This window comes from Nocardioides cynanchi, assembly GCF_008761635.1.
In the GTDB taxonomy this organism is placed as follows: Bacteria; Actinomycetota; Actinomycetes; order Propionibacteriales; family Nocardioidaceae; genus Nocardioides; species Nocardioides cynanchi.
Genome location: NZ_CP044344.1, coordinates 2083212 through 2140882 on the forward strand (window position 1 = coordinate 2083212; position 57671 = coordinate 2140882).

52 protein-coding genes (2 of these 52 cut by a window edge) are annotated in these 57671 nt (G+C 71.9%); 19 read left to right on the forward strand and 33 right to left on the reverse strand.

Translation table 11 applies throughout. From position 1 onward, the window contains the following. Positions 1-342: the start of a class I SAM-dependent methyltransferase gene (locus E3N83_RS10180; RefSeq protein ID WP_238342852.1), read on the reverse strand. The gene continues 462 nt to the left of window position 1, outside the view; 342 of the gene's 804 nt are visible here — the first part of the coding sequence; the start codon lies at positions 340-342; its stop codon lies off the left edge, out of view. Between the two features lie 137 nt (positions 343-479). Between E3N83_RS10180 and E3N83_RS10185 the strand changes: the two genes are divergently transcribed. The 3 genes from E3N83_RS10185 (at position 480) to E3N83_RS10195 (ending at position 3134) form a co-directional block, all read left to right on the forward strand. After that, entirely contained in the window at positions 480-1124 is a 645-nt protein-coding gene (locus E3N83_RS10185; RefSeq protein WP_151083159.1) for a TetR/AcrR family transcriptional regulator, read from the forward strand. Between the two features lie 120 nt (positions 1125-1244). Then, positions 1245-2588 carry a DUF222 domain-containing protein gene (locus E3N83_RS10190; RefSeq protein ID WP_151083160.1) on the forward strand — a complete coding sequence of 448 codons (1344 nt, stop codon included), beginning with the start codon at positions 1245-1247 and terminating at the stop codon, positions 2586-2588. Positions 2589-2690: 102 nt separating this feature from the next. Then, positions 2691-3134 (forward strand): hypothetical protein, encoded by a 444-nt coding sequence (locus E3N83_RS10195; RefSeq protein ID WP_151083161.1) that lies wholly within the window; start codon positions 2691-2693, stop codon positions 3132-3134. Here E3N83_RS10195 and E3N83_RS10200 read toward each other — a convergent pair. Both E3N83_RS10200 and E3N83_RS10205 read right to left on the reverse strand, forming a co-directional pair. After that, complete coding sequence (locus E3N83_RS10200; protein WP_151083162.1) at positions 3109-5289, reverse strand: hypothetical protein; 2181 nt, start codon at positions 5287-5289, stop codon at positions 3109-3111. The two genes, E3N83_RS10195 and E3N83_RS10200, sit on opposite strands and share 26 nt — an antisense overlap. A 3-nt stretch (positions 5290-5292) precedes the next feature. Next, positions 5293-6036, reverse strand: coding sequence for a class I SAM-dependent methyltransferase (locus E3N83_RS10205; RefSeq protein WP_151083163.1), 744 nt, complete (start codon positions 6034-6036; stop codon positions 5293-5295). A gap of 73 nt (positions 6037-6109) precedes the next feature. On the opposite strand from E3N83_RS10205, the gene E3N83_RS10210 reads away from it, so the two are divergent. Continuing rightward, a complete protein-coding gene (locus E3N83_RS10210; RefSeq protein ID WP_151083164.1) occupies positions 6110-6700 on the forward strand; it encodes a Maf family protein in 591 nt (196 codons plus the stop codon). Between the two features lie 3 nt (positions 6701-6703). On the opposite strand, the gene E3N83_RS10215 is transcribed toward E3N83_RS10210, so the two are convergent. The 6 genes from E3N83_RS10215 to E3N83_RS10240 are packed head-to-tail and all read right to left on the reverse strand — an operon-like array spanning position 6704 to position 12307. Continuing rightward, entirely contained in the window at positions 6704-7243 is a 540-nt protein-coding gene (locus tag E3N83_RS10215; protein ID WP_151083165.1) for a GtrA family protein, read from the reverse strand. Between the two features lie 37 nt (positions 7244-7280). Continuing rightward, the gene (locus E3N83_RS10220; RefSeq protein ID WP_151083166.1) at positions 7281-8462 is read right to left on the reverse strand and encodes a hypothetical protein; all 1182 of its coding nucleotides are present in this window, start codon (positions 8460-8462) and stop codon (positions 7281-7283) included. 50 nt (positions 8463-8512) lie between these two features. After that, positions 8513-9733 carry an MFS transporter gene (locus E3N83_RS10225; RefSeq protein ID WP_151083167.1) on the reverse strand — a complete coding sequence of 407 codons (1221 nt, stop codon included), beginning with the start codon at positions 9731-9733 and terminating at the stop codon, positions 8513-8515. 21 nt (positions 9734-9754) lie between these two features. Next, on the reverse strand, positions 9755-10951 hold the full coding sequence (locus E3N83_RS10230; protein WP_151083168.1) for an acyl-CoA dehydrogenase family protein: 1197 nt from the start codon (positions 10949-10951) through the stop codon (positions 9755-9757). A gap of 22 nt (positions 10952-10973) precedes the next feature. Beyond that, positions 10974-11627: a class I SAM-dependent methyltransferase gene (locus tag E3N83_RS10235; RefSeq protein ID WP_151083169.1), complete on the reverse strand. Its 654-nt coding sequence runs from the start codon at positions 11625-11627 to the stop codon at positions 10974-10976. A 44-nt stretch (positions 11628-11671) separates the two neighbouring features. Further along, the gene (locus E3N83_RS10240) at positions 11672-12307 is read right to left on the reverse strand and encodes a TetR/AcrR family transcriptional regulator (RefSeq protein WP_151083170.1); all 636 of its coding nucleotides are present in this window, start codon (positions 12305-12307) and stop codon (positions 11672-11674) included. A gap of 91 nt (positions 12308-12398) precedes the next feature. On the opposite strand from E3N83_RS10240, the gene E3N83_RS10245 reads away from it, so the two are divergent. Then, a complete protein-coding gene (locus E3N83_RS10245) occupies positions 12399-13742 on the forward strand; it encodes an FAD-dependent monooxygenase (RefSeq protein WP_151083171.1) in 1344 nt (447 codons plus the stop codon). Here E3N83_RS10245 and E3N83_RS10250 read toward each other — a convergent pair. Then, the gene (locus tag E3N83_RS10250) at positions 13730-14827 is read right to left on the reverse strand and encodes a pyridoxal-phosphate-dependent aminotransferase family protein (RefSeq protein ID WP_151083172.1); all 1098 of its coding nucleotides are present in this window, start codon (positions 14825-14827) and stop codon (positions 13730-13732) included. The two genes, E3N83_RS10245 and E3N83_RS10250, sit on opposite strands and share 13 nt — an antisense overlap. Positions 14828-14837: 10 nt before the next feature. Then, entirely contained in the window at positions 14838-16217 is a 1380-nt protein-coding gene (locus tag E3N83_RS10255; protein WP_337692346.1) for an FAD-binding oxidoreductase, read from the reverse strand. 128 nt (positions 16218-16345) lie between these two features. Here E3N83_RS10255 and E3N83_RS10260 point away from each other — a divergent pair, with 128 nt between their 5' ends. Further along, positions 16346-18670: a hypothetical protein gene (locus tag E3N83_RS10260; RefSeq protein WP_151083173.1), complete on the forward strand. Its 2325-nt coding sequence runs from the start codon at positions 16346-16348 to the stop codon at positions 18668-18670. Positions 18671-18719: 49 nt separating this feature from the next. On the opposite strand, the gene E3N83_RS10265 is transcribed toward E3N83_RS10260, so the two are convergent. After that, positions 18720-19640 carry an NAD-dependent epimerase/dehydratase family protein gene (locus tag E3N83_RS10265; protein ID WP_151083174.1) on the reverse strand — a complete coding sequence of 307 codons (921 nt, stop codon included), beginning with the start codon at positions 19638-19640 and terminating at the stop codon, positions 18720-18722. Between the two features lie 103 nt (positions 19641-19743). Between E3N83_RS10265 and E3N83_RS10270 the strand changes: the two genes are divergently transcribed. Next, entirely contained in the window at positions 19744-20439 is a 696-nt protein-coding gene (locus E3N83_RS10270; RefSeq protein ID WP_151083175.1) for a TetR/AcrR family transcriptional regulator, read from the forward strand. A gap of 12 nt (positions 20440-20451) precedes the next feature. Here E3N83_RS10270 and E3N83_RS10275 read toward each other — a convergent pair whose 3' ends face one another. Then, positions 20452-21048, reverse strand: coding sequence for a class I SAM-dependent methyltransferase (locus E3N83_RS10275; RefSeq protein WP_202879195.1), 597 nt, complete (start codon positions 21046-21048; stop codon positions 20452-20454). Positions 21049-21147: 99 nt separating this feature from the next. Here E3N83_RS10275 and E3N83_RS10280 point away from each other — a divergent pair, with 99 nt between their 5' ends. From E3N83_RS10280 to E3N83_RS10290, 3 genes are read left to right on the forward strand one after another with little or no spacing between them, the layout of a single operon-like run. Next, positions 21148-22935 carry an acetyl/propionyl/methylcrotonyl-CoA carboxylase subunit alpha gene (locus E3N83_RS10280; RefSeq protein WP_238342853.1) on the forward strand — a complete coding sequence of 596 codons (1788 nt, stop codon included), beginning with the start codon at positions 21148-21150 and terminating at the stop codon, positions 22933-22935. After that, positions 22935-23414 carry a PH domain-containing protein gene (locus E3N83_RS10285; protein WP_202879196.1) on the forward strand — a complete coding sequence of 160 codons (480 nt, stop codon included), beginning with the start codon at positions 22935-22937 and terminating at the stop codon, positions 23412-23414. The genes E3N83_RS10280 and E3N83_RS10285 overlap by 1 nt, the downstream gene beginning before the upstream one ends. A gap of 7 nt (positions 23415-23421) precedes the next feature. Then, entirely contained in the window at positions 23422-24921 is a 1500-nt protein-coding gene (locus E3N83_RS10290) for a PH domain-containing protein (RefSeq protein ID WP_151083176.1), read from the forward strand. A gap of 10 nt (positions 24922-24931) precedes the next feature. Here the strand turns inward: E3N83_RS10290 and E3N83_RS10295 are convergent, their stop codons facing one another. The 4 genes from E3N83_RS10295 to E3N83_RS10310 all read right to left on the reverse strand — a co-directional run bounded on the left by E3N83_RS10295 (position 24932) and on the right by E3N83_RS10310 (position 30520). Next, a complete protein-coding gene (locus E3N83_RS10295; protein WP_151083177.1) occupies positions 24932-26527 on the reverse strand; it encodes a phytoene desaturase family protein in 1596 nt (531 codons plus the stop codon). Further along, positions 26528-27787: an aminomethyl transferase family protein gene (locus E3N83_RS10300; RefSeq protein WP_151083178.1), complete on the reverse strand. Its 1260-nt coding sequence runs from the start codon at positions 27785-27787 to the stop codon at positions 26528-26530. Between the two features lie 83 nt (positions 27788-27870). Further along, positions 27871-29100 (reverse strand): SpoIID/LytB domain-containing protein, encoded by a 1230-nt coding sequence (locus tag E3N83_RS10305; RefSeq protein WP_151083179.1) that lies wholly within the window; start codon positions 29098-29100, stop codon positions 27871-27873. A 22-nt stretch (positions 29101-29122) separates the two neighbouring features. Next, on the reverse strand, positions 29123-30520 hold the full coding sequence (locus tag E3N83_RS10310; RefSeq protein WP_151083180.1) for an NAD(P)H-quinone dehydrogenase: 1398 nt from the start codon (positions 30518-30520) through the stop codon (positions 29123-29125). A gap of 384 nt (positions 30521-30904) precedes the next feature. Between E3N83_RS10310 and E3N83_RS10315 the strand changes: the two genes are divergently transcribed. Further along, positions 30905-31369 carry a hypothetical protein gene (locus tag E3N83_RS10315; RefSeq protein WP_151083181.1) on the forward strand — a complete coding sequence of 155 codons (465 nt, stop codon included), beginning with the start codon at positions 30905-30907 and terminating at the stop codon, positions 31367-31369. Between the two features lie 32 nt (positions 31370-31401). Here the strand turns inward: E3N83_RS10315 and lpdA are convergent, their stop codons facing one another. Next, positions 31402-32844 carry a dihydrolipoyl dehydrogenase gene (gene lpdA, locus E3N83_RS10320; protein WP_151083182.1) on the reverse strand — a complete coding sequence of 481 codons (1443 nt, stop codon included), beginning with the start codon at positions 32842-32844 and terminating at the stop codon, positions 31402-31404. Between the two features lie 35 nt (positions 32845-32879). Between lpdA and E3N83_RS10325 the strand changes: the two genes are divergently transcribed. Both E3N83_RS10325 and E3N83_RS10330 read left to right on the forward strand, forming a co-directional pair. Next, positions 32880-33332, forward strand: coding sequence for a gamma-glutamylcyclotransferase (locus tag E3N83_RS10325; RefSeq protein ID WP_191907763.1), 453 nt, complete (start codon positions 32880-32882; stop codon positions 33330-33332). A gap of 47 nt (positions 33333-33379) precedes the next feature. Then, positions 33380-34171, forward strand: coding sequence for a purine-nucleoside phosphorylase (locus tag E3N83_RS10330; protein ID WP_151083183.1), 792 nt, complete (start codon positions 33380-33382; stop codon positions 34169-34171). A 41-nt stretch (positions 34172-34212) separates the two neighbouring features. On the opposite strand, the gene E3N83_RS10335 is transcribed toward E3N83_RS10330, so the two are convergent. Both E3N83_RS10335 and E3N83_RS10340 read right to left on the reverse strand, forming a co-directional pair. After that, the gene (locus tag E3N83_RS10335; protein WP_151083184.1) at positions 34213-35532 is read right to left on the reverse strand and encodes a DUF2252 domain-containing protein; all 1320 of its coding nucleotides are present in this window, start codon (positions 35530-35532) and stop codon (positions 34213-34215) included. A 10-nt stretch (positions 35533-35542) separates the two neighbouring features. Continuing rightward, positions 35543-36127, reverse strand: coding sequence for a HEAT repeat domain-containing protein (locus tag E3N83_RS10340; RefSeq protein WP_151083185.1), 585 nt, complete (start codon positions 36125-36127; stop codon positions 35543-35545). A 36-nt stretch (positions 36128-36163) separates the two neighbouring features. On the opposite strand from E3N83_RS10340, the gene E3N83_RS10345 reads away from it, so the two are divergent. Beyond that, positions 36164-37819 (forward strand): phospho-sugar mutase, encoded by a 1656-nt coding sequence (locus tag E3N83_RS10345; protein ID WP_151083186.1) that lies wholly within the window; start codon positions 36164-36166, stop codon positions 37817-37819. 12 nt (positions 37820-37831) lie between these two features. Here the strand turns inward: E3N83_RS10345 and E3N83_RS10350 are convergent, their stop codons facing one another. Further along, entirely contained in the window at positions 37832-38491 is a 660-nt protein-coding gene (locus E3N83_RS10350; RefSeq protein ID WP_151083187.1) for a hypothetical protein, read from the reverse strand. 97 nt (positions 38492-38588) lie between these two features. On the opposite strand from E3N83_RS10350, the gene deoC reads away from it, so the two are divergent. From deoC to E3N83_RS10365, 3 genes are read left to right on the forward strand one after another with little or no spacing between them, the layout of a single operon-like run. Continuing rightward, positions 38589-39572 (forward strand): deoxyribose-phosphate aldolase, encoded by a 984-nt coding sequence (deoC, locus tag E3N83_RS10355; RefSeq protein WP_151083188.1) that lies wholly within the window; start codon positions 38589-38591, stop codon positions 39570-39572. 5 nt (positions 39573-39577) lie between these two features. Next, the gene (locus E3N83_RS10360; protein WP_151083189.1) at positions 39578-41014 is read left to right on the forward strand and encodes an aldehyde dehydrogenase family protein; all 1437 of its coding nucleotides are present in this window, start codon (positions 39578-39580) and stop codon (positions 41012-41014) included. Beyond that, the gene (locus tag E3N83_RS10365) at positions 41011-41880 is read left to right on the forward strand and encodes an aldehyde dehydrogenase family protein (RefSeq protein WP_151083190.1); all 870 of its coding nucleotides are present in this window, start codon (positions 41011-41013) and stop codon (positions 41878-41880) included. Before E3N83_RS10360 ends, E3N83_RS10365 begins: the two co-directional genes overlap by 4 nt. 11 nt (positions 41881-41891) lie before the next feature. On the opposite strand, the gene E3N83_RS10370 is transcribed toward E3N83_RS10365, so the two are convergent. Then, positions 41892-43196 carry a glycoside hydrolase family protein gene (locus E3N83_RS10370; RefSeq protein ID WP_151083191.1) on the reverse strand — a complete coding sequence of 435 codons (1305 nt, stop codon included), beginning with the start codon at positions 43194-43196 and terminating at the stop codon, positions 41892-41894. A gap of 49 nt (positions 43197-43245) precedes the next feature. Continuing rightward, the gene (locus E3N83_RS10375) at positions 43246-44655 is read right to left on the reverse strand and encodes a beta-galactosidase (RefSeq protein ID WP_151083192.1); all 1410 of its coding nucleotides are present in this window, start codon (positions 44653-44655) and stop codon (positions 43246-43248) included. A 147-nt stretch (positions 44656-44802) separates the two neighbouring features. Here E3N83_RS10375 and E3N83_RS10380 point away from each other — a divergent pair, with 147 nt between their 5' ends. Further along, a complete protein-coding gene (locus tag E3N83_RS10380; RefSeq protein WP_151083193.1) occupies positions 44803-45417 on the forward strand; it encodes an ATP-binding protein in 615 nt (204 codons plus the stop codon). Here the strand turns inward: E3N83_RS10380 and E3N83_RS10385 are convergent. Next, positions 45409-46521 carry an adenosine deaminase gene (locus E3N83_RS10385; protein WP_151083194.1) on the reverse strand — a complete coding sequence of 371 codons (1113 nt, stop codon included), beginning with the start codon at positions 46519-46521 and terminating at the stop codon, positions 45409-45411. The genes E3N83_RS10380 and E3N83_RS10385 overlap by 9 nt on opposite strands. Positions 46522-46574: 53 nt before the next feature. Here E3N83_RS10385 and E3N83_RS10390 point away from each other — a divergent pair, with 53 nt between their 5' ends. After that, a complete protein-coding gene (locus E3N83_RS10390; RefSeq protein WP_151083195.1) occupies positions 46575-47027 on the forward strand; it encodes a MaoC family dehydratase in 453 nt (150 codons plus the stop codon). Between the two features lie 49 nt (positions 47028-47076). On the opposite strand, the gene E3N83_RS10395 is transcribed toward E3N83_RS10390, so the two are convergent. The 9 genes from E3N83_RS10395 to meaB all read right to left on the reverse strand — a co-directional run. Next, complete coding sequence (locus tag E3N83_RS10395; protein WP_151083196.1) at positions 47077-48507, reverse strand: hypothetical protein; 1431 nt, start codon at positions 48505-48507, stop codon at positions 47077-47079. A 135-nt stretch (positions 48508-48642) separates the two neighbouring features. Beyond that, on the reverse strand, positions 48643-49923 hold the full coding sequence (locus tag E3N83_RS10400) for a thymidine phosphorylase (RefSeq protein WP_151083197.1): 1281 nt from the start codon (positions 49921-49923) through the stop codon (positions 48643-48645). After that, a complete protein-coding gene (locus E3N83_RS10405) occupies positions 49913-50320 on the reverse strand; it encodes a cytidine deaminase (protein WP_191907764.1) in 408 nt (135 codons plus the stop codon). Before E3N83_RS10405 ends, E3N83_RS10400 begins: the two co-directional genes overlap by 11 nt. Positions 50321-50322: 2 nt before the next feature. Next, complete coding sequence (locus E3N83_RS10410; protein ID WP_151083199.1) at positions 50323-51618, reverse strand: ABC transporter permease; 1296 nt, start codon at positions 51616-51618, stop codon at positions 50323-50325. Next, complete coding sequence (locus E3N83_RS10415) at positions 51615-52892, reverse strand: ABC transporter permease (protein ID WP_238342854.1); 1278 nt, start codon at positions 52890-52892, stop codon at positions 51615-51617. The genes E3N83_RS10410 and E3N83_RS10415 overlap by 4 nt, the downstream gene beginning before the upstream one ends. Further along, positions 52889-54421, reverse strand: coding sequence for an ABC transporter ATP-binding protein (locus E3N83_RS10420; protein ID WP_151083200.1), 1533 nt, complete (start codon positions 54419-54421; stop codon positions 52889-52891). Before E3N83_RS10420 ends, E3N83_RS10415 begins: the two co-directional genes overlap by 4 nt. Positions 54422-54575: 154 nt before the next feature. Next, positions 54576-55676: a BMP family lipoprotein gene (locus E3N83_RS10425; protein ID WP_151083201.1), complete on the reverse strand. Its 1101-nt coding sequence runs from the start codon at positions 55674-55676 to the stop codon at positions 54576-54578. A gap of 162 nt (positions 55677-55838) precedes the next feature. Further along, entirely contained in the window at positions 55839-57017 is a 1179-nt protein-coding gene (locus tag E3N83_RS10430) for an amidohydrolase (protein ID WP_151083202.1), read from the reverse strand. A 52-nt stretch (positions 57018-57069) separates the two neighbouring features. Further along, positions 57070-57671: the 3' portion of a methylmalonyl Co-A mutase-associated GTPase MeaB gene (gene meaB, locus E3N83_RS10435; protein WP_151083203.1), read on the reverse strand. Its footprint extends 370 nt past the window's final position; only the last 602 of its 972 coding nucleotides appear in the window; its start codon lies beyond the right edge, outside the window; it ends in the stop codon at positions 57070-57072.

Below are 57671 nucleotides of genomic sequence, written 5' to 3' on the forward strand. Positions count from 1 at the left end.
GAACTGCAGGCCGTGGCGGCACAGGACCACGTCGTACGACGAGTCCGGCTCCGCGATCGACTCGATGTCCAGCGTCCGCACCTCGACGGCCTCCCGCGTCCCGGCCCGGGCCCGGGCTGCCGCCGTCATCTCGACGGCGACATCGGAGATCACCACGCGGCCACCCGGCGCCACCAGGTCGGCGACCTCCAGGCCCAGGCCGCCCGCACCCGCCGCGAGCTCCAGCACGTGGTCCCCCGGGACCGGTGCGGTGGCGGCGAGCATCGCCGCCGTCTCCGGTGCGTGGCGCGCATCCGTGTCGTCGGCGTACTCCGCCCAGGACCCGGCCACGGCCGACCACATCGCGTGCACATGGTGGCGGCGCTCTTCGGCGGAGGTGGCTCCGGGTGTCAACTGTCGTGTCGTGTGATCGGTCATGGCGCAGTTCCTCTCAATTGGTTACAGCGTATGTGTAATGAATCGCGTGCTACTGTAGCCAAATGAGTTCACGCGTCAAGTCGACAAGGGACTACCACTCCCCGCGACGGGTGCAGCAGGCCGCAGCCACGCGGCGGCACATCCTGGAGACCGCCCAGCGGGTGTTCGAGGCGGAGGGCTATGCAGCCACGTCGGTGGCTGCGGTGGCAGCCGCAGCGGAGGTCTCCTCGAAGACGCTCTACCTCGCCTTCTCGACCAAGAGCGGGCTGCTCCGGACGCTCTGGGACCAGGCGCTGGGCGGTGCGGACGACCACCAGCCCGTGACGGCACGAGCGTGGTTCCGCGAGATGCTCGACGAGCCCGACCCCGAACGGCGTCTTCGCCTCAACGCGCGCAACTCCCGCGCGGTCAAGGAGCGTGCCGGCGGTCTGCTGCGGGTGATCAGCGATGCAGCCCAGGTCGACCCGGACGCCCGCGACCTGTGGCTCCTCATCCAGACCGAGTTCCGGGACAACCAGGCCGCGGTCGTCGACCTGATCCACGAGCAGGGAGCGCTGCGCCCCGGACTCCAGGTGGACCGAGCCGCCGACATCCTGTGGACGTTCAACCATCCCGACCTGTGGCGGCTCCTGGTCGTCCAGCGCGGCTGGTCACCCGAGGAGTACGAAGCCTGGGTCGCCGACGCCGCGTGCGCGCAGCTCCTCTGACGCGGGGTGCCGACATCGGGTGAAGCGGAGCTTCGACGGAGTCCGACGCCCTGGGGCCTCTCTCCACAGCCACGGTTTGCGCCCTCGACACGGTCCTTGGCGGCGCGTAGAATCGAACACATGTTCGAGTTGTCCACCGCTCTCGCTGACCCGCGTGAGTGCCTGAACGCTGACCTGGTCACGGCGTTCCGGCGCGGGCTCTCGGCCCGCCTCGAGTCACCCGACGCGCTCGACGACGCGTCCCGGATCGACACCCTGCGCGCGCTGGAGGAGCTCGCCTGCGTGGTCTCGGCAGCGCAGGCCCACCTCGCCCACGGCCTCGACCGGTCGGTCCGGGCCGCTCAGGCGGCCGCCGGCGTCCCGGCCGCCCGGTGTGGCGCCGGGGTAGCAGCTCAGGTCGCCTGGGCACGCCGTACGTCGCCGCACCGGGGAGCGCGAGACGTCGCCCTCGCCCGGATCCTCCCGTCCGAGCTCCCCGCGACGTGGCGGGCCTGGCGCACCGGCCGGATCACCGGGTGGAAGGCCACGCTGGTCGCTCGGGAGACCGCCTGCCTGTCACGTGAGGACCGTGGCCACGTCGACGCCGTGGTCTGCGACGACCTCGATCGCCTGGAGGCGATGGGTGAGCGGGAGCTGGTGGCGGCCGTCCAGACCGAGGCCTGCCGGCTGGACCCGGCGTCCGTGGTCCTGCGACGCAGACGCGCCGAGGCTGACCGCCACGTGAGCCTGAGGCCTGCACCCGACACGATGACCTGGCTCACGGCCCTGCTCCCGGTCACCGCGGGCGTGGCCGCCTACGCCGCGCTGACGCGTGCCGCCGACTCGGCGCGGGCCGACGGCGACCCGCGCAGCAAGGGCCAGGTGATGGCCGATGCCCTGGTGGCTCGGGTGGTCGGCGCGACCGGCGATCTCCCCGGCTCCCCGGCGGTGACGCTAGGGCTGGTGATGACCGACCACGATCTCTTCGGCGGCACCGACGAGCCGGCCCACCTGGAGGGCTTCGGGCCGGTCCCGGCCGAGCTGGCTCGCGAGGTGGTGGTCGGAGCACTGACCCGGCACGAGCAGGTCTGGGTCCGCCGGCTCTACTGCCATCCACGCACCGGCGAGCTGGTCACCGCGGACACTCGCTCCCGGCTCTTCCGTGGGTCGATGGCGCGGTTCATCCGGCTCCGCGACCGCAGCTGCCGGACTCCGTGGTGCGAAGCACCCGTCCGCCACAGCGACCATCCGGTCGAGTCCGTCGCCGACGGGCCGACCAGCCTGCTCAACGGCCAGGGGCTCTGCGAGGCCTGCAACTACGCCAAGCAGGCCCCGGGCTGGCACGCCAGACCCTCACCGGGAGTCTCCGGGCACGAGGTCGAGACGACCTTCCCGACCGGGCACCGCTACCGATCGAGACCACCCCGCCTCGTCGCGACTGTGGGCCACACGCCGTACCGCGTGGACTACGTCCTCAGCGGCTGAGGCTCGAGTCGTGGCAGGGCGATTCGACGGCGGCGAGGCGGCGACGTGGTCTAGCCTCCGTGCGGAGCCGGCACCCTCGGAGTGGCGGTCGGGGAGGGCATCGTGAGGCTGCTGGTCATCGTCGTCGTGCTGCTCGCGCTGGTGTTCGGTGGCGCCGGGTACGCCTACCGCTATGCACGCGACCGGGCCGGCCGGGTCGTCCACCAGGTGGTCGACACCCAGCTGCCGCAGCGGATCCAAGAGCATCCGTGGGCACCGGTCGTCCATGGCCGGATCCTGCGCCGCGACGCGATCGTCTTCGACGGCGGGACCGTGGAGACCGTCCGCTGCCACGTGGCCCTCGGCGGCTACGGGCTCGACATCGTCCACCGCTTCTCGTTCGTCGCCTCGGCCACGCCGATCCCACGGGGCTGTCCAGGTGCGTTGCTCCGCCGCGAGCTGGCCCGCGCCTCGCGGGCCAGCGACGCCACCGCCGGCACCCGGACCACCCTCACCCTGACCGGTTCCGGCTCTGCGGTGCTCACGCTACGAGGCGTGGGTCACTGACGTTGCGCGACCGGCGCCGCCGGCCGACGGCGGACCACAGTGACCATCCGGCCCCGGCGAGGAGGCCCAGCGCCCAGGCACCCAGCTCGAGATGCCAGCCCGGCGGGTGGAAGTCGACGTGCACGACCGTGCCGCGGCTGCCCGGTGGGAGGCGGACCGTGACGAGATAGCCGTCGACGGGGTCGGCGAGCGTGCCGACGTCGGTGCTGTAGCCGGGCCACGCCAGAAGGCTGAGTACGACCGTCCCGCCTGTGGCCGGCACACCCGTGACCCGGAACGACGTGCCGCCGGTGGTCGCGTCGACCTGGGCGACCGAGGTCCCCGGCGAGGACCAGGCGACCGCTCCGGCGCCGGGCAACGGCTGACGGCGTACCCATAGGACGGTGTTGGGCGTGGTGGCCGCCACCCGCCAGCCCTGCGGCGGCCGGAGCAGGGTGTGTGACGGGAAGCTGGACCGCACCAGCACCAAGGTGCTCACGCTCAGCAGGTCGACCCGCTTTTCGCCGGTGGTCGGCTGCCGGGTGAACAAGGTCTTCAGCAGCTCGGGGCAGGTGTCGCCCTGGTAGTAGGTGCAGTAGCGCTGCTTGTAGGCGTCGAAGTTGATCGCGGTGTAGGTGCTCTGCACCGGGTGTGGGTTGAGGTACCACGCGGAGCCGAGCAGCAGGTCGCCCTCGAAGGTCGGCTGCGACCGCAGCAGCAGGTCCGCCTCGCCGACGACCATCACGTCACCGACCGCCGCTGACAGGGGTTCGCGGTACGACGCCACGGAGGTCGGCGCATGCCGCTGCGGCGAGGGAAGGGTGGGGTAGAAGGCGTGCTGTACCCCGAGCGCGACCAGGGTGACCGCGGCCGCGCACGCGGCTGCGCGGTTGCCCTGACCCTCCCGGACCAGCCACCACACCGCGGTCAGCCCACCGCCGACCAGGAAGGCGCCGACCAGGTGGGCGTCCCAGTGCGACGGAGCGCGGACGAGTGCCAGCGTGCCCGAGGCCGCCACCCAGCCCAACGACCAGCCCAGCCGGCGCCGGGACGGTCGGCGCAGCCCGAACCGGCTCCAACAGACAGCCAGCGCGACGACGACGGCCTCGACCAGGAACGGCTCCATCCGGACCGGCCAGCGCAGGGGGCCGACCTGGGAGGGTCCGTCCACCACCGCGAGGCTGATCACGAGCACCGCCAGGAGGCCGGCCAGGGGACGCCAGCCGGCACGCGCCCGGCGCCAGTCGAGCCACAGCACCACCGGCAGCAGCCACACGACGTAGAGGTACGGCTCGACGTGGCTGGTGCCCTCCGACAGCGCCGCCGTCGGAAGCAGCGAGGCGAAGACCGCCAGGGGCTCGGTGGTGAACTTGCCGCCGAACGTGAAGTAGGCCGTCGAGCGCGAGGTGACCGACGAGGTCAGGACGCCCGGCAGGTAGACGGTCACCGCGACCAGACCCAGCAGCGCGCCACTCACCAGCACGCGCAGGAACGCCGCCCGGTCGCGGGCCAGCAGGCAGTCGAGCAGGCAGGCGACGAGGACGACGACCAGCATGATCGTGCCGAACACGTAGCCGACGCTGACCTCGAGGTAGCCGAGCAGCAGCACCGGCAACGGGTTGGCCCCGAGCAGCATGGTCCGGCGCAGCGCCCACCACACCCAGGGCAGCAGCGCCCAGATCGTCTCGGCCGCCACCCAGGAGGGCAGGTCGAGGTACTGCGTCATGCCGCCCATCGGCACCGCGACCGCGGCGACGAAGGCGACCGGCGGCGGGGCGTCGTACGACCGGATCAGCCGGAAGACCCCGAGCGCGCCGACGACGGCCAGAGCGATCTTGACGACCGTGGTCAGCACGAGGGCGTTGGGGACGACGGTGGCGGCGACGCCGATCGCGATGGTCAGCGGCGACCACAGCCCCCACTGCCCCTCGGCCGCGAAGTTGCCGGACTTCCAGGCGTGCGGGTCGATGGTGGACCAGTGACCGTGCCGGACCAGGTCGCCGAGGTGGTACCACCAGCCGAAGTAGGCCGCCGGGGTGTCGCCGTACCAGAAGTAACGGGAGTCCTGGAGGAGCAGCGCGCTCAGCGCCACCGCCACCAGGAGCCCGGCGGCCAGCATCCACCTCACGTCGGCGCCGGCCGCTCCCGGCTCCGGGGATCGTCGTACGTCGGACATCGCTCAGGCAGGCTTCCGCGCGGCCAGGAACACCGACGAGCCGAAGGGCAGGTCGCGGTGGGCCAGCATCCGGGCGTCCCACCGGCACAGCCCGAGCAGGATCCGCTCCAGCCGAGGCCCCACGTCCGGCACGTCGACGACGTCGGCCGGCCCGCCCTGGCCGCGCGCGAGCCGGTGGCGCACCGCGCGCACCACCCGCTCCGCAGCGAAGGCCGGGAACACCCCGGTGAAGCCATAGGTGGCGCGCAGCACCTCGAAGCCCGCGGACTCGACGGCCGCGACCGCGCGACCGCGGGTGTAGCGGCGGTGGTGGCCGTTGGCGACGTCGTGGTCGGTCCAGGCCCACTGGTAGGCGGGCACCGAGGCGAGCAGCCGACCGCCGGGCTCGAGCACGCGTAGCAGCTCACGCAACGCGTCACCCTCCGGCTCGCAGTGCTCGATCACGTCGAAGGCGCCGACCACGTCGAAGCTGGCGTCCGCGAAGGGCAGGTGCAGGACCGAGCCGCAGACGCCGTCGGGAGCCTGCAGCCCGCGCGGGTCCAGGTCGAGGGACACCTTGAGGTCACCGGTCAACCAGCCCACGCTCGGGCCGTCGGCACTGCCCACGTCGAGCAGCCGGGCGGGCGAGCCGACGTAGGGGGTCAGCACCTGCTGCAGCAGCTCGGACCGTGCGGCGTACCACCAGTAGTCGGGCTGCAGGATCGACGGCGAGCCCCCGTGCGGGGTCGACGGCGTGGGCGCGGGCACTCGGCGAAGGCTACCGCGCGACGGACCGGCCCCCGACCCCGGCGGAAGGCCCCGCTCTGGGAAACTCGGCGGCGTGACCCGGCTCGTGCTCGCCTCCGCCTCCCCCGCCCGCCGCGCAACCCTGCGTGCCGCCGGGATCGAACCGTCCGTGGTCGTCTCCGGCGTCGACGAGTCGGTGGTGGCCGACCTGGCACCCGGGCCGCTGGCGCTCCGGCTGGCCGAGCTCAAGCGCGATGCCGTCGCCGCGGACGTGACCGACGGCTCGCTGGTGCTCGGCTGCGACTCGGTGCTGGACCTCGACGGCGAGGCGCTCGGCAAGCCCGCGGACGCCCCCGAGGCCGTACGACGGTGGGAGGCGATGCGCGGGCGCTCGGGCGTGCTGCACACCGGTCACGCGCTGCGCGACACGGCCAGCGGCCGTGAGGCCGCTGCCCTCGGCTCGACGGTCGTGCACTTCGCCGACGTCAGCGACGACGAGATCGCGGCGTACGTCGCGACCGGCGAGCCGCTCCAGGTCGCCGGCGCCTTCACCATCGACGGACTCGGTGGGGCGTTCGTGACCGGCATCGAGGGCGACCACCACAACGTCGTCGGCCTCAGCCTGCCCCTGCTGCGCGACCTGCTCGCCGAGCTCGGGCACGCCTGGACCGACCTGTGGGCGTGAGCCTCAGCTGCCGGGTCGCCGGGCCGGGTCGGGCGTCGGCTCGTCGTCGACAAGGCGCCGCTCGTCGCGCGACCCCTGGGGCAGGTGCACGAACTCACCGACCGTGACCGGCGTCCGGAAGACGTACCTGCGGAACAGGTAGAAGCGGGCGGCCTGCCCGATCAGCTGGCCGACCACGTTGCCCGCGATGTTGTCCGAGAGCGGGTCGGTCAGGTGCAGCACGTGTCGGCTCAGCCACAGGCAGCCGATCGCCAGCGGCATGGTGATCACGTTGATCACGAAGAACGCGGTGCGCCCGCCGTCGGGGTGCACCGGCGGGCGGTGCCGGAAGGTCCAGTGCCGGCTCAGCCGGTAGCTGACCAGCATGCCCACGACGTTGGCCAGCACGAACGCCAGGATCGGCTGGGTCTCGAGCCAGGGGTGGTCGGTGAGGTACAGCCCGTGCACCAGGAAGTTGAAGACCAGGAACGACGCGATCGTCGACAGTCCCCCCGTGACCATGAATCGCCCGATCTCGACGAAGACGTGAGGGACGCGCGACACGGGGGCAGTCTAGGCAAACAACCGCCGAACTCCTGTCTCAACGGGACCGGACGGGCCGCCAGGTCTCGCCGCCGTCGGCCGAGGACACCACCCCGGTCCGGGCGGGGGTCTGCGCATAGATCGTGACGGAGCCCGGCGTGAGGACCGTGTCGACGACCAGGGGTTCGGGCCGCCCGACGCCTCGCCCGGCGAAGGGGGCACCCTGCGGGAGCGGCTGCGGATGGGCCCAGTCCGGACCCCCCCAGAGTCCGAGCGGGTTGACCGAGGGGCGGCTGCCGCGCTGGTCGCTCCACCCGCCCACGTCCATGAGCAGCCGACCATCGGGGAGCGCCACGCTGGTGTCGATGTAGCCGGTCGGGTCGCTCGGCCCGTCGTACGACGTCCAGGTGCGGCCGTCGCTCCTCAGCACGCGCTCCCAGGGGAAGACGGTGTTCTCACCACCGACGACCAGCACGTGCAGGGCGTCCGAGGTGGTGGGCACGAGCTCCGCCCACTGGCCAGGGTCGAGGTGAGGCAGCGCGATCTCGTGCCACGCCGCGCCGCCGTCGGCCGACCAGAAGTAGCGCGGGTGGCCCAGGGTCAGTGCCCGCAGCTGACCGGACGGCGTCGTGCGCACCTCCTCGACACCGGCGGGGACCGACAGGGGGTGCGCCTTCCCCGTGTCGGGGTCGACGGCGAGCCAGTGCCCCTTCGAGCCGGGGACGGCGACCTCGCGAGCCGCGACCGGGCCGGCCGGGCCGGAGACCTCGATCGGGGTGACGTGGCCCGCGAGGTCGACCAGGGACCGACGTCCGCCGTTCGGTGAGATCGCGAAGTGGTCGGGGCCGGCGGGTTCGAGGTACCACCCGTTCGCCACCCGGGAGGCACCGACGCCGACCACGTGGAGGGTCCGGAACCCGTCCCCGGAGACCGCCAGCGCATAGGTGCGGTGGTAGCAGTGCCGGTCACGACACAGGTACCACTCGGAGATCCGTCGCCGCGGGTGCCCGGGCACCGCTGAGTAGGCCTCGAGCCGGGCCGCCGGGTCGGCGATGATCGCGCCGGCGGACGGGAGGTGGTGGGTCGTCGCTGTCGGGGTGGGCGCCGGCGATGGCGATGGCCCGGTGCTCGCGGTGGTCGGTGACGCCGCCGGCGGATCGGCACGGTGGCCGCTCGACGTCGTACCGCATCCGGCGAGCGCCGCACACAGCACCAGGGTCGCCAGCCGTCGCGTCGCCACACCGGTGGGACTCCCGGCCGGCCCGAAAGGTTGCGCCGTCCTGACCGACCTCAGGTCGTGGCGTCGCGGGCGGCATCCTCGACGGTCACGGCCGCGGCCGGGCGGGCGCGCTGGAGGGTCTCTGGCGACGCGAGCACGGCGAAGACCGGCAGCGCGCAGACCACGGCGCACACGACGAAGGCGGGCGGGTAGCCGGCGGCGTCGGCCACCCAACCGGTCACGACCGGCCCGAGCACCAGGCCGAGGTCACCGGCCATCTGGAAGACCGCGACCACGGTGCCGCCGGTGCCGGCCACCACGTCACCCATCACCGCACCCGGCGCGACCGCGTCCGAGGCCGCGGCCACGCCGATCAGCACGGTCGCGGTCAGCAGCCCGGCGATGGCCGGAAGAGTCGGCAGCAGCACGAACGCGAGGGCCCCGACGACGAGGCCGACGACGATCACCGGGCGCCGGCCGACCGTGTCCGCGACCTTGCCGGTGGGCAGCAGGAGGGCACCACTGACCAGGCTCACGATCAGGAACGCGGCGTACGCCCAGCCGGCCGACCGGTGCAGGTCGTCACGCACGTAGAGCGGCAGCAGCGCGGAGCGGGCACCCACCAGCACGAAGTCGCCGGCGAACGCCGCCGCGAGGGCCGCGAGGTAGGCGCGGTTGCGGAGCGCCACCGACAGCGCGAGCGGCGTCGACCGGACCGACTGCCGCGCCGCCAGCTCACTGTGTCGCAGGGCACCGAGTCCGAGCGAGCCCGCGACGACGAGTGTGCCGGCGTACAGGAAGAACGGCAGCCGCAGGGAGAACGACGCCACGGTGCCGACCGCAGGCCCGCAGACCAGCCCGACCAGGAAGGCTCCCGCCCACACCCCCTGGGCCCGGCCACGCAGGTGGCTCGGCGTGACCCGGACCAGCAGGCTGGCCGCGCTGACGCTGAACATGATCGACCCGATCCCGCCGACACCGCGCAGCACCAGCAGCTGCCAGTACGACTGGGAGAGCCCGGCCAGGGCGCTGCTCACGGCCACGACCCCGATGCCGGTGGCCAGCAACACCCGCTCGCCGAAGGCGTTGACCAGCCGGCCGACGAACGGCGCCATCAGCAGCCGCATCAGCGCGAAGGCACTCACCACCGCACCGGCCGCGGCCTTGCTCACCCCGAACTGGGTGGCGAACAGCGGCAGCGCCGGGGCGACCAGCCCGAAACCCAGGGCCACCATGAACGCGACCCCGGTCAGGGCGCGGACCTCGGGAGGGAGGTCGCGGAAGAGTCGCACTACTGGAGGCTATTGGACCGGCTACTCGACAGGGAGGCCGAGGCCGCGGGCGATCAGCATCCGCTGGACCTCGGAAGTGCCCTCGCCGATCTCGAGCACCTTGGCATCGCGGTACATCCGGGTGACGGGGTACTCCTCCATGAAGCCGTAGCCGCCGAAGACCTGGGTGGCGATCCGGGTGGCGGTCACCGCGGACTCGGTCGCGTAGAGCTTGGCGACGGCCGCCGCCTGCTTGAACTCACCGGGCTTCGGACTCGCGCCACGCAGCATCGCGTCCTTCATCGCCGCGGCCTGGTAGGTGAGCAGGCGGCTGGCCCGGAGCATCACCTCGAGGTCGGCGATCTGGAAAGCCAGCCCCTGCTTGCGGCCGATCGGGCCGCCGAAGGTCTGCCGCTCGCCGGCGTACTTCACGCTGGCGTCGACGCAGGCCTGGATGCAGCCGACCGCCAGCGCGGCGATCGCGACCCGGCCGTCGTCGAGCGTGGCCAGGAACTGCGAGAAGCCGCGACCCCGGTCGCCGAGCAGGTTGCCCTCGGGCACCCGCGCGTCCTCGAAGGTCAGGGCGTGGGTGTCCGAGGCGTGCCAGCCGAGCTTGTCGTACGGCGGCTCGGCGGTGAAGCCGTCGGTGCCGCTGGGAACGATGATCGTGGAGATCTCGGGCCGCGTGCCGGTGGTCGAGGCCCGCTCGCCGGTCCTGGCGGTGACCGTGACGCAGGAGGTGATCTCCGAGCCCGAGTTGGTGATGAACTGCTTGGCTCCGTTGACGACCCACTCGCCGCCGACCAGCTCTGCGCGGGTCCGGGTCGCGCCGGCGTCGGAGCCGGCGCCGGGCTCGGTCAGGCCGAAGCCGGCCAGCGTGGTGCCGGAGACGAGGTCGGGCAGCCAGGTGTCCTTCTGCTCCTGGGTGCCGTAGGTCTGGATCGGGTTGATCCCCAGGCCGACCGCGGCCTCGAGGGTGATCCCCATCGACTGGTCGACACGGCCGATCTCCTCGATCGCCACGCACAGGCTGCTGAAGTCGCCGTGCTCGCCGGCGCCGCCGTACTCCTCGGGGGCGGTCAGTCCCATCAGGCCGAGCTTGCCCATCTTCTGCACGACGTCGGTCGGGAAGTGGTGGTCGCGGTCCCACTGCGCGGCGTACGGCGCGATCTCGGCCTCCGCGAACTCCCGGACGCTCTGGCGGAACTCCTCGTGCTCGCGCGACAGCTCGAAACTCATGGCGCCATGCTAGCGGCCAAGGTTAACGATCGCTAACCCCTGCGGCATGACGGAGGACGTGCACGGCGTAGGTGCTGGCCTCGGTGAACGGCGCGAGGTCGTAGGACGCGTGGCGCGACTCGACGGCCAGGCCCACCGCGGCCGCGTCGGCCGCGAACTCCGCCGCGGGGTAGGGGCGGGCGGTCGACGCCGGGGCGTCGCGGAGCGAGAAGCCGACCATCATCCGCCCCTCGGGGGCCAGCAGCGCGGCCATCGCACCCAGGGCGTCGCGCTCGGTGTCGGGCGCGAGCAGGACCATCACGTTGCCCACGCACACGATCAGGTCGTACGACGTGGGGAAGCCCGCGGTGGACAGGGTCGAGGGAGTGAGCAGGTCGAGCCGCGAGGTGACCACGGGCAGCTCGGGGAAGGTGTCGCGCGACTGGTCGATCACCTCCGGGTCGAAGTCGACCCCCACCACGCGGTGCCCGCGCCCGGTCAGTGCGGCACCCACGCGGCCCATCCCCGAGCCGGCGTCCAGGATCCAGGCCCGGCGTGGCGCGAGGGCGTCCGCGAGCCGTGCCTCGCCCTCGACGTCGGCGCCCTCGGCGAGCAGCCGGGCGAAGTGCGCGCCGTAGCCGCCCTGTCCGGCGGCGCGCTCACCGGCTCGCGCCTGCTCCCACCTGGTCTCCGCCACGGCGTCACCCTAGGCGTTCGCGGCTGCGGTCGACAGCCCGACCGTCACCCCAGGAGGGAGGCCCGGACGAGTCGCAGCAGCCAGTCCTCGAGGTCGGCAGAGGTCCAGCCGCGCTCGACCAGGAGGCGCTGCTGGAGCAGAGGGTTCATCAGGATCCAGCACATGTCCACCGCGTCGGGCACGGTCAGCCCGGGCCGCAGGCCACCGACCGACTCGAGGTGGCGCACGAACATCCCGACGCCGGTGCGCCGCTCGACGTCGATCCGCTCCTGGAGGGCGGCCGCCTCGGCGTCGACGTCCTGGGCGCGGGCCAGCACCCCGGCCAGCGCGGCCACCCGCGCGCCGACCGTCATGATCTGCCCGACCCAGTGGCGGACCAGCACCTCGGGGTCGGTGACCTGCTGCATGGCCACGATGTGCGGTCGCTCGACCATCGGCACCGGCTCGTCGTCACCGACCACGGCCCAGTCCCAGGCCAGCTTCAGCAGCTCGGCCTTGGACCCGACCGAAAGGAAGACCGTGCGGCGGCCGACCCCGGCCCGCGCGGCGACGGCGTCGATCGTCGTACCGGCGTAGCCCTGGCTCTCGAACAGCTCGCGGGCCGCCGCCACGATCCGGCGCCGGGTCTGCCGGGCCGCTTCCTCCCGCGCGGGCGAGTGGTAGGTCCGTGACCGGGTCAACGTGCCTCCTGAATATCTGTTGACGAGGACCAGTGATTGGCTGCATCCTCAGTGTAGTCAAAATCGAGCTCAGCACGACGGGGGACAGAACATGCAGATCGCCATCATCGGTGCCGGCCCGGCCGGGCTCTTCCTGGGCAGCGCGCTGGCTCGCCGAGGACATCACGTCACCGCCGTCGACCGCGACGCGGGTCCGGTGGAGGGAGCCCCGTGGGCGCGGCGCGGCGTGATGCAGTTCCACCACGCGCACGCGTTCCGGCAGACGGTCGTGGAGTCCCTCGGCCGGGAGCTCCCCGAGGCCGTCGAGCTGTGGCACCGCGCCGGCGCCGAGCCGATCGTGTTCACGCCGCCGGGTGGGCCACCGACCACGTTGGGGCTGCGCTCGCGGCGCGAGACGTTCGAGCGCGTCCTGCACGCAGCGGCGGTGGCGACCCCGGGCCTCACCGTGCTCCGCGGTCACGTCGACGGGGTGCTCGCCGAAGGCGGACGCGCCGCCGGGCTGGTCGTCGACGGGGCCCGGCTCGAGGGCGACCTGGTCGTCGACGCCTCGGGGCGTGGGGGTCGGACGACCAGGTCCCTCGGCGAGCGCCGCGGCATCGGTGGTCCGTGCGGACAGGCGTACGTCGACCGGGTCTACCGGCTGCGGCCCGGCGCGGAGCCGGGGCCGATGACCAACCCGATCGCCTGGAACGCGGAGTTCGACGGCTACCTCTCCTTGATCTTCCGGCACGAGCGGGGCTACTTCTCGGTGCTGCTCGTGCGCCGCGACTCGGACCACGCCCTGCGTGGGCTGCGGCACGTGGAGGCGTTCGAGGCGGCCACCCGGGCGATCCCGGGGCTGGACGTGTGGACCGATCCGGAGCGCTCGGAGCCGGTCACGCCCGTGCTGGCCGGCGGTGCGCTGCTCAACGTCTATCGCGGTCAGGTCACTCCCGAGGGTGACCTGGTGCTGCCGGGTCTGTTCTTCGTCGGCGACAGCGTGGCCACGACCACGCCGGTCTTCGGCCGCGGCCTGACCACGACGCTGTGGCAGTGCGAGTCCCTGCTCAGCCTGCTCGACCAGGACTCCGACGACCTGGCCGGCGTCGGGCTCGCGCTCGACGAGTGGGGCGAGGCGATGATGCGCCCCTGGGTCGAGGACCACATCCACCTCGACACCGCCCGCGTCGCCCGCTGGAACGGCGCGGACATCGACCTCGACGCCCCGCTCCCCTCCGACCTGATCCTGACCGCGGCCGAGGTCCGCCCCGAGATCATGGGCTCGGCGCAGGGCTACCTGTCCATGGCGGCGCTGCCGGCGACGCTGCGGGCGGCCGAGCCGATCGCGCGCGAGGTGTACGCCGGAGGATGGCGTCCGACGTTCGCCCCCGGACCCACGCGAGACGAGCTCGCCGCGCTGGTGGCGGAGTCGGTGGTCGAGCCTCAGCCGGCCTGAGCCAGGGCGTCCTCGAGTGCGGCGAGCACCAGCAGCGCCGCGTCGGGGCGGGCGTTGTGTCCCATCAGGCCGATCCGCCAGACCGTGCTCGCGTAGGCGCCGGCGCCCGCACCGATCTCGAGGCCGTGCACCTCGAGCAGGTGACGGCGTACGGCGGCCGAGTCGACGCTGTCGGGCACCTTGACGGTGGTCAGCTCGGGAAGCCGCCACCCCTCGGCGGCGAAGAGCTCGAGGCCCATCGCCTCCAGGCCGTCCTGGAGGCGGCGACCGGCGTCCTCGTGCCGGGCCCAGACCGCGGGCAGGCTCTCGTCGAGGATCCGGGCCAGGGCGGCGTGCAGGCTGACCACCATCGCGACGGGGGCCGTGTGGTGGTAGGTCCTGCCGCCGCCCTTCACGCCCGCCTCGCCGACGTAGCCGCCGAGCAGGTTGAGGTCGAGGTACCAGCTGCGCGGCTTCTCGACGCGGCGCTCGAAGGCCCGGTCGCCGATCGTGAACGGTGCCAGCCCGGGCGCGACGCCGAGGCACTTCTGGGTCCCGGCGTAGCCGACGTCGATGCCCCAGTCGTCGGCCGCGAGCTCGATGCCGGCGATGCTGGTGACCGCGTCGGTGACCAGCAGCGCGTCGCCCTTGCCGGCGCCGAGGGCGGCGATGTCGGAGCGCACGCCGGTGCTGGTCTCGGCGTGCACGGCCGCGATGATGGCCGGGCTCGGGTGCGCCGACAGCACCCGGTCGACGTCCACCGGCTGACCCCACCCGTGCTCGACCGCGACCACCTCGGCACCGCAGCGCGCAGCGACGTCGCACATCCGCTGGCCGAACAGCCCGTTCACCGCGACCACCACCACGTCGCCGTCGTGGACGGTGTTGACGAACGCCGCCTCCATCCCGGCCGACCCGGTCGCCGAGATCGGCAGGGTGCGAGCGTTGGTCGTGCCCCAGACGGTGCGCAGCATCTCGCAGGCCTCGTCCATGATCGCCAGGAACGCGGGGTCGAGGTGCCCGAGCAGGGGCCTGGCCAGGGCGTCGGTCGCCTCCGGGTAGGGGTTGGAGGGGCCGGGGCCGAAGAGGTGGCGTTCGGTGATCACACGCTCGAGGCTAGCGACCGTCGAGGATGGCGCCGGGGTTCAGGATGCCGTCGGGGTCCAGGGCGCGCTTGATCGTGAGGGTCAGGGCCATCACGTCGGGGCCGAGCTGGTCGGGCAGCGCGATCGCCTTGGCCTTGCCCACTCCGTGCTCGCCGGTGATCGTGCCGCCGAGGGCGATCGCCGCGGCCATCACCTCCCCGAACGCCGCCCGGGCCCTTCGTTCCGAGTCCGCGTCGGCCGGGTCGTAGACGATGTTGGGGTGGGTGTTGCCGTCGCCGGCGTGCGCGACCACCGGGATCTCGACGTCGTACGACGTGGCGATCCGACCGATCGCGTCGAGCAGGTCCGGCAGCAGCGGGATCGGCACACCGACGTCCTCGAGCAGCAGCGAGCCGCGCGCCTCGAGGGCCGGGAACGACATCCGGCGGGCCTGCACGAACTGCTCGCCCTCGGCCGCGTCGTCGGTCGCGAAGCACTCGACGGCACCAGCCGCCTCGCACGCGGCCTGCATGGTCGCGAGCTCGGCCGAGCGCACCTCCCCCGGCGCGTCGGACTGCACGATCAGCAGCGCACCGGCGTCGCGGTCGAGGCCCATCGGCCGGTGGTCCTCGACGGCGTTGACCGAGTCGCGGTCCATCAGCTCGCACAGGCACGGACGCATCGTCGATCGCATCGTGACCACGGCCTCGGCAGCCGCGTGCACGGTCGGGAACGTCGCGACCAGCGTCGACCGGGCCGCCTGGGCCGGCACCAGGCGCAGGATCGCCCGGGTCACGATCCCGAGCGTCCCCTCACTGCCGACGAACAGCTTGACGAGGCTCAGTCCGGCGACGTCCTTGATGCGCTTGCCACCCAGGGTGACCAGGGTGCCGTCGGCGAGCACCACGTCGAGCCCGAGCACGTAGTCGGTGGTCACGCCGTACTTCACGCAGCACAGGCCGCCGGCGTTGGTCGCGACGTTGCCCCCGATCGAGCAGATCTCGTACGACGAGGGGTCCGGGGGGTACCACAGCCCGGCCTCGGCGGCCGCGGCCTTGACGTCCTTGTTGAAGGCGCCCGGCTGCACCACGGCGACCTGGCAGGAGGTGTCGATCTCGATCTCGGCCATCCGCTCGAGGCTGAGCACGATGCCGCCGTCGACCGCGCTGGCGCCGCCCGAGAGCCCGCTGCCGGCGCCGCGCGGCACCACGGGCACCCGGTGCGCCGCCGCCCACCGCACCGCGATCTGCACCTGGGCGGCGTCCTCGGCCCGGACCACCGCTTCGGGGGTGCCCGCCGACGGGTCACGCGACCAGTCGTGGCGGTACTTCTCGGTCGCCGCCGGGTCGGTCACCACCACGTCGCCGGGCAGAGCCGCCCGCAGCTCCTCCAGCGCGTCCATGGGGATCATGCAACCACGGTGGCCGGCGCGGCACCGGAGCGTCGCCGGAAGTTCAGCGGACGGAGGGGTGACGTGGGGGCCGCGCAGTGGCAGGGTCTGCTGACGAACCATCATCTCGGTACTAGGAGCTCAGCCGCATGTCTCGACACCTCCATGCGACGAGTCGCCGCGTCCTCTCGGGCGCCGCCGGCGCCGGCCTGCTGACCGCCGCCCTCGTCGTTCCCGCCCTCACCGGGGCCGCCACCTCAGCCGTCGGGGCGACCCCCGCGACGGCGTCCACCTGCGACCTCGGCAACGGGGTGCAGCACGTCATCAACATCGTCTTCGACAACGTGCACTTCTTCCGGGACAACCCGAACGTGCCGTCCGACCTGGAGCAGATGCCGCACCTGCTCAGCTTCCTGGAGTCCAACGGCACGGTGTACTCCAACACCCACACGCCGATGATCGCGCACACCGCCGACGACAGCCTGTCGATCTACACGGGCCTGTACGGCGACCGGCACGGCCAGCCGCTGACGAACAGCTTCAACACCTACAACCCGGACGGCTCCACGGACCCGGCGACCTCGTTCACCTACTGGACCTCGCCGATCATCGACACCAAGACGAGTCCGCCCCTGCCGAACCCGGTCGACAAGGCGCCGTCGATGACCTACTCGGACACCGTGCCGGCCAGCGGCGCACCCGACCGGACGCCACCCGCACCATGGGTGCCCTTCACCCGCGCCGGGTGCTCCGTCGGCGACTTCTCGACGGCCAACATGGTGCTCGAGAACGCCGCGGGCGACGTCCCGACGGTGTTCGGGGCCGGCTCACCCGAGGCCGCGCAGACCGCTGCCGACCCGGACCGGTTCAAGGGCGTCGAGGTCGCGCAGTACGTCGGAGAGGCGGTCCACTGCGCCCAGAACGCCACGATCTGCGCGAGCTCCTCCCGTGCGGTCACCGACAGCCTGCCGGACGAGCCGGGCGGCTACCACGGCTTCCAGGCGCTGTTCGGCGCGAAGTACGTCGCCCCGGCGATCGGCGGTGGCCCGAACACGACGCACAACGGCTACCAGGTGACGGACGCGAACGGGAACCTCGTCGACCTGGACGGGAACACGCTGCAGGAGCCGTTCACGCACGCGCCCGGCTTCCCCGGCTTCAGCCCCACCGCCTCGCAGAGCCTGGCCGTCCTGGCCGACATGCAGGAGGCGGGGATCCCGGTGACCTACGGCTACATCTCCGACACCCACGACAAGAAGAGCGGGGCGACCGGCTGCACGTCGCCGGGCAACGCCCTCGGCCCCGGTGACGCCTGCTACGTCGCCGCGCTCCGCGACTACGACCGCGCCTTCAGCACCTGGCTCCAGCGCCTCGCCGCCGACGGCATCACGCCGGCCAACACCGAGTTCGTGATCGGGGCGGAGGAGAACGACCAGTTCGCCGGTGCGAACGTCGGCCGGGCCACCCAGCCCACGCCGGCCGGCTGCGACGGTGTGACCACGCCGTGCCACTACACGGCATCGCAGGACGGCGAGCTCGCGGCCAACATCAAGGGTCTGCTCTCGACCACCGCCAGCGCCGGGACGCAGTACGACGTCGACCCCCAGGGCGCCTCGATCTACGTCCACGGCCAGCCGGCTGCCGACGACCCACGGGTGCGGCAGATGGAGCGGGACACCGCGGCGATGACCTCGAGCCTCACCTACAGCGGGGTGCCGAACGAGAAGATCGTCAAGTACCAGGCCGGCGCGCTCGAGCAGCGGGTGCTGCACATGCAGACGAACGACCGGCTGCGCACGCCGACGTACTCGATCTTCCCGATGCCGGACTACTTCTTCGGCACGACCGGACCGAACGTGGCGTTCAACAACGGGTTCGCCTACGACCACGGTTACTACTCCCCCAACATCGACATCACCTGGGCCGGCATCGTCGGGCCGGGAGCGGCGGTCAACGGCGTCGACGGGCCGGGGCCCGCGGAGGGGAACGAGTCGCACGACCCGAGCTCCACGCACACGGTGCCCGAAGCGAGCACGCGTGGCACCTGGATCGAGGAGGCAGACCTGCGACCCACACTCCTGCACCTCGTCGGGTTGCACGACGACTACCAGACGGACGGCCAGGTGATCACCCAGGCGCTGAGCGCTCCGAGCGCGACGCTCCGGCAGACCGCGGAGCTCGGCGCCCTGTACCGCCAGATCAACTCGAGCGTCGGCGCCCTGGCGACCGACACGTTGATCGCGAACTCGAAGGCGCTGGCGAGCGGCTCGGGCGCGGACGACTCGGCGTACACGACCGAGCAGGACGCGTTGCTGGCGTTGGCCGACCACCGCGACCAGGTCGCCGCCCGCATGAAGGCGACGCTCGCTCGCGCCGCTGCGGGCACCGCGCCCGGTCACGGTGAGCTGCAGTCCGAGCTGGCACAGGGGAAGGCGCTGCTGAAGCAGGCGGCCCAACTGGCCGCCCACACCTGACAGCGGAGGACGCGGACGGGTCGCGTGCGACCCGTCCGCGTCCGCCGCCTCAGGCCTTCACGCCGGTGGCGGGACCGGCCGCCAGGTCGATCCGCACCGCCTCGGCGGTCGGGGTCGACACCAGCCCGAAGGTCTCCTGCGCGGCGGTCGAGTCGAGCACGAACGGGCCACGGAACTGGTGCTGCGTCTCGCGCAGCTCCTTCGCCATCGGGTTGACCAGGCCGGCCGCCCAGAGCACGGCGTAGGGCATGGCGGTGAGCTTCGGACGCGCTCCGAGCTCGGCCGCCGCGATGGAGGTGAGCTCGCGGAGGGTCCGCGGCTCGTCGCTGGGCACGTGCCAGGCGCGACCCCAGGCGCGCTCGTCGTACACCCCGGTGACGAGCAGGGCGGCGACGTCGTCGACGCAGGTCCACGTGTGGGGCGCGTCGAGGTCGGCCGGGACGTAGGCGCGGCGGCCCTTGCGGAGAGCCGGCGTGACCAGGACCGACAGCAGGGAGTTGCCGCCGAGGTAGTCGCTCCCCCGCACCTCGAAGGTCCGGATCCGGCCGGCCTCGTGGGCGGCCAGGGCGTCGTTCCACATCCGGATACGCACCCGGCCCTTGTGCCCCGTGGCCGCCAGGGGGGTCCGCTCCGTGATCGGGCCGTCGACGCGGCCGTAGCCGTAGAGGTTGCCCACGGTCGCCAGCACCGCGCCGCTCGACTCCGCGGCGCCGAGCAGGGCCGCCGCGACGGGCGGCCAGTCGGTCACCCACCGCGAGTACGTCGGGTTCACGCAGTTGTAGATAGCGACGGCGCCCTCGGCCAGCTCGGCGAGACGGGCGCTGTCGGCGGCGTCGGCAGCGACCAGCTCCGCGCCCTCGGGACCGGTCCCGCTCCGGGTGACGACGCGCACGTGGTGACCGGCTGCGAGCAGGCGGCGTGCGGTGGCGGCGCCGACCGGTCCGGCGCCGACAACGAGGTGAGTGTCCATGGTTCCTCCGTAGAATTCAGATCAGTGCTCTTGTTTTAGAGCATTGCTCACATTTCGGGAGATTGCAAGAGCAGTGCTCACATTTATGTGGCACACTCCTCCCATGACGGAGCGAGCTCCCGGACCCCGCGCCCGGGCCAGGGCCCAGACCATCGACGACATCAAGCGGGTCGCGCGCCTTCATCTGGCCACCGCCGGGGCCGACCTCTCCCTGCGCTCGGTCGCCCGGGAGCTCGGCATGGTCTCCTCGGCCGTCTACCGCTACTTCGAGAGCCGCGACGCGTTGCTCACGGCGATCATCATCGACGCGTACGACGAGATGGGCGAGGCGGTCGAGCGCGCGGAGTCCGGCGTACGTCGCAGCGACCTGCGTGGGCGTTGGCAGGCCGCCGGGCACGCCGTGCGGGACTGGAGCCGCGGCCACCCGGCCGAGTACGGCCTGCTCTACGGCACCCCGGTGCCGGGGTACTCCGCGCCCGAGGACACGATCGGCCCGGCCAGCCGCCCGGTGGTCGTGATGACCGCCATCCTCCGGGACGGGCTCGAGCGCGGGATCCTGGTTCCGGCCCCCCACGAACGGCTGCCGGCCACCACCCGCGCCGACCTCGAGGGGATCACCGAGGTGCCGGGCTTCGACGGCGTGACACCCGCGATCCTCGCCCGCGGCATGGGCGTGTGGGCAGCGCTCTTCGGACTGGTCAGCTTCGAGCTGTTCGGCCGGCTCACCAACGCGGTGCACGACTACGACGCGTGGTTCGACTACCAGCTGCGCCTGCTCACCCGCGAGCTCGGCCTCTGACCGGGCCGGCCCTCAGGCGCGGGCAACGACCTCGAAGCGGTGCCAGTGCTTGGGGCCGGCGTAGGCCTGGCCCTCCTCCTCGATCTCGTGGAGGGAGCGGACGTCGAGCCCGACGAGCAGGTCCGCGAGGCGCTCGCGGGTGACGAAGGTCAGGTCCGGCTCGGCCGCCCACGCGTCCCGGACCCCGAACAGGTCCACGGCGACCAGACCGCCGGGCTCGACGGCCGCGCGGATCGACCGCCACATGTCGTCGAAGCGATGGGGCGGGCAGAACGGCAGCGCGAAGCCGGCGTAGACCAGGTCCGCGCTCGGGATCTCGGCCTCCTCCATCGGGCTCGGTACGGCGGTCAGGCGGCCGCCGTGCTCGGGCAGCTGGGCGAGGCGCCGCATCGAGTCCGGAGACGAGTCGATCGCCGTGACCGAGAACCCCGCGTCCAGCAGCGCCCTGGTCTCGATGCCCGACCCGCACCCCACGTCGACGGCCGCGGCGCCCGCCGCCACCTCGCCGTACTCCTCCAGGGCCCGCACGAGCAGCGGCCGCGGGGGCCGGTCACCGAGGTAGGCGTAGTACCCGGCCCAGTCGAGGCCGTCGTCCATCTGGTCCGCCATGGCGGCAGGGTAGACCGGGCGGAAGCGGCGACGCCATCGTGGCGATAGTGTGCACGGCGGAGTCCGAACCCGAACTTGGCCCCATCCCAGGAGTGCGCCTTGCCCGACGTGAAGCCCCTGCAGAAGGTCCTGATCGCCAACCGCGGCGAGATCGCCGTCCGCGTGATCCGCGCCTGCAAGGACGCCGGCATCGGCAGTGTCGCGGTGTACGCCGAGCCCGACCGTGACGCGCTGTTCGTGCGGCTGGCCGACGAGGCCCACAGCCTGCACGGCACCACGCCCGCCGACTCCTACCTCGACATCGACAAGATCGTGAAGGTCGCCCTCGACACCGGCGCCGACTCCGTGCACCCGGGCTACGGCTTCCTGGCGGAGAACCGAGGGTTCGCCCAGGCCGTGCTGGACGCCGGGCTGGTCTGGATCGGGCCGCCGCCCGAGGCGATCGAGAGTCTCGGCGACAAGGTCAGGGCGCGCCACATCGCGGAGAAGGTCGGCGCTCCCCTGGTCGCCGGCACCAAGGACCCCCTCGAGGGACCCGAGGAGGCCGTCGCCTTCGCCCGGGAGCACGGCCTGCCGATCGCGATCAAGGCGGCGTTCGGCGGCGGCGGGCGAGGCCTCAAGGTGGCCCGCGAGATCGACGAGGTCGCCGACATGTTCGAGTCGGCGGTGCGTGAGGCCGTCAGCGCCTTCGGTCGCGGCGAGTGCTTCGTGGAGAAGTACCTCGACCAGCCGCGCCACGTCGAGACCCAGTGCCTCGCCGACCAGCACGGCAACGTCGTGGTGGTCTCGACCCGCGACTGCTCGCTCCAGCGCCGCCACCAGAAGCTGGTCGAGGAGGCCCCCGCGCCGTACCTCACCGCCGACCAGGTCGCGAAGCTCTACGCGTCGTCCAAGGCGATCCTGCGCGAGGCGGGGTACGTCGGAGCAGGCACCTGCGAGTTCCTGGTCGGCCAGGACGGCACGATCAGCTTCCTCGAGGTCAACACCCGGCTCCAGGTCGAGCACCCGGTCTCCGAGGAGGTCACCGGCCTCGACCTGGTCCGCGAGATGTTCCGGATCGCGGCGGGCGAGGAGCTGGGCTACGACGACCCGGAGGTCTCGGGGCACGCGATCGAGTTCCGGATCAACGCCGAGGACGGCGGCAACAACTTCATGCCCGCGCCGGGCACGCTGTCCCGCTGGGAGCCGCCGAGCGGGCCCGGCGTCCGGGTCGACGGCGGTTACGTCGCGGGCGAGACGATCCCCGGAGCCTTCGACTCGCTGATCGCCAAGCTGATCGTGAGCGGTCGCGACCGCACCCAGGCGCTGGAGCGCGCGCGCCGGGCGTTGGCGGAGTTCGTGGTCGACGGGATGCCGACGGTGATCCCGTTCCACCGCGCGGTGGTCGACGACCCGGCGTTCGTCGGCGAGGGCACCGACACCGACGGTCACTTCTCCGTCTACACGTCGTGGATCGAGACCGAGTTCGACAACCGGATCACGCCGTACGCCGGAGCCGTCGCCGACGGCGCCGACCCCGACGAGCGGCAGACCGTCGTGGTCGAGGTCGGTGGCCGGCGGATCGAGGTGTCGCTCCCCGGTGGCCTCGGCTCGGTCGGGAGCGCCGGCTCCGGTGGCGGCGCCCGCAAGCCCAAGCGGTCGTCGGCGAAGCGGGCCGGCGCGGCCGCGAGCGGCGACTCGGTGACCAGCCCGATGCAGGGCACGATCGTGAAGGTCGCCGTCGAGGAGGGCCAGGCGGTCGCCGAGGGCGACGTGATCGTGGTCCTGGAGGCGATGAAGATGGAGCAGCCGCTCAAGGCGCACAAGGCGGGCACGGTCACCGGCCTGCAGGCGGAGGTCGGAGCCACGGTCACCAACGGAGCCGTCGTCTGCGAGCTCAAGGACTGATGGAGCTCCGGGCGCCGAGCGAGCGGGTCAGCCCGAAGGCGCGGCTGATGTGGTTCTGCACCGACGCCCTGCGCGCGGCGGTGCTGATGGCGTTCCTGGTGATGACCAGCGGGCCGTGGGACTGGTGGACCATCCCGACCTGGGTGCTCGTGTCGCTCGGCGCCGGGCTGCTGGCGTACGCCGTCCTGGTGCCGCAGTGGCGCTACCTCGTGCACCGGTGGGAGGTCACCGACACCGCGGTCTACACCCAGACCGGCTGGTGGGCCCGGGAGCGGCGGATCGCGCCGATGTCGCGGGTGCAGACCGTCGACCACCGCGAGGGTGCGGTCGCGCGGCTGTTCGGGCTGGCGACCGTGCGAGTCACCACCGCGTCGTCGGCCGGAGCCCTGACCATCGAGGGGCTCGACCGGTTGCGGGCGGTCGCGATCGTGGCCGACCTGACCCGGATGGCCGACTCGGTGCCGGGCGACGCCACGTGACACCGACGTGACGCCGGGTCGCGAGGGCGGCTCCGCCGAGGCTGCGGACTGGCAGCGGCTCGACCGCCGGATGCTGATGGTCCACCCGGTCAAGGAGCTCGGTCGCTTCCTGCCGATCGTGATCGCGCTGGTGTTCTTCGGCCGCTCCGGGTCCACCGAGGGCCCCTGGGGGCTGGTCGGGGTGGGCATCCCGATCGTGCTCGGCCTGCTGCGCTACGTGACCACGACCTACCGGATCGCCGAGGGGCGGGTCGAGCTGCGGCACGGGCTGGTCAACAAGCAGGTGCTCTCCACGCCGCTGGACCGGGTCCGGACCGTCGACCTGAGTGCCTCGCCGATCCACCGGCTGCTCGGGCTGGTCACGGTGCGGATCGGGACCGGGAGCTCCTCGATCAAGGGTGACGAGCGGCTGGTCCTGGACGGGCTGTCGCAGGTCGCGGCCGAGCAGCTGCGCAGCACGCTGCTCCGGGTGTCGCCGTCCGCCGACCCCGACGCCCCGCCAGAGGCCCCGGCACGCGTCGTACTCCGGCTGGACCCGTCGTGGGTGCGCTTCGCGCCGCTCACGACCTCGGGCCTGGTCATCGCCGGCGCGGCCCTCGGCTTCGTGACCCAGGCGATGCACACGCTGCAGATCTCGCCGCGCGTCAACACCGACCAAGTGGCGCGCGCGGGTCTCGCGCTGCTGATCGTGGGCGGGGTCGTCGGCGTGCTGGTGGTGCTGTGCGTGCTGTCGATCGTCGGCTACGTCGTCACCAACTTCGGCTTCGTGCTGTCCCACGTCCCGACCGGGGCGCTTCCGACCAGCCGGCGGGACGGCTCGTGGCACCTGCGACGGGGTCTCTTCACCACCCGGGAGACCAGCCTGGACGACGCCCGGGTGAGCGGAGTGACCGTCGGCGAGCCGATCGGGCTGCGGCTGGCCGGCGGTGGGCGCCTGTCCGCGATCGTGACCGGGCTCGGCAAGAAGCAGGCCGGCTCGTCGCTCCTCGTGCCACCGGCACCGCGGACCGAGGTCGACCGGGTGGCCGTGGAGGTGCTCGGCGTCCCCGGGCCTGTGTTCGGCCCGCTGCGCCGGCACGGACCCCTGGCCGTACGCCGGCGCTGGGTCCGGGCGCTGGTGCCCGCCGCCGCGGTCGCCGCCGTCTGTGTGGTCCTGACCCGCGAGGTGTCGGGGTGGTTCACCCTCGGGGCGCCGACCGCCCTGGTGGTCGTCGGCCTCGCGCTCGCGATCGACCGCGTCCGTGGCCTGGGCCACGCGCTGGTCGACGGTCACCTCGTCGCCCGCTCGGGCAGCCTCGACCGTCGTCGGGAGGCGCTGGCCACGCCGTCCGTGATCGGCTGGAACCTGCGCGCCACGTGGTTCCAGCGCCGCGCCGGCCTGACCGACCTCACCGCGACCACCGCCGGCGGCCGGCAGCGGGTCCGGGTGCTCGACATCCCCGCGCCCGACGCGACCGCCCTGGCCAGCACCGCCCAGCCGGGCCTGCTCGACCAGTTCCTCGTCTGAGGGCCCTTGCTCAGCGGGCCCGGTCGGCCAGGATCCGCTGGGCCGCGAGCTTGCCCGGGCCGCCGGTGACGCAGCCGCCCGGGTGGGTGCCGGAGCCGCACTGGTAGTAGCCGTCGATCGAGGTGTTGTAGCGCGCGTAGCCCGGGGCCGGCCGCATGAAGTACATCTGCGGAGCCAGGAACTCTCCGTGGAAGATGTTGCCCTCGGTCAGCCCGGCCACGCGCTCGATGTCGAGCGGCGTGACCACCTCGCGGTGCAGCACCAGGTCGCCGAAGCCGGGGAAGTGCGTCTCCAGCACCGCCTGCACGGTGTCGCCGAAGGGCTCCCGCTCGGTGTCCCAGTCGCTGCCCTTGAGCTCGTACGGCGCGTACTGGATGAAGCAGCTCATCACGTGCTTGCCCGGCGGGGCCATGTCGGGGTCCACCACTGACTGGATCGCGCCGTCGATGTAGGGCAGCCGGGAGTACCAGCCGTACTTCGCGTCGTCGTACGCGCGCTCGAGGTACTCCAGCGACGGGCCGATGTTCACGAAGCCGCCGAAGTGGTCGATCCGGCCCTTGAGCGCGGGATAGACGGGGAGGTCGTCGAGGGCGAAGTTGACCTTCGCCGAGGTGCCCTGGAAGCGGTAGCGGTCGATCGCCTCGACCAGGTCGCTGGGCAGCTCGCGCGGGTCGACCAGCTCGGTGAACGTGCGGCGCGGGTCGAGGGCGCTGACCACGATCGGGGCCGTGAACTCGGTGCCGTCGGTCAGCACGACGCCGGTCGCCCGGCCGTCCTTGACGATCACGTGGTCGACCGGCGCCTCCAGCCGCACGGTCGTGCCGAACGACTCCGCGGCGCGTTGCAGCACCTGGGTGAAGCCGCCGTTGCCGCCCTTGTGGAAGCCCCAGGCTCCGTGCTGGCCGTCCTGTTCCCCCATCAGGTGGTAGAGCAGCACCAGGCCCGAACCCTGCGACATCGGTCCGACCTTGTTGCCGATGATCCCCGACGACGCGATCGCGGACTTCACGATGTCGGACTCGAAGTAGTCGTCCATCAGGTCTGCACAGCTACCGGTCAGGAACCGGACCAGGTCGTGCAGGGTCTTCCGGTCCGCCCCGCGCAGCTGCTTCATCATCCAGGCCACGTCGGCCTGGTCGGCGGGGTCGTCGCTGAAGATGTCGGGAGGGGCGGCGTTGAACATCGGCATCGCCAGCTGGATGACCTTCTCCAGGTCGTGCTCCCAGCGGTGGTAGCCGTCCACGTCGCGCTTGCTGTGCCGGGCGATCTCCTGGTCGTTGAACTGCTCGTCCTCGGTCAGCAGGAGGTAGTCGCCGTCGTCCATCGGCGCGAAGTGGGTCGGCATCAGCAACGGCATGAAGCCGTGCTTGACCAGCTCCAGCTCCTGGATGATCTCCGGCCGCAGCAGGCTCAGGGCGTAGGAGAACGTCGTGAACGAGAAGCCCGGGTGCAGCTCCTCGGTGATCGCGGCACCGCCGACGAACCCACGGCGCTCCAGGACGAGCACGTTCAGCCCCGACTTCGCGAGGTACGCCGCGTTGGTCAGGCCGTTGTGGCCTCCGCCGACGACGATCGCGTCATAGGTGTTGCTGCCAGCGCTGGGCATTCACTGCTCCATTCGATGAGAGATCGGGGCCAGCTCGACGGTGGAGCCGGTCTTGCGCGCGGGGTTGTAGAGCGGCATCCGGTCGGTGGTGGCCGGCACGGTGAGGTACTCGTGGTCCACGGTGATCTCCAGGTGCACGGTCGACCCCTTCGCGGCGTACTCGGGCAGCACCCGCGCGATCCCGATGTGACGCTGGAGCACCGGGGAGTACATCAGGCTGGTGGCGTAGCCGACCCGCTCGTCGCGCGCCGCCCCGCCGTAGAGCATCGACTCCCACGGGACCGGGTTCTCGTCCTTGGGCACGACCAGGCCCCGCTCGAGGTGGAGCCGCTCGAACTCCTGCCAGTCGACCCACAGTCCGACCGTCGCCCACCGCGACGTGCCGTCGCGCAGCTCGCGCTCGATCGCGCGGCGACCGATGAACGGGCGGCCCTCCCCCAGCGCCGCACCGTCCTTGCCCAGCATCCAGCCGAAGCCGAGCTCCTTCGGCGTGAACCGCTCGGCGTCGGTGAAGGCGTACCGGGCCGAGGTGAACTCGACACCGATCAGGGACAGACCGGCCTCGATCCGGACCATGTTGAGCGCGTCCTCGCCGAACGGACGGAAGCCCTGCCCGTCGCCGGCCTGGATGACCTTGTCGAGGACCCCCAGGGCGTCGTCGGCCTCGACGAAAACCTCGAAGCCGAGGTCACCGGAGTAGCCGGTGCGCGAGATCGTGACCGGCGCACTCCCGATCTTGGCCGGGGTGAGCCCGAAGTAGGCGAGGTCGTCCACCTCGGGGGCCAGCTTCGCGAGGATCGCCCGCGAGCGGGGCCCCTGCACCGCCAGGACGCCGTAGTCCGCGCTGACGTCCTCGACCGACACCCGCAGCCGGCCCACCAGCGAGTCGAGGAAGCCGAGGTTGGGCTCGACGGAGGTGAGCAGCCAGTCGTCGTCGGCGTGCCGGAAGACCACGCCGTCCTCGAGGACGTAGCCGGCCTCGTCGCACCAGACGGTGTACATCGCCTGGCCGGGCCGACACCGGCGTACGTCGCGGGTCATCACGCCGGCCAGGAAGCGCTCCGAGTCGGGCCCGGTGACGCGGTACTTGTACAGCGGCGAGCTGTCGAAGAACCCCGCGGAGTTCCGGACCGCGAAGTACTCGTGCTTGGCGGAGAGGTCGTAGCGCGGCGCCGAGAGGTAGCCGGACCAGTGGCCGTACAGACCGGTCTGGTTCAGCTCGTTCAACCGCGGGTAGAAGGGCGTCGTCTTCATCATCATGGCGGGCCCACCCTAGCCTGAACGGTCGTTCAGGTCGATGGGTCACCGGAGCGTTCTCGACGCCGCTCGACCATCGGTCGGGATCAGCCGGCGGCGGCCTTGGCCAGGTCGAACCAGGTGGAGCGGAGCCCGAGGGCGCTGCGGAAGTCGTCACCGCTGACCACGAGGTTCCGTTTGCTGCCCCGCAGGTTCATCACCTCGACGCGGCCACCCCACTGGCCGTTGCCGTCTCGCTGGGTGACCGCGATCGACCGGAGGTTGCCCACACCGGGGAACGCCTTCTCGATCGACCGGGACGTCACCGCGGTGCTCCAGGTGTGCACCAGGTTGCCGGGCCACCCGTCGTACGGGTCCTTCTCGGCGCTGAGGTAGGGCTGCCCGCCGTCGGAGGTCCAGCCGCCGTTGCTGGACGAGAACTGGGTGAACGCCGGCTGCCCGTGGAAGAGGCGCACCTGCCCGGCGGTCCTGGTGACCGCCTTGCCGGTGCGAGGGTTCTCCGCGGAGAGCCCGCCGTAGACCTGGCAGCTGCTGGTGTCACACAGGTTGAACCGGGTGTCGTAGGGGTTGACCGCCTCGAACGCGGCGTAGGTCCGGGCGGCGACCGCCTGGGCCTGGAGCGCGGCCTGGTGCCACGACGTCGGCATCTCCCGGGGTACGACGCCGCGCACGTAGCCCTCGAGCGAGACCCGGTTCACGGTGATCCGGTGGGTGGCCTTGCTGACCGGCGCCAGCGACTGCAAGGTGCCGCGGTAGCTGGTCCGGCTGCCGCCGACGACGAGGGTCAAGGCAGCGCGGGCGGACCGGAACTCGCCGTTGCCCGGCAGGGTGCGCCACACGTGCCACGCGCCGGTGCGGTAGGAGACCGCCGTGCCGCCTGCACCGTCACCCGCCATCCGCCACTGGGTCGCCCGGGCGGCCGGGCCTCGGGTCGGGACCGGGGTGGTGGTCCCCTTCTGGAGGTCGTGCACCTTCAGCCCAGGCCCGGCCAGCACGATGGTGGGCTTCCCGATGCCCGCGGTGATCAGCACCCGGACCCGTCCCGACTGCTGGCCGCTGCGGGTGCCCGGGTAGTAGAAGTGCAGGATCTTCCGCGCGCTGAGCCCCTGGCGGGCCGCCCCCTCCGCGCCGTACTGGCTGAGGCCGTGGCCGTGCCCGAAGCCCCGGCCGTCGATGGTGATCACGGCGTTGTCGGGCACCTGGAGGGCGGGCGTCGAGGTCGCGGCGGCGGTTGCGTGGCCGAGCCCGGCCCCGGACAGCGCCAGCAGGCCGGCCAGGCCGGTGGCCGCGATGGACGTGTGACGGAGGGTGCTCATGATGCGTTAGGGCATCACGAAGTCAGACGCGATGCAACCTGCGGGCGGCCTCGGCGACCGATCCGCTCATGGACGGGTAGACGGTGAACGCCTGGGCCAGCTGGTCGGCGGTGAGCGACTCCGCGACCGCGATCGAGACCGGGTGGATCAGCTCGGAGGCGCGCGGCGCGACGACCACGCCGCCGACGACGATGCCGGTGCCGGGTCGACAGAACAGCTTCACGAAGCCGTCGTGCACACCCTGCATCTTGGCCCGGGCGTTGCCGGCCAGCGGCAGGGTGACCGCGCGCACCTCGATCTCCCCGGCGTCGACCTCCTCCTGGGACCAGCCGACGGTGGCGATCTCGGGGGCGGTGAAGACGTTGGACGAGACCGTCTTGAGGTCCAGCGGGGCGACAGCGTCACCGAGGAAGTGCCACATCGCGATCCGGCCCTGCATCGCCGCGACGCTGGCCAGCATCAGCACCCCCGTGCAGTCGCCGGCGGCGTACACGCCCCGGGCGGAGGTCCTCGACACCCGGTCGACGGTGATGAACCCGGCCTGGTCGATGGCCACCCCGGCGGTCTCGAGCCCGAGATCCCGGGTGTTGGGCACCGAGCCGAGGGCCAGGATGCAGTGGGAGCCCGTCACGGTGCGGCCGTCGGTCAGCGCGACGGTGACGGTGTCGCCGGTCCGGGTCACCGAGGCCATCCGGGAGCGGGAGAGCACGTGCATGCCGCGCCGGGTCAGCACCTCCTCGAGCACCGCAGCGGCGTCGGCGTCCTCGCCGGGAAGCACCCGGTCGCGGCTGGAGACGAGGGTCACCTCCGCGCCGAGGGCCAGGTAGGCGCTGGCGAACTCCGCCCCGGTCACGCCCGAGCCCACCACGACCAGATGGCTCGGCAGCTCGGTCAGGTCGTAGACCTGCTCCCAGGTCAGGATCCGCTCGCCGTCCGGCTGCGCCTCGGGCACCGTGCGGGGCGCGGCCCCCGTGGCGAGGAGTACGGCGTCGGCCGGGATCGTGGTCGGCTCACCGTCGGCGTCGGTGACCACGACCGCGTCCGGGCCCTCCAGCCGGCCCCGGCCCCGGACGACGTGCACGCCCTCCTTCTCCAGCCGGCGCGCGATGTCGTCGGACTGGTCCGAGGCGATCTGCTTGACCCGGGCGTTGACCCGCGCCAGGTCGACGTGGACGTCGGCGGAGTTCGCGCGCGTCCCCAGGTTGACGCCGAGCTCGGTGGCACCGGCGACATCGGTCATCAGTTCCGCGGTCGCGATCAGGGTCTTGCTCGGCACGCAGTCGGTGAGCACCGCAGACCCACCGAGGCCCTCGGTGTCGACGATCGTGACCTCGGCGCCCAGCTGGGCGGCCACCAGGCCCGACTCGTAGCCACCCGGCCCCCCGCCCACGATCACGACGCGGGCGGTGGGGGTCGGCATGCGGTCATTCTTGCAGGGCTGTCGCCTGCCTCCCGATGGGCTCCCAGATCACCCAGGGTCGTCCTCGGCCGGTCGGCAGCCATCGTCCCTCCGCGGCGGCGAGCCAGAGCCCGGGCGGCGAGCAGGTGCCGAGCCTGGGCCCGGGCCAGTCCGAGCTCGGCGAGCACGAGGGCCGCTTCTCGCTGGGTGATCCACACCCGCGGGGACGCTCGCGGCTCGTCCACCCGCACGTCGGCCCCGTCGACAAGCCTGTGGAGGGAGGTCGGGACCAGCCGCTCTGAGAGGTCTGGCCCCCGCGATCGCCTCGGTGCTCGTACGTAGATGAGTCCACCTGGGCTCATCCATGTACGACTCGGCAAGGCGTCCTGGCCCTACAGTCGAGGCATGAGCACCCCGGAGGTCGATCTGGTCGACGTCGCCCGGGATGGTCGGTGGAGCCAGGTCGCACTGGTGGAGGTGACGGCGGCCGCGGATGCCGCGCGCGCAGCCCGAGAGCTGTTCGCCACGCGGCCCAAGCCCTTCGTCGGCGTGATCTCGGCCGATCTGGGTCCGGACCTCCCGGAGATCCTGGCGGCGCTGCGGCCGGCCCTCCAGGAGATCGTGTGCTTCGACTCGCTCACCATCGTGAAGCCGGTCCCCGGGCAGGACCTGGCCATGCGCGCGCTGGAGGAGCTGGGCTTCGGGCAGGACTTCGTCTTCACGGTGGAGCGCCTCGAGGGCGCGGTCGACCACGCGATCGACACCCTCCTGGCCCCCGAGCACGGCGGCTGGGAAGGTCGGCTGGTGGTGGTGCTCGGCCCGACCGAGGTCGTGGACCGCGCACGCCGCCACCTCACCGCGCCAGCCTGAGCCATCCTGACCGGGCCGGCCCGCGGATCACCTCAGAGGTTGACCATGTGCCCGGCGATGCCGTGCACGGCTTCCTTGACGGCCTCGGTGAGGGTCGGGTGGGCGAAGACGTTGCGCGCCACCTCGTCGGCGGTGAGGTCCCACTTCTGGGCCAGGGTGAGCACCGGCAGCAGCTCGGTGACGTCGGGCCCGATCAGGTGGGCGCCGAGGATCTCGTTGTACTGCGCGTCGGCCACCACCTTGACGAAGCCGACAGCCTCGCCGAGGCCCTGGGCCTTGCCGTTGGCCGAGAAGGGGAAGGAGGCGGTCTTGACGTCGTACCCCTTCTCCTTCGCCTGCGCCTCGGTGTAGCCGAAGGAGGCGATCTGGGGCTGGCAGTACGTCGCGCGCGGGACGAAGTCGTAGGCGACCGGCATCGTCTCCGCCCCGGCGATCGTCTCGGCGGCCACGATTCCCATCGCCTCGGCGACGTGGGCCAGCATCAGCTTGCCGGTGACGTCACCGATCGCGTAGACGTGGTCGACGTTGGTGCGGCAGAAGTCGTCGATGACGATCGCACCGCGCTCGGTCGCGACCCCGAGCGCCTCGAGACCGTAGCCCTCGAGCCGCGGCGCGAAGCCGATCGCCTGGAGCACCTTGTCGGCCTCGAGCACCTGGGACGTCGCGTCTCCCCCGTTGGTCGAGCCTGTCGAGACCGTCACCTTGACCGGCTCGCCCGACTCGGCGCCGCGGTCCTCGATCGACTCGACCTTGGTGCCCAGCAGCACCTTCACGCCGAGCTTCTTGTAGTGCTTGAGCAGCTCCTTGGAGACGTCGGCGTCCTCGGTCGGCACCATCCGGTCGAGGAACTCCACGATCGTCACATCGACCCCGAAGTTGGCCATCACGTAGGCGAACTCCACGCCGATCGCCCCCGAGCCGGCGATGATCACCGAGCCCGGCAGCTCCGGGTCGAGGATCTGCTCCTCGTAGGTCACGACCCGCTCGCTGAGGACCGTCCCCGGCACCAGCCGGGTGGTCGCCCCGGTCCCGATGATCAGGTCGTCGTAGGTATAGGTCGCGGTGGAGCCGTCGTTCAGCTCCACGTCGATCGAGCCGGGGCCGTCGCCCTCGCGTGCCCGCAGGGTGCCCCAGCCGTCGATCTCGGTGATCTTGTTCTTCTTCATCAGGAAGTGGACGCCCTTGACGATGCCGGCGCTCACCTTCCGCGAGCGCTCGTGCGTCGCGCCGTACGCCATCGTGGCCTCGCCGGAGATCCCGAAGACGTCCTTCTCGTGGGTCAGCACGTGCGCGAGCTCGGCGTTGCGGAGGAGTGCCTTGGACGGGATGCAGCCGACGTTGAGGCAGACACCGCCCCAGTACTTCTTCTCGATCACCGCGGCGGTCCGGCCGAGCTGGGCGGCCCGGATCGCAGCGACGTAGCCGCCGGGGCCGGCGCCGAGGACGATGACATCGAAGTGGTTGGTCTCGCTCACCCGTCCAGCCTAGGGGAACCCACTAACCTGTCGCCGTGCCCCTCTACGCCGCCTACGCGTCGAACCTCGACCCGGAGCGGATGGGCCGCCGTTGCCCGCACTCCCCGCTCCAGACCACCGGCTGGCTCACGGGCTGGCGGCTCACGTTCGGTGGCGAGGACCTCGGCTGGGACGGCGCCCTCTCCACGATCGTCGAGGACCCGATCGAGCAGGTCTTCGTCGCCGTGTACGACGTGTCGCGAGAGGACGAGTCGGCCCTCGACGGCTGGGAGTCCACCGAGACCGGGCTCTACCGCAAGACCAAGGTCAGGGTGTCCACGCTGACCGGCGAGCTGCTGGTCTGGACCTACGTGCTCGACGCGTTCGAGGGCGGCCTGCCCAGCGCGTCGTACCTCGGGGTGATCGCCGAGGCCGCCGAGGCCGCCGACGCGCCCGACGACTACGTGGCCCGGCTCCGGCTCCGCCCGTGTCGCTCCATCGGCGGCTGACCCTGCCGGTGGTCGAGCGGAGTCGAGACCACCTACGCTCACCTCTCGTGACCGCAACCGAGCTCGCCCAGCAGGCAGCCGACCAGCTCGCCCGGCTGACCGGGGTCGACCACCACGACATCGCGCTCGTGCTCGGCTCGGGCTGGTTGCCCGCCGTCGAGTCCCTCGGCGAGGCGACCGCGGACATCGCGACCACCGAGCTGCCGGGCTTCTCGGCAGCGGCCGTGGCGGGTCACTCGGGCCGGATCCGCAGCATCAGGTCCGGCGACCGGCAGCTGCTGGTGTTCCTGAGCCGAACCCACTACTACGAGGGCAAGGGCGTCGCCGCGGTCGTGCACCCGGTCCGGACCGCTGCCGCCGCCGGTTGCCGGGCGATCGTGCTGACCAACGGCTGTGGCGGGCTGAACGAGGCGTGGCCGCCCGGCACGCCGGTGCTGATCCGCGACCACATCAACCTGACGGCTCGCTCGCCGATCGAGGGCGCCCACTTCGTCGACCTCACCGACCTCTACTCCAGCCGCCTCCGCGCCCTGTGCCGCGAGGTCGACCCTACCCTGGACGAGGGTGTCTACGTCCAGTTCCCCGGGCCCCACTACGAGACCCCCGCCGAGATCGAGATGGTGCGCCGGATCGGCGGCGACCTGGTCGGGATGAGCACCACCCTGGAGGCCATCGCCGCCCGCGAGGCCGGCCTGGAGGTGCTCGGCATCTCGCTGGTCACCAACCTCGCGGCCGGGATCTCCGGTGAGCCGCTGGACCATGCCGAGGTCCTCGAGACGGGCCGGGCCGCGGCCGGCCGGATGGGCGACCTGCTGACCCGGATCGTCCCGAGGATCTGAGCAGCCGGTGGTCGAGCGGAGTCGAGACCACGCAGCGGGACCTATGTCGCGCTGATCCCGATCCTGGCCTCGCGGAAGGCGTCGACGAAGAGCGCGTGGTCCTGGCGCACGCGGACGGCGTACTCCAGCGCGAAGGCGACGACGTGCTCGGTGAACTCCTTGCGCCGGCCGTCGAGGCAGTCGGCGATCGCCTGCTCGACCTGGAAGTCGACGAGGTCCTGCTCGCTGTCCTCGTCGGAGGCGCAGTGGATCTTGGCGGTCGCCCGGCCGAGCTGGTCGACCACTTCCGCGATCTCCTCGGGCTCGTTGATCCCGCCCCAGTCGAGGTCGACCTCGTACGGCGAGATCTCCGAGACGACGTAACCGGTGCCGCCGATCTCGGTGTAGCCGAGCAGCGGGTCGGTGTGCGCCTGCAGGGCGCGCTGGCTGACCACGGTCCGCTGGCCCTCGTGCTGGAAGTAGCCGTCGATCTCGGCGGAGTCGACGAAGCGGCTCAGGGCGGGCACGTTGGCCTGCTTCATCGACAGCACCACGTCGTTGTCGAGCGCCTGGCTGTAGCCCTCGACCAGCACGTTGTACGCCGGCAGGCCGGCGCTGCCGATCCCGAAGCCGGACTTCCCGACGATGTCGCGCACGTCGTAGAACAGGTCGCGGTCGAAGCGCTTGGAGTCCGGGATCGTGTCCAGGTAGGCGTCGAAGGCCCGGCGCACCCTGCCGTGCTCGGCACGCGAGAGACGACGCACGGAGGCGTCCACCTGGAACTGCCGGACGCCGTCGTCGACGAACGTCAGCTGGTCGAGGAGGTCGGCCCGGCGGATCAGCCGGGCGTCCACCAGCGCCTCGAGGACGGGGCCGGTGGCGGTCGCGAGGTCGAGGGCGAAGTCGGTGTCGTCGTCGGTGCCGAGGTAGTGGTTGATCTGCTGGAGGTACGCGCGGACGTAGCGCGCGACCAGGCGTCGTACGTCGTCCTCGGGCAGCGCCTTCTGCCAGCCGGTCAGCGCCAGGCTGGCCGCGAACCTCATCAGGTCCCACGTGAAGTGACCGAGGTAGGCCTCGTCGAAGTCGTTGACGTCGAAGACGAGGGTGCCCTCGGAGCTGAGGTAGGTGCCGAAGTTCTCCACGTGCAGGTCGCCGTGGATCCAGATCCGCGAGCAGCGCTCGTCCACGAACGGGTCGTCCAGCGCGGTGACGTCGGCGTCGAAGAGGCACGCCGTACCCCGGAAGAAGGCGTGCGGGTCCCTGGCCATCTTGCGGTACTTCGCCCGGAACGCGGGCGGGTCGGCCTCCATGAGGGGCGCGAACGCGTTCCCCAGGGTGTCGATGATCAGCTGAGTCCGGCGCTCCTGGCTCTTCGTCGGCATGCGGCCGACCCTAGGTGAACCGCTCCGGGTCGAGGGCAGGCAGGTCGAGCCGACGGGCCATCCGGGCCCAGGCCCGCCTCGCCTGCGCGCCGACCACCGGGTCGGCGTCGTCGAGCGCTGCCCGGACGACCGCGACGTGCTCGGTGTCGCCGACGAAGCCGAGGGTGCGCACCGCCTGGCTCCGGACCCGCGGCAGGTCGTGCGTCGCGAGCCGGGCGGCCCCGGGGCCGGTGCCGGCCACGTCGTACTTGGCCGACACCTTGAGGCACATCTCGGCCGGCCGGTAGTGCTCGTCGTCCAGCCCGGCCACCACGGCATCGGTGGCCCGGTCGCTCCAGCAGTGGAGCAGACCGCGGGCACCCCACGTCCGGAGCCAGTAGTCCTGCCATGACACGGGGTCGGGGACGTCACCGTCTCCGAAGGCGTTGCCGGCGAGGTACCGCAGCTCCTGGGCGTACGACGTGCGGTCGGCGCCGGCCAGCAGGTCGCAGCACACCCCGGCGAACCGGTCCCGGCCCAGCAGGCCGTCGAGCTGCCGGATCCGCTCGGCCACCGGCCGGTCGGCTCCGTCCGGAGGCGGCAGCGATCGGGTCATCTGCCGATCATGCCCCAGCACCACTAGCCTGCCGGGGTGGACGACACCGACGCAGCACAGCTGATCGCCCGGGCCCGGGCCTGGGCCGCGGAGGACCCCGATCCGGAGACCCGCGCCGAGCTCGACGCGGTGCTGGAGCGGGTGAGCGGCGGCGGCGGCACGACCGACCTGGCCGACCGGTTCGACGGGACGCTGGAGTTCGGGACGGCCGGGTTGCGTGGCGAGCTGGGGGCCGGCTCCAACCGGATGAACCGCGTGGTCGTGATCCGCGCCGCGGCCGGCCTGGCGGCGTACCTCCACGAGCAGGGCGCCCCGCGCGAGGCGTCCGTGGTGATCGGCTACGACGCCCGCCACAACTCCGACGTCTTCGCCCGCGACACCGCGGAGGTGATGGAGGGCGCCGGCATCCGGGCGCTGCTGCTCCCCCGGCCGCTGCCGACCCCACTGCTGGCCTTCGCGATCCGCGAGCTGGGCTGCGTGGCGGGGGTGATGGTGACCGCCAGCCACAACCCGCCCCGCGACAACGGCTACAAGGTCTACCTCGGCGACGGCAGTCAGATCGTCCCGCCGGCGGACGCCGACATCGCCGACCGGATCGCTGCGGTCGGCGCCCTGTCCGAGGTGCCGCGGGGCAGCGGCTGGAAGGTGCTCGACGAGGGCATCGTCGACACCTACCTCGACACGGTGGCCTCGCTCGCCGGCGACGGCCCTCGCGACCTGCGGCTGGTCTACACCCCCTTGCACGGGGTCGGCGGCACCTCGGTCGCGCAGGTGCTGGAGACGGCCGGCTTCGACGCGCCGTACGTCGTGGAGCAGCAGGAGCAGCCCGACCCCGACTTCCCCACCGTCGCCTTCCCCAACCCGGAGGAGCCGGGCGCGATGGACCTGGCCCTGGCCCTGGCCCGCGAGAAGGACGTCGACCTCGTGGTCGCCAACGACCCGGACGCCGACCGTTGCGCGGCCGCGGTCGCCGGCCCGCACGGGTGGCGGATGCTCCGCGGCGACGAGGTGGGGGCACTGCTCGCCCACCACCTGCTGACCACCGGCCGGACCGGCACCTACGCCTGCTCGATCGTCTCCTCGACCCTGCTGTCCTCGATGGCCGCAGCCGCCGGGCAGCCCTTCGCGGAGACCCTGACCGGGTTCAAGTGGATCAGCAAGGTCGAGGGCCTGGCCTTCGGCTACGAGGAGGCGCTGGGCTACTGCGTCGACCCCGAGCACGTCAAGGACAAGGACGGCGTCTCGGCCCTGCTGATGCTCTGCGAGCTGGCAGCCGCGGAGAAGGCACAAGGACGCACCCTGGTCGACGTGCTCGACGACCTGGCGCTGGCGCACGGCCTGCACGCCACCGACCAGGCATCGGTGCGGGTCACCGACCTGGCCGAGATCGGGGCAGCCATGCAGCGGTTGCGGGCGACACCGCCCACCGCCCTGGGCGGCCTGGCGGTCCAGGCGGTCGACGACCTCGCCGAGGGGTCCTCCGCGCTGCCCCCCACCGATGGCCTGCGCTACCGGCTCGCCGACCGGGCACGGGTGATCGTCCGCCCGAGCGGCACCGAGCCCAAGCTCAAGTGCTACCTCGAGGTCGTCGTCCCGGTCGACGAGGACGCCGGGGTCGACGCCGCCCGGATCTCTGCGGCGGCCAGGCTCGACGCGCTGCGCGACGACATCAGGGCCGCGGCCGGCATCTGAGGGAGGCCGACCTCAGAGGACCAGCGACACCACGAACGCCACCACCAGCGCGGCCAGCGCGATGATCTCGATCCAGGCCGGCCGGCGCACGGCCCGGGAGCCCAGCTCGTACTCCTCCTCCGAGCGCTCCTCGATGCCCAGCCGGGCCCGGTCGGTGCGCGCGAGGTGCTGAATCTGCTGCTCGACGAAGTCGGGATAGGCCATGTCCTGCTGGGCGCCGGCGTCCTGCGCGACGGAGCTGCGGCTGCCGCCGTCAGCCGCGACCCCCGGCATGAGCAGGTTGCCTCCCCCGCCGCCGTTCCACTTCATCTCCGAGCGGACGGTCTTGCGCAGCGACCGGCTGATCGCGGGGCAGATGTACTTGCGGCCGCCCGACCGGATCAGCAGGTAGCGCCGGACCAGCACCGTGTCGATGGACGCGAGGGGGATCTCGACGGTCTCGAACATGGTCCGCATCCGCAGCTCGTCGGAGGTCGCGGAGACGCTGGGTCGCAGCATCGCGGCCCAGATCAGCACGCCCGCCGCGGCACAGGCCAGGGTGGCCGGGACCGCCGTGGCGGCCGACGCCGAGGTGACGAAGACGGCGGCTATCGCCACGCACAGGACGATGCCCAGCACGCCCATCGCGCGGCCGTTGGTCGGTCGGAAGCGCTGCAGTTCCTCCGTGGCCACCTGGCCCCCTCACGTCGTACGCCGTCCGGGTCGCGGGGACGAGCGTCGCTCGACCCTTCGATTCCGCACCCGGGACTGTCAACTCTATGCTGGCTCGATGAGCAGCACAGCCGCGACCTCGGGGGCAGTGCGTGACGTCTGGGCCGATGTCACGGCATCCGACCGGTCGTTGCGACGCTTCCTGCACGGCCTGCCCGGCGTCGACCAGGTCGGCGCCGAGGCACGGGCCGCGAGCCTGGGCACCCGCTCGATCAAGACCACGGCCAAGGCGTACGCGATCGACCTGGCCATCCGGATGGTCGACCTGACCACCCTCGAGGGCCAGGACACCCCCGGCAAGGTACGCGCCCTCGCCGCCAAGGCGATGCGACCCGACCCGGCCGACCCCACCTGCCCGGCCACGGCTGCGGTGTGCGTCTACCCCGACCTCGTGGCGACGGCCAAGGAGGCCCTCGGCACCAGCGGGGTCCACGTCGCCTCCGTGGCGACGGCGTTCCCCAGCGGCCGGGCCGCACTCGACGTCAAGCTGGCCGACGTGCGCGACGCCGTGGCCGCGGGCGCCGACGAGGTCGACATGGTGATCGACCGCGGTGCGTTCCTCTCCGGCCGCTACCAGCAGGTCCACGACGAGATCGTGGCGGTCCGCGAGGCCTGCGCCCGGGCCGACGGCTCCCTCGCCCACCTCAAGGTGATCTTCGAGACCGGTGAGCTCCAGACCTACGACAACGTACGACGTGCCAGCTGGCTGGCGATGATGGCCGGCGCCGACTTCATCAAGACCTCCACCGGGAAGGTGCAGCCGGCCGCCACGCTGCCGGTCACCATGGTGATGGTCGAGGCGGTCCGCGACTTCCGCGAGCAGACCGGGCGGATGGTCGGTGTGAAGCCGGCCGGCGGCATCCGCAGCAGCAAGGACGCGATCAAGTACCTCGTGATGGTCAACGAGGTGGCCGGCCCCGACTGGCTGGACCCCGACTGGTTCCGGTTCGGCGCCTCGACACTGCTCAACGACCTGCTCATGCAGCGCACCACGATGCAGACCGGCCGCTACTCCGGCCCCGACTACTTCACCCTGGACTGATCGAGATGGCCAAGAAGAGCAACCCGTTCGAGTACGCCCCGGCCCTCGAGTCGCGGTCGATCGTCGACATCTCGCCGTCGTACGGCCTGTTCGTGGACGGGGAGTTCGTCGACGGCCACGGCCACAGCTTCAAGACGATCAGCCCCGCGACCGAGGAGGTGCTCGCCGAGGTCGCCGAGGCGGACGCCGCCGACGTCGACCGCGCCGTGAAGGCCGCTCGCCGCGCGCACAGCCGGGTCTGGGGCCGGATGCCGGGCCGGGAGCGCGCCAAGTACCTCTTCCGGATCGCGAGGATCCTCCAGGAGCGCGGGCGCGAGCTCGCGGTGCTCGAGTCGATCGACAACGGCAAGCCGATCAAGGAGACCCGCGACGTCGACGTGCCGATCGCCGCCGCGCACTTCTTCTACTACGCCGGCTGGGCCGACAAGCTGGAGTACTCCGGCTACGGGAGCCAGAGCCTCGGCGTCGCGGCCCAGGTGATCCCCTGGAACTTCCCGTTGCTGATGCTGGCCTGGAAGATCGCACCGGCGCTGGCCTGTGGCAACACGATCGTGCTCAAGCCGGCCGAGACCACGCCCCTCACCGCGCTGCTCTTCGCCGAGATCTGCCAGCAGGCCGAGCTGCCGCCCGGCGTCGTCAACATCATCACCGGCGCCGGCGAGACCGGCCGGGCGTTGGTCTCGCACCCGGACGTCGACAAGGTCGCCTTCACCGGCTCGACCGAGGTCGGCCGGGCGATCGCGCAGGCGGTCGCCGGCTCGCAGAAGCGGGTGACGCTGGAGCTCGGCGGCAAGGCCGCCAACATCGTCTTCGAGGACGCCGCGCTCGACCAGGCCGTCGAGGGCATCGTGAACGGCATCTTCTTCAACCAGGGCCACGTGTGCTGCGCCGGCTCCCGCCTGCTGGTGCAGGAGAGCGTCGCCGACGACGTGCTCGCCCGTCTCAAGCGCCGGATGGCCACCCTGCGCCTCGGTGACCCGCTCGACAAGAACACCGACATCGGCGCGATCAACTCCGCCGAGCAGCTGGCCAAGATCCGCGAGCTCTCCGACATCGGGGAGCAGGAGGGGGCCGGCCGCTGGTCTCCCCCGTGCGAGCTGCCCGACCACGGGTTCTGGTTCCCGCCGACGATCTTCACCGGCGTCACGCAGGCCCACCGGATCGCCCGCGAGGAGATCTTCGGTCCGGTGCTCTCGGTGCTGACCTTCCGCACCCCGGCGGAGGCGGTCGCCAAGGCCAACAACTCGCCGTACGGCCTCTCCGCGGGGATCTGGACCGAGAAGGGCTCGCTGATCCTGAAGATGGCCAGCTCCCTACGGGCCGGCGTCGTGTGGGCCAACACGTTCAACAAGTTCGACCCGACCAGCCCCTTCGGCGGCTACAAGGAGTCGGGCTACGGCCGCGAGGGCGGCCGCCACGGCCTGGAGGGGTACCTGAAGTGACCCGCATCGACGTGCGCAAGACCAACAAGCTGTTCATCGGCGGCGAGTTCCCACGCTCGGAGTCCGGCCACTCCTACGTCGTCAACGACTCACGGGGCCGCTTCGTCGCGAACGTCGCCCTGGCCTCCCGCAAGGACGCCCGCGACGCGGTCGCCGCCGCACGCAAGGCGTTCCCCGGCTGGTCCGGCCGGACGGCGTACAACCGGGGCCAGGTGCTCTACCGGGTCGCCGAGGTGATGCAGGACCGCCGCCCGCAGTTCGTCGAGGCCGTCCGGCAGGGCGAGGGCGGCACCACCGCCGCCGCCACCAAGGTCGTCGACGCCGCGATCGACCGGCTCGTCTGGTACGCCGGCTGGGCCGACAAGCTGACCCAGGTGGTCGGCAACGCCAACCCCGTGGCCGGACCGTTCTTCAACCTGTCCACGCCCGAGCCGACCGGGGTCGTCGCCGTGGTCGCGCCGACCGCGTCCAGCCTGCTCGGCCTGGTCAGCGTGGTGGCACCGGTGGTCGTGTCCGGCAACACGGCGGTCGTCGCCGCCTCCCCCGAGCGCCCGCTGGCGGCGGTCACCTTCGCCGAGGTGCTCGCCACCTCCGACGTCCCCGGCGGTGTGGTCAACGTGCTGACCGGTGCCTTCGACCGGACGGTGCCGACGCTGTCATCACACATGGACGTCAACGCGATCGACCTGGCCGGCCTGGCCGGCGACCCCGACCAGGCACACGCCTGCGAGGTCGCGGCAGCCGACAACCTCAAGCGGGTACGCCGGGCCCCCGTGCAGGAGCCGGACTGGACCGCCGACCCGGGCACCGGCCCGATGACGGCGTTCCTCGAGACCAAGACCGTCTGGCACCCGATCGGCGTCTGAGTCCCTCCCGGTCAGTGGTAGACCATCACCGGCCGGTAGTTGACGGTCAGCCTGGAGCCGCCCTTCACCTTGCTGACCGCGCCCAGGATGGTCTGGGCGTGCCTCGCGCTGCTGGCCAGGCGAACCCGCCCCTTGCGGTTCGGGTTCCAGTAGATCCGTCGGGTGCCCGAGGAGTCCTTGACCACGCAGGTGTAGGTGCCGTGGCGGTCCTTGGCGCACGGCGCATGGGAGCCGGAGCCCACGAGGCTGCCGTGCATCCACTTCTGCACCAGTGCGAAGGCCCGGCCCGCGGGCGTCACCACGCTCGGGCTGCCCGGCTGTGAGAGCAGGGTGTTCGCCAGGGTCGCGCCGCTGCTGAAGGCGCCCAGGTCGTAGCGGTACCAGTAGACCCGCTTGACCCGGGCCGCCGCGTTGAGGAGGTAGGTGCGGGCGACGTACGACGCCTGTTTCGCGCTCGAGATGGGCGTCGCGGGGGTGCCGCCGAGGCTGCCGGTCTGGAGGCCGTAGTTGACCTCGGTGTTCCAGATCGGCACGCTGGCCGGGACGTGGTCGCTGCGCAGCCTGCTCCTGACTTGTCCGAGCTGGCGCATGCTGTCCTCCGGCCCGCCGGGTCGCCCGCCGTAGGTCGGTAGCGGGTAGAGGCTGAAGCCCAGCGCGTCGTAGAACTTCCACACCGGCGTGCCGCCCAGCTTCATGCCGTAGAACTTCTTCAGCCAGTCCAGCTGGTAGCCCAGCCGGGTCACCATCGGAGGACTGACGATGGTCGCCTGGGGGTCCACCCGGTTGCCGACGTCGTGGACGATCTTGCTGAGCTTGGCCATCTGGGTCATCGAGCCGGTCCAGAACGTCGAGATGTTCGCCTCGTTCCAGACCTGGTACGACGAGATGCCGCGCTTGCCGTGGAAGCTGCGGTAGCGGTGCATCACGGCCGAGACGAAGTCGGTGAAGTGCTGGAGCTTGCCCGGCGGATCGGTCGGCGTGGCCGGTGCGTAGAACGACGGCGTCATCGCCAGCACCATCGTCACGCTCTCGTGCGCGGCCTGAGCCGCCGTCACGAGCTGGTCGAGTCGCGCGAAGTCGTAGACGCCCGGCGACTTCTCGATGTCACGCCACTGCACCCCGACGTCCCACAGCCGGACCGAGCCGTCGTGGACGTGGCTGTGCGAGAGCAGGGAGGAGTCGTGGACGCCGAACAGGGTGTGGGCGATCCGCACGTTGTTCGCCTCGGCCGGCGCGAACGCGCTCAAGGGCACCCCCAGAGCGGTCACGAGCCAGAGGACGAGGGCGGACCAGCGCCGACGAGACAGGTGGGTCACGGACACGGGCTCCTCCAGGTGGGCTGGGACCGCAGCGTAACCCAGCGGGCTACTTGGTCGACCGGACCAGCACGGGCATGTAGCCCACCCGGAGCTTCTGGCCGCCCTTGACCGACGTGACCGCTCCGAACTCGTCCACGCGCTTGCGGGCCGAGGTGACGAGCCGGACGTTCGCCTGGCGGTAGGGGTTCCAGTAGACCCGGCCGACCCCCGTCGCGTAGCGGATCACGCAGGTGTAGGTGCCCTTGGTGTCGGTGGCGCACGGGCGCTGTGTGGCGGTGCCGACCAGCGTGCCGTTCATCCAGGACTCGATCCGGGCCAGCGACGCCCCGGCCGGGGTCAGCAGACCGGCGGCGCGGTTGCTCGGGTCGGTGAGCAGGGTGTTGCCCAGGGTGCCGCCGCTCGGCAGCTGGCCCATGTCGTAGGCGTACCACTCCACCCGCCCCACGCCCTGGGCCGCGTTCAGCAGGTAGGTGCGCATCACGTTGGCGATCTGCGCCGCGTCGGAGATCGGCACGCTCGCCGTACCCCGGCCCATGCCGTAGTTGACCTCGGTGTTCCAGATCGGCATCGACGCCGGCACTCCGTCCTTGGCGAGGTACGCGCGCACGCTGGCCAGCAGCGCCATCGAGTCCTCCGGCGTGCCGAAGCGCGTGCCGCCCGAGCTCGTGGGGTAGGTCTCGACCGGGTAGAGGTTCAGCGAGATCGCGTCGAGGTACTTCCACACCGGCAGCCCACCGGTCGCGGAGAGCCGGTAGAAGTCGCGGGTCCAGATGCGCTGGTAGGACAGCCGGGACACCTGGGCCGGACCGATCAGCTTGACGCTCGGGTCGTGCGCGGCCCGCACGTCGTACTCCGTCTTGACCAGGTCCGCCATCTGCTGGGGGGTGCCGTTCCAGAACGTGCCGATGTTGGCCTCGTTCCACACCTGGTAGTTCGCGATCCCGGGCCGGCCACTGCCGTCGTAGTTCTTGTAGCGGTCCATGACCGCGCCGACGTACGCCGCGAAGTCGTCGGGGTTCGGGGCCTCGGTGCCGTCGGTGAAGGTGTTCTCGGGCGCGGCCGCCCAGGTCGGCGTCATCGCGGTGACCAGGGTGACCTCGGTGTGGTTGGCCCAGGCGTCCGCCACGATCGTGTCCAGACGGCTGAAGTCGATCTGCCCGGGGTGCGGCTGCATCGCCTGCCAGGTCACCCCGGCGTCCCAGAGCCGGATCGAGCCGGTGGTCGGCCGGCTCAGCGAGGTCAGGTTGGCGTCGTGCACGCCGAAGAGGCGGTGGTCGACGCGCACCTTGATCGGGCGCGTCTTCGCAGCGCCTGCCGGCCCGCGGCTCGCGGAGTGAGGCGTCGGGAGGTTCGCCGAGGCCGCCTCGACGGTTCCCACCGCGGCGGAGACGGCGGCGACCAGAGACAGCGCGAGCGCGCCCACGAGGGGTGCGCGGCGGCGGGACGACAGGTGCATGGCTCTTCTCCGAGGTCGCGTGCGGTTCGACGGCGAGGGCCCCCGACAGCCGATTGCCAGTATCTGCAGGTCAGCGGGCCGCCGCAGGCGAATCGGAGAAGTGGGTCCGATCGTCGCCGGGGTCCCGCCCTCCGGCACAATGGCGCGGTGCCCCACCCCCCGGTCGTCGCCCGCGCCGTCGTCCTGGCCGGTCCGTCGGGCATCGGCAAGTCCCGGCTGGCCGCGCTGACCGGCCTCCCGGTGCTCAGGCTCGACGACTACTACCGGAGCGGGGACGACCCGGCGTTGCCTCTGATCACGCACGGCGCGAACGCCGGGCTCGTCGACTGGGACGACCCACGCTCGTGGCGCGCGCAGGACGCCGTCCGGGCGGTGGCGGAGCTCGCCGGCACCGGCCGGACGGTCGCGCCGGTCTACGACATCGCCCGGAACGGTCCCTGCGGCACCCACGAGGTGACCCTCGACGGCGCCCGGCTCTTCGTGGCCGAGGGGATCTTCGCCCAGCAGATCGTCGCGGACTGCCGAGGGCGTGGTGTCCTCGCCGCTGCCTTCTGCCTGCGCCAGCGGCCCCTGGTGACCTTCTGGCGACGCCTCACCCGCGACCTGCGTGAGCACCGCAAGCCGCCGCTCGTGCTGGTCCGCAGGGGCTGGGCCCTGATGCGCGACCAGCAGAGGGTGATCGCCGAGGCCGAGCTCCTCGGCTGCACGGTGGTCTCCCCCGCCGAGGCGGACGCCAGGATCCGTCGGCTGGCGTCAGGCTGAGCCGGACATCGCGGCGTACCCCGGCTTGATCACGTCGTCGATGATCGTCAGCCGCTCGTCGAACGGCAGGAACGCGGACTTCATCGCGTTGATCGTGAACCAGCGCAGGTCGTGCAGCCCGTAGCCGAAGGCGTCGACCAGGGCGGCCATCTCGGCCGACATCGACGTCTGGCTCATCAGCCGGTTGTCGGTGTTGACGGTGACCCGGAAGCGCAGCGCCGTCAGCAGGCCGATCGGGTGCTCGGCGATCGAGGCGGCAGCCCCGGTCTGGACGTTGGAGGCGGGCGCCAGCTCGAGCGGGATGCGCTTGTCACGGACGTACGCCGCGAGGCGGCCCAGGTGCGCCTGCCCGTCGTCGTCGACGGTGATGTCGTCGATGATCCGCACGCCGTGGCCCAGCCGGTCCGCGCCGCACCACTGGATCGCCTCCCAGATGGACGGCAGGCCGAACGCCTCGCCGGCGTGGATGGTGAAGTGGAAGTTCTGCCGCTGGAGGTACTCGAAGGCGTCGAGGTGCCGGGTCGGGGGGAAGCCGGCCTCGGCGCCGGCGATGTCGAAGCCGACCACCCCTGCGTCGCGCCAGGTGACCGCGAGCTCGGCGATCTCGCGGGAGCGCGCCTGGTGCCGCATCGCGGTCAGCACCTGGCGGACCACGATGGCCCCTCCGGCCTCGGCCATCCCGGCCTCGAAGCCGGCGCGCACCGCCGCCACCACCTGGTCGAGCGACAGCCCGGCGCCCACGTGCTGCTCGGGGGCGTAGCGGATCTCGGCGTACACGACGCCGTCCGCCGCCAGGTCCGCCACGCACTCGCGGGCGACCCGCTCGATGGCGGCCTCGGTCTGCATCACCGCGACCGTGTGGTCGAAGGTCTCGAGATAGCGGACCAGCGAACCCGAGTCCGCGGACTCGGCGAACCAGCGGCCCAGCGACTCCGCGTCGTCCGCCGGCAGGGTGTGACCGGCGGCCTCGGCGAGCTCCAGCACGGTCTGCGGCCGCAGGCCACCGTCGAGGTGGTCGTGCAGCAGCACCTTGGGTGCCCGGGTGATCTCGGCGCGGCTCGGGGGGGCCGGTTCGACCGACGGGCGTGGGCTAGGTTCGGACATGCGCCGATCCTCCCAGACCCGCCCCGACACACGCCCAGCCCAGGAGCCGCCGGATGCGCATCCTCGACAACCTCGACACCCTCGCCGCCATGAGCGGTGAGGAGCTCGGCCTGAGCGAGTGGCTCGAGATCGACCAGGAGCGCGTCGACCAGTTCGCCGACGCCACCGGCGACCACCAGTGGATCCACGTGGACCGCGAGCGCGCCGCGTCCGGGCCGTTCGGCGGCACCATCGCGCACGGCTACCTCACGCTGTCGCTGATCCCGCTCCTCGGCAGCCAGGTCTTCGCGCTCGAGACTCCCGGCGCGAAGCTGAACTACGGCGTGAACAAGGTCCGCTTCCCGCACCCGGTGCGGGTCGGCTCGCGCATCCGCAGCCGGGTCACCCTCGGCGAGGTCACCGACCTGCCCACGGGCAAGCAGCTGACCCTGAGGCAGGTGATCGAGATCGAGGGCCAGGACAAGCCCGCGTGCGTCGCCGAGACCGTGGTGCTGCTGCTCCCCTGACGCGACGCGGGGGCCGCCGGTACGACGACCCCCGCGCTCGAACCCTCGGCTACGGAGCCAGGAGGTTCCGCGGGCTCAGCGGCTGCTGCACCAGCAGCCGGGCGAGCCCGGTGGTGGACGGCGCTGCGTCCCTGGTGCCCAGGTAGACCGCGCGCATCCGGTAGCGGCCGACCGTCGGCGGGTGGAAGCGGACCAACGCCCGCCCGCTGCTGACCCGGGGGTCGAAGGTGCGCAGGAACTGCCATCCCTGGATCGGGTCGAGCCGCTCGATCGTGATCAGGCTGGGCCCGGCGACTGCCGGGTGCACCCGCAGGAGCAGCCGCGCCGTGGCGCCCGGAGCGACCGTGGCGACGTGCCGCCCGTTGGCCAGGATCGCGGCGTGCGTGATCGTCTTCAGCGCCAGGCCGAGGCGGTAGCCCCCGTCTCCCTCGACCGCCACGAAGTAGCGGCCGGCCCGGATGTGGCCGGAGATCAGGTTGCCGCTCCCGATCCGCACGCCGTCATCGCGGACCAGCGTCATCGTCGGCGCGCCCGACAGACTCAACGTCAGGGCACTGAGCCGGGTCACGTCGAACCGGTACAGGTCGCGGGTGTCGATGCCTCCGTTGACGTGGCCCCGGACCACCGCGTGGTTGTGGATCAGCACGCCGGGTGTGGTGTCGTCGAGGCGCGCGGGTGCCACCTGGAGGCGGTAGTGCTGCACGTCGCGACCCCGAGCCGCCCGCACCACCAGGAAATGCCGGCCGGTCCGGGTCGGGGTGAACAGGCTGTAGCCACCACAGGGCAGCCGCTTCAGCGGCGCGGTGCTCTCGAAGTCCGTGGTACCCGGGCCGAAGACCTCGAGCGAGGTGCAGTGGTCGGTGGTCAGGCTGAGCCGCATGGTCGTGCCGGCGTGCAGCCGGGTCCAGTAGGCGTCACCGGGGTTCAGGACCCGGTCGACCCGGTTCTTGATGCCCTGGTCGGGCAGGTGGCGGCCCGGTGGCTCCGGGGGCGCGGTCGGAACGAGCACCTTGAGCTGGAAGGTGTCGGCGACCGAACCGGTCTGGTTGCCCACCCGGATCGCGTAGTCGGCGCCCGGGACGAGCCCCGCGTCCTCGAGGGTGGTCGAACCGGCGGCGTCGGTGCTGTTGCAGTCCACGAAGGTGAGCTTCGAGCGGACCTGCCGGTAGACGTCGACGGTGGCGTCCATCTGACCGTTGGCGTCGAGCTGGACGACGACGGCTCCCCGGGCGGGGGCGGTGAAGCGGTACCACACCGACGAGTCGGTGCCGGCGCAGCTGCTGGAGTCGTTGGTCGCCTCCAGCGTCGCCTCGACCAGCGTGCCGGTCAGCGAGTCGGGAGGTCGGACCTTGGTGGCGTTGACCCGGTTGTCGTTGGACGGCGCAGCCGCCGAGGCAGGCGGCGCCAGGGCGAACGTCGCGCTCAACGCCACCAGCACCGAGAGCGCCGGAGCGAGTTTGCGGGCAAGGCGTGTTGACATCGGAACCTCCTCGTAACCGTCGACCGGTCACGGCAAGCACCGTGCGGATCACGGTGCCTTCCTCTGTTTCGATGCTCCGCCCGGTGGATCGGTTCGGTCCAGAGGACAAGGACCTCGGGCGGCCCGGACCGGTGCCTAGCCGATCCGGTCGATCACCAGGTCCGTCGGGGTGTACGACGTTCCGTCACCGACGTCGTACCCGCCGTCGAGTGCCTCCAGGGCGCGGTCGAAGCGCTCGCTGTCGTCGCTGAGCAGGGTGAACAACGGCTGTCCCTCGCGGACGTCGTCGCCGGGGCGGGCGTGCCAGACGACGCCGGCTCCCGCCTGCACCGGGTCCTCCTTGCGGGCCCGGCCGGCGCCCAGACGCCAGGCCGCCAGGCCGACGGCCATCGCGTCGAGCCGGGTGAGCACGCCCGAGGTCGGTGCGCTCACGACGTGCGACTCACGGGCCGTCGGCAGCTCGGCGGCGGGGTCGCCCCCCTGCGCCGAGATCATCGCCCGCCAGGCGTCCATCGCCGAGCCGTCCGCGAGCCGGTCCGCCGGGTCGACGTCGTCGCGCCCGGCACCGGCCAGCATCTCCCGCGCCAGCGCGAGGGTCAGCTCCACCACGTCGGCCGGGCCGCCGCCCGCCAGCACCTCCACCGACTCCGCGACCTCGACCGCGTTGCCCGCGGTCAGCCCGAGCGGGGTGGACATGTCGGTCAGCAGCGCGACGGTGCGGACCCCGGCATCGGTGCCCAGGGCCACCATCGTCGCGGCGAGCTCGCGCGCGTCCTCGACCGTGCGCATGAAGGCACCGGTCCCGACCTTCACGTCGAGCACCAGCGAGCCGGTGCCCTCGGCGATCTTCTTGGACATGATCGACGAGGCGATCAACGGGATCGCAGGGACGGTCCCGGTCACGTCGCGCAGGGCGTAGAGCTTCTTGTCGGCAGGCGCCAGCCCGTCTCCCGCGGCACAGATCACCGCGCCGACGGACTCCAGCTGGGCCAGCATCTCGTCGTTGGAGAGCGCGGCCCGCCAGCCGGGCACGGACTCCAGCTTGTCGAGGGTGCCGCCGGTGTGGCCCAGGCCGCGTCCGCTGAGCTGGGGTACGGCGACCCCGCACGCGGCGACCAACGGAGCCAGCGGCAGGGTGATCTTGTCGCCGACCCCACCGGTCGAGTGCTTGTCGGCGGTCGGGCGGGAGAGGCTCGAGAAGTCCATCCGCTCCCCCGACGCGATCATCGCGGCGGTCCAGCGGCCGATCTCGCGCCGGGTCATGCCGTTCAGGAGGATCGCCATCGCCAGCGCCGACATCTGCTCGTCGGCGACGTCGCCGCGGGTGTAGGCGGCGACCACCCAGTCGATCTGGCTGTCGCTGAGCTCGCCCCGGTCACGCTTGGCACCGATCACCTCGACGGCGTCATGCGCCACGGACTGCCTCCAGGTCGTCGGGGCCGAAGGCGTCGGGCAGCACCTCGGCCATGCGGCGTGTCCCGGTCGCGGTCATCAGGAGCAGGTCCGGTCCGCCGCTCTCCCACAGCACCTGCCGGCAGCGGCCGCACGGCATGATCACGTCACCGGCACCGTTGACGCAGACCACATGGGTCAGTCGGCCGCCACCGGTGGCGTGCAGCGAGCTGACCAGGCCGCACTCGGCGCACAGCGTCACACCGTAGGCGGCGTTCTCCACGTTGCAGCCGACCAGCACGCGGCCGTCGTCGGCCACGCCGGCGGCCCCCACCTGGAAGTGGGAGTACGGCGCGTAGGCGCGGCGGGACACCTCCACGGCGGCTTGTCGCAGCGCCTCCCAGTCGAACTCGTCTGACATCGTCATCCCTTGACGTAGGGCTCGCCGTCGGCCGCCGGCGCCCGGACCTTCCCGACCAGCCCGGCCACCGCCACGATCGTCGCCAGATAGGGCAGCATCGCGACGACGTTGGACGGGATCGACGGGGCGTTGATCGACAGCGTGAGCTGCATCGCCGAGGCGAAGCCGAACAGCAGGGCCGCAGCCACGGCACCGCGCGGGCTCCAGCGACCGAAGATCAGGGCGGCGAGGGCGATGAACCCCTGGCCCGAGGTGATGTTCTTCTGGAACTGGCCGACCTGGAAGATGAAGTACGACCCACCGAGCCCGGCGATCGCGCCGCCGATGATCACGTTGCGGTAGCGCATCGCGAGGACGTTGATGCCGACGGTGTCCGCGGCCTTGGGGTGCTCCCCGACCGCGCGCGTGCGCAGGCCCCAGCGGGTGCGGAACAGCCAGACGTCGACGGCGATGATCAGGACGTAGGTCAGGTAGACGATCGAGTACGTGTCGAAGAGCAGGGACCCGAGCACCGGGATGTCGCCGAGCAGCGGGACCTTGTGCGCCTCGAAGATCGGCGTGGAGTTCAGGGTCTCGGTGTGCGTCTGCATGAACACGTCGTAGAGGAACCCGGTGAGTCCGGCCGCGAAGACGTTCAGGACGACGCCGAGCACGACCTGGTTGACCATGTACCTGATCGCGAACACCGCCAGGATCGCCCCGATCAGCGCACCTGCGAAGACGCCCGCGAACATCCCGGCCGTGATCCCGACCAGCGAGCCGACCAGGGCGCTGGCCCACGCACCGGCCAGCATCTGACCCTCGATGGCGACGTTGATCACCGCGGACCGCTCGCACATCACGCCGCACAGGGCCCCGAGGATCAGGGGCACGGCGAGCTGGATCGTGCTGGTCAGCGTGCCGACGACGTCGAAGGTGGAGAAGGCGCTGGCCGAGGCCAGCCAGCAGATCAGGGCCACCACGAACAGCCCGAGCCCGACGCCCATGATCGGGCCGAACCAGCGCCGTCGCGGTACGGCGAGCCAGAGCAGGCCGAGCAGCAGGGTGAGCACGCCACAGACCCAGGCGATCGGGGCGGCCGGCACGGTGAAGTGCGGGACGTGTGTCGCGTTGAGCGCACCGAGCCGGATGCTGGCGTCCTGGTGGTGGTGGCCGGCGATCCCGAACCGCCAGATCGTCACCAGCCCGATCACGCCCAGGGAGATGCCGGCGCCGAGGCGCTGCGCCCGCGAGACCGGGGGCCGGACGGTCACGCGCTCCACCAGGAGCTCCTCGTTGGGCTCCACTGCGGTCGTCATCCGTTCCACCCCTTCGCCAGCTGGCCACCGACGCCGGTCGTGGTGACCTTGATCCGCCAGATCGCCCGCACCAGCATCGGCGCGGCGATGAACAGCACGATCAGCGACTGGATCACCTGCACCAGGTCGATCGGGGTGCCGGTCGCCGACTGCATCTGGGTGCCGCCGGCGTGCAGGGCCCCGAACAGCAGACCCGCGGCCACGATGCCCTTGGCGTTGGCCCGGCCGAGCAGCGCGACGGTGATCGCGTCGAAGCCGATGCCGGCGTCGATGTCACCGGTGATCGCGCTGTTGGTGCCCAGGATCTGGCTGACGCCGGCGAGGCCGCACAGGGCTCCGGCGATCAGCATCACCGTGATGTAGCTGTTCTCCACGCTCATCCCGGCCGTCCGGGAGGCGAACTGGTTGGCACCGACCGCCCGCAGCCGGAAGCCGAGCGTGCTCCGGTCGATCAGCCAGCCGACCGCGACCGCGGCGAGCAGCGCCAGGATCAGGCCGGCGTGCACCCGCATGCTGCCCCCGAGCAGCGGCGGCAGCTGGGCGCTGGAGTGGACCTTGTTGGAGATGGCCTGACCGTACGGCGGGGCCTGGAAGCCCTTGACCGACAGCAGGTAGGCGAGGAAGTACAGCGCGACGTAGTTGAGCATGATCGTGGTGATCACCTCGTGCGCACCGGTCTTCGCCTTCAGCAGACCGGCGAGGCCGCCCCACAGGGCTCCTCCGAGCATGCCGGCGAGGATGCCGAGCAGCAGGTGCAGCCCGGGCGCGAGGTGCCAGTGGAAGCCGACGAAGCCGGCGAAGACCGCACCCATGATGACCTGGCCCTGGCCGCCGATGTTGAACAGGCCGGCCCGGAAGGCCAGGCCCACCGAGAGCCCGCCGAGGATCAGCGGCGTGGCGTTGGTCAGGGTCTCCGAGATCGGGCCGAGGTAACCGGCCAGGGTGCCCTTCGACGCGGTGTCGGAGTTGAAGATCGCACCCTGGAAGAGCGCGACGTACCCCCGCCAGATCGCTTCGAAGCCGTAGCGGAAGGTGTCCCAGGGGTACTGGAAGAAGTAGTGCGACGCCGCCTGGGTCTGCGGGTCGGCGACGGCGATCAGGAGCCCGCCGATCAGCATCGCGGTCACGAAGGCGAGCAGGGTGACCAGCAGGCTGCTCGACCACAGCCGGGCGAAGCGCCCGGACGGCGGCGCCTGCTCCGGCGGCGGGGCCGTGGCGGCCTCCGACTGGACGGCCGGCGACTGGGCCGCTGGCTCGGCGGGCTGGTCGCTCACGGGGCGGACACCTCCTGGTCGGTCGTGACGCTGTCGGGGACCGTGCCGGCCATCAGCAGCCCGATCTCGGCCGGATCGGCCCCGCCGGGCATCTCGCCGATGATCTTGCCGCGGTACATGACGCCGATCCGGTCGGCGAGGCCGAGCACCTCGTCGAGCTCGGTGGAGATCACGACGACGGCGGCCCCGTTGTCGCGCTCGGCCACGATCCGACGGTGGACGAACTCCATGGAGCCGACGTCGAGCCCGCGCGTGGGTTGGGCGACGATCAGCAGCTTCAGCGGGCGCGACAGCTCGCGGGCGAGCACCACCTTCTGCTGGTTCCCGCCGGACAGGGTCGAGGCGGGATGCTCGATCGACGACGTCCGGACGTCGAACTCCTCGATCCGCTCCTCGGCGTTCTGCCGGATCCGGTCGAGGTCCAGCGAGATCCCCTTGGAGAAAGGGGGCCGGTGGTAGAGGTCGAGGACGAGGTTCTCCGAGACCGAGAAGCTGCTGACCAGGCCGTCGTGGAGGCGGTCCTCGGGGACGTAGCCGACACCCAGACCGATCATCGCGTCGATGCCGGCCCGGGTGACGTCGCGTCCCTCCAGGGAGACGGTGCCGGACTGCACGTGCTCCAGCCCGACCAGCGCCTCGGTGAGCTCGGTCTGGCCGTTGCCCTGGACCCCCGCCAGCGCGTAGATCTCGCCGCCGCGGACCGAGAACGTCACGTCGTCCACGGTGACCTGACCCGTCTGGTCGAGGACCCGGAGGTTGGCCACCTCGAGGATCTCGTCGCCGGGGGTCCGCGGCTCCTTCTCGATCTCGAGGGAGACCGGCCGGCCGACCATCATCGAGGCCAGCTCGGCCGAGGACGACGTGGGGCTGGCCTCGCCGACGACCTTGCCCCGCCGGATCACCGTGATCCGGTCGGCCACGGCCCGCACCTCGCGGAGCTTGTGGGTGATGAAGACGATGGAGGTGCCGCCCTCCTTGAGGGACCGCATCACGTCCATCAGGTCGTCGGTCTCCTGCGGGGTGAGCACCGCGGTGGGCTCGTCGAGGATCAGCACCTTCGCGTCGCGGATCAATGCCTTGATGATCTCCACGCGCTGCTGGACGCCGACCGGCAGGTCCTGCACGAGGGCGTCGACCGGCACCTGGAGGCCGTAGCGCTCGGAGACCTCGCGCACCTCGCGGCGGGCGGCCCGGCGGTTCAGGAAGCCGAAGCGGGTGCGCTCGTGACCGAGCTCGACGTTCTCCGCGACGCTGAAGACCGGGATCAGCATGAAGTGCTGGTGCACCATCCCGATGCCGGCCCGCATCGCGTCGCCCGGACCGCCGAAGCTCACCGGCTCGCCGTCGATCAGGATCTCGCCCTCGTCGGGGTGGTAGAGCCCGTAGAGGACGTTCATCAGCGTGCTCTTGCCGGCGCCGTTCTCGCCCAGCAGGGCGTGGATCTCGCCGGGCTCGACCACCAGGTCGATGGAGTCGTTGGCGACCAGGTCGCCGAAGCGCTTGGTGATGCCGCGAAGCTCGAGCCTCACGAAAGGGACCTCCCTGTCAGCTGACCGTCCGCGCGCACAGTCATCATGGCGTCCTCATCATGGCGTACGACGATGGGACATGCCGAGGGGAGCACCGGCGCTCCGGTGCTCCCCCTCGGTGGTGGACCGTTGGGTCAAGCCCGACGGCGCAGCCTCACTGAGGCTGGCTGGGCGAGGTGATCTTGATCTTGCCCGAGATGATGTCGGCCTTGACCTGGTCGAGCTGCGACTTCAGGGTCGACGGGACCTTGCTGTCGAAGTCGTGGAACGGCGCGAGACCGGTGCCGTTGTTGTCCAGGGTGCCGACGTAGTTGCCCTTCGGGAACGTGCCCGAGGCGGCCTGCGTCGCGTACTCCTGCACCGAACCGCTGAGGTTCTTGGTGACCGAGGTCAGGAAGTACTTGCAGTACTGCGAGACGCTCTCGCAGCCGTCGGTGTCGACCCAGATCACCGAGAGCTGGCCACCCGACGCGGCAGCGGCCGCGGCCGAGCCGACGCCCGTGCCACCGGCGACCGGGAAGACGATGTCAGCGCCCTGCTGCTGGAACTGAGCGGTGATCTGCTTGCCCTTGTTGGCGTCGGTGAAGGAGTTGGCGAAAGTGCCGCCCTTCTGGTTCTTCTCGTCCCAACCGAGCACCTGGACGTTCTTGCTGTTCTGCTGGTTGTAGTACTGCACGCCCTCCCAGAAGCCGTCCATGTAGATGGTGACCGGCGGGATGTTCAGCCCGCCGTACGTCGCGACCTTGCCGGTCTTGCTCATGCCGGCGGCGAGGTAGCCGCCGAGGAAGCCGCCCTGGGCGGTGTTGTACTGGAGGCCGTAGACGTTCGGGCCCGACGACGCGGAGTCGATCTCGGCGTACTGCTGGCTGGGGTTCTTCTTCGCGATCTTGGTGACGGCGTCGGTCATCAGGCCGCCGACCGCGATCACGGTGTCGCAGCCCTTGTTGGTCTCGGCGGTCAGGTTCGGCGTGTAGTCGTTCTGCGAGGACGACGGCACGTAGGAGATCTTGATGTTCGGGTTGGCCTTGTTCGCGGCCTGGAGACCGGCCCACGAGGACTGGTTGAACGAGTGGTCGTCGACACCGCCGGTGTCGAGCACCATGCAGGCCTTCAGGCTGCCGCCGGCGGCCGAGGTGTCCGAGCTGGTCGGCGTGGTCGGGCCGTTGGAAGCGGTCGAGCTGCTGGGCTTGCCGCAGCCGGCGATCAGCAGCGACGCGGCGCCGAGGGCCGCGACGATCTTGATGGTGTGGCGCAAGGGAGATCTCCTCAGTCGTCCCGCCACGGTGCGGCGGGAAATGTTGGCTCACCCTAGTCCACACGCACCACGACCTGCGGCGCTAGGGCCGGAGGTCTCCAACTGTTACTGATCGGTGACCCGGACGGGCCACGAGGCCGGACGGGGTCGGCCTCGATCCGGTCAGAGCGAGCCGACGGCCACGGTCGCCAGGAGCTTGGCGGCGATGGGGATGGCGCGCTCGTCGACGCGCAGGTTGCCCTGGTGGATGTCGTACGTCGTGCCCCCGGGCGAGCGGGTACCGAGGCGGCCCATGGCCCCGGGAACCCGGGTGAGGTACCACGCGAAGTCCTCGCCGCCGAGGCTCTGCGAGGTCGGCGCCCGGCCGTGCGGCCCGAGCACGGTCTCCACGGCCGCACCCAGGAGCGCGATCGAGGCCTGCTCGTTGACCACCGGCGGGACCCCGCGTCGGTAGTCGACCTCGGCCCGGACGCCGTACGGCGCGAGGATCTCGTCGACGTGGGCGCGGATCCGGTGCTCCATGTCGCTCCAGGCGACGGCGTCGAGCATCCGGACCGTCCCGCCCAGCGTCCCGGACTCGGGGATCACGTTGGTGGCCCGGCCGGCCGCGACCCGGCCCCAGACCACGCTGACGCCGGCCCGCGGGTCGAGGCGGCGCGAGAGCACGGCCGGGAGCTCGGTCACCAACTTGGCCAGCGCGAAGGTGAGGTCCTCGGTCAGGTGCGGGCGACTGGTGTGGCCGCCGCCGCCCGAGAGCCGGATCTCGAGCGCGTCGGCCGCACCGGTGATCGGACCCTCGCGCAGTCCGACCTGCCCGACGTCGATGCTGGGGTCGCAGTGCAGGCAGAAGATCCGGCTGACCTCGTCGAGGGCGCCGAGGTTGATCAGCCGCTGCGCACCACCGGGCATCACCTCCTCGGCCGGCTGGAAGAGCAGCCTGACCCGTCCGGGTACGAGCCCGGCGGCGTGCGCCTCGGCCAGCGCGATGCCGGCACCGAGCAGCGCCGCGGTGTGGACGTCGTGCCCGCACGCGTGGGCCACCCCCGGCACCTGGCTGTGCCACGGGTCGGTGGTGGTGTCGTCGACCGGGAGTGCGTCGAGATCGGCGCGCAGGGCCACCCGCGGGCCGGTCTCGCCGAGGTCGGCGACCAGGCCGGACGCACCGGTGCGAGTGATCCGCCAGCCGATCTGGTCGAGGTGGTGGCTCACCAGGTCGGTGGTCCGGGTCTCCTCCCAGGAGAGCTCCGGGTGGGCGTGGAGGTCGCGGCGCAGATCGAGGAGGTCGTCGGTGTGCTTGTCGACGACCGTGTCGATCAGCGCATACGCATCTTCCGTGGACATGTCCCGACGAGGTTAGTTCACCCCGGCGGGTGGCCGCGCACCGACCGCGGGATCAGGCCTCGTCGTACGCCGCGAGGATCCGGTCGGCGGCCTCGACGGCCGGGAGCTCGCCGCGCAGCACCTGCTCGCGCACCTGCTCGCGTACGGCGCGCACCGGCGCCGACCGCCGGAGCCGCTGCTCGAGCTCGTCGCGGACCAACGCCCAGGCGAAGTCGAGCTGCTGGTGCGCGCGCCGGTCGGCCAGTCCGGCCACCCCGAGCCGGTCGCGGTGCGCCAGCACCTCGCCCCAGACCTCGTCGACCCCCGCCCCGGTCAGTCCCGAGCAGGTCACCACCGGAGGCGCCCAGGCGGCCTTGCCGTGCACCATCCGTAGCGCCCCGGCCAGCTCGCGGGCGGCGACCCGGGCCTCGGCCTCGTGCTCGCCGTCGGCCTTGTTGACCGCGATCACGTCGGCGATCTCGAGGATGCCGCGCTTGATGCCCTGGAGCTGGTCGCCGGTCCGGGCCAGGGTCAGGAACAGGAACGTGTCGACCATGCCGGCCACGGTGATCTCGGACTGCCCGACGCCGACGGTCTCCACCAGCACGACGTCGTACGACGCGGCCTCGAGCACGAGCATCGCCTGGCTGGTCGCGCGGGCGACGCCGCCGAGGG

Coding starts and splice junctions, on each gene's coding strand:
- E3N83_RS10340 (WP_151083185.1), bottom strand. CDS start 36,127: ATGACCCGATCGCTGCCGCCTCCGGACGGAGCCGACCGGCCGGTGGCC.
- E3N83_RS10310 (WP_151083180.1), bottom strand. CDS start 30,520: ATGCCGACCCCCACCGCCCGCGTCGTGATCGTGGGCGGGGGGCCGGGT.
- E3N83_RS10375 (WP_151083192.1), bottom strand. CDS start 44,655: ATGCACCTGTCGTCCCGCCGCCGCGCACCCCTCGTGGGCGCGCTCGCG.
- E3N83_RS10405 (WP_191907764.1), bottom strand. CDS start 50,320: ATGTCAGACGAGTTCGACTGGGAGGCGCTGCGACAAGCCGCCGTGGAG.
- E3N83_RS10185 (WP_151083159.1), top strand. CDS start 480: ATGAGTTCACGCGTCAAGTCGACAAGGGACTACCACTCCCCGCGACGG.
- E3N83_RS10200 (WP_151083162.1), bottom strand. CDS start 5,289: ATGTCCGACGTACGACGATCCCCGGAGCCGGGAGCGGCCGGCGCCGAC.
- E3N83_RS10245 (WP_151083171.1), top strand. CDS start 12,399: ATGCAGATCGCCATCATCGGTGCCGGCCCGGCCGGGCTCTTCCTGGGC.
- E3N83_RS10305 (WP_151083179.1), bottom strand. CDS start 29,100: ATGAGCACCCTCCGTCACACGTCCATCGCGGCCACCGGCCTGGCCGGC.
- E3N83_RS10260 (WP_151083173.1), top strand. CDS start 16,346: ATGTCTCGACACCTCCATGCGACGAGTCGCCGCGTCCTCTCGGGCGCC.
- deoC (WP_151083188.1), top strand. CDS start 38,589: ATGAGCAGCACAGCCGCGACCTCGGGGGCAGTGCGTGACGTCTGGGCC.
- E3N83_RS10430 (WP_151083202.1), bottom strand. CDS start 57,017: ATGTCCACGGAAGATGCGTATGCGCTGATCGACACGGTCGTCGACAAG.
- E3N83_RS10255 (WP_337692346.1), bottom strand. CDS start 16,217: ATGATCCCCATGGACGCGCTGGAGGAGCTGCGGGCGGCTCTGCCCGGC.
- E3N83_RS10395 (WP_151083196.1), bottom strand. CDS start 48,507: ATGTCAACACGCCTTGCCCGCAAACTCGCTCCGGCGCTCTCGGTGCTG.
- E3N83_RS10270 (WP_151083175.1), top strand. CDS start 19,744: ATGACGGAGCGAGCTCCCGGACCCCGCGCCCGGGCCAGGGCCCAGACC.
- E3N83_RS10295 (WP_151083177.1), bottom strand. CDS start 26,527: ATGCCCAGCGCTGGCAGCAACACCTATGACGCGATCGTCGTCGGCGGA.
- E3N83_RS10410 (WP_151083199.1), bottom strand. CDS start 51,618: ATGACGACCGCAGTGGAGCCCAACGAGGAGCTCCTGGTGGAGCGCGTG.
- E3N83_RS10230 (WP_151083168.1), bottom strand. CDS start 10,951: ATGAGTTTCGAGCTGTCGCGCGAGCACGAGGAGTTCCGCCAGAGCGTC.
- E3N83_RS10265 (WP_151083174.1), bottom strand. CDS start 19,640: ATGGACACTCACCTCGTTGTCGGCGCCGGACCGGTCGGCGCCGCCACC.
- E3N83_RS10315 (WP_151083181.1), top strand. CDS start 30,905: ATGAGCACCCCGGAGGTCGATCTGGTCGACGTCGCCCGGGATGGTCGG.
- E3N83_RS10275 (WP_202879195.1), bottom strand. CDS start 21,048: ATGGCGGACCAGATGGACGACGGCCTCGACTGGGCCGGGTACTACGCC.
- E3N83_RS10390 (WP_151083195.1), top strand. CDS start 46,575: ATGCGCATCCTCGACAACCTCGACACCCTCGCCGCCATGAGCGGTGAG.
- E3N83_RS10190 (WP_151083160.1), top strand. CDS start 1,245: ATGTTCGAGTTGTCCACCGCTCTCGCTGACCCGCGTGAGTGCCTGAAC.
- E3N83_RS10385 (WP_151083194.1), bottom strand. CDS start 46,521: ATGTCCGAACCTAGCCCACGCCCGTCGGTCGAACCGGCCCCCCCGAGC.
- E3N83_RS10335 (WP_151083184.1), bottom strand. CDS start 35,532: ATGCCGACGAAGAGCCAGGAGCGCCGGACTCAGCTGATCATCGACACC.
- E3N83_RS10285 (WP_202879196.1), top strand. CDS start 22,935: ATGGAGCTCCGGGCGCCGAGCGAGCGGGTCAGCCCGAAGGCGCGGCTG.
- E3N83_RS10360 (WP_151083189.1), top strand. CDS start 39,578: ATGGCCAAGAAGAGCAACCCGTTCGAGTACGCCCCGGCCCTCGAGTCG.
- E3N83_RS10300 (WP_151083178.1), bottom strand. CDS start 27,787: ATGATGATGAAGACGACGCCCTTCTACCCGCGGTTGAACGAGCTGAAC.